48 protein-coding genes (1 of these 48 running past the window's edge) are annotated in these 56,321 nt (G+C 73.6%); 19 read left to right on the forward strand and 29 right to left on the reverse strand.

The genetic code is table 11. The features are described 5' to 3' along the window. Positions 1–1,548 (forward strand): 1-deoxy-D-xylulose-5-phosphate synthase N-terminal domain-containing protein (locus tag BBH68_RS23850; RefSeq protein ID WP_065965532.1); only part of this gene is annotated, 1,548 nt, incomplete at its 5' end. A 456-nt stretch (positions 1,549–2,004) separates the two neighbouring features. Further along, positions 2,005–3,483: an amino acid permease gene (locus tag BBH68_RS23855; RefSeq protein ID WP_245738259.1), complete on the forward strand. Its 1,479-nt coding sequence runs from the start codon at positions 2,005–2,007 to the stop codon at positions 3,481–3,483. Between the two features lie 16 nt (positions 3,484–3,499). Here the strand turns inward: BBH68_RS23855 and BBH68_RS23860 are convergent, their stop codons facing one another. The 5 genes from BBH68_RS23860 to BBH68_RS23880 all read right to left on the reverse strand — a co-directional run bounded on the left by BBH68_RS23860 (position 3,500) and on the right by BBH68_RS23880 (position 7,966). Further along, positions 3,500–4,531 (reverse strand): ABC transporter substrate-binding protein, encoded by a 1,032-nt coding sequence (locus tag BBH68_RS23860; RefSeq protein ID WP_065965533.1) that lies wholly within the window; start codon positions 4,529–4,531, stop codon positions 3,500–3,502. Positions 4,532–4,567: 36 nt separating this feature from the next. Then, positions 4,568–5,407: an ABC transporter ATP-binding protein gene (locus tag BBH68_RS23865; protein ID WP_065965534.1), complete on the reverse strand. Its 840-nt coding sequence runs from the start codon at positions 5,405–5,407 to the stop codon at positions 4,568–4,570. Next, positions 5,404–6,483 (reverse strand): FecCD family ABC transporter permease, encoded by a 1,080-nt coding sequence (locus BBH68_RS23870; protein ID WP_065965535.1) that lies wholly within the window; start codon positions 6,481–6,483, stop codon positions 5,404–5,406. The genes BBH68_RS23865 and BBH68_RS23870 overlap by 4 nt, the downstream gene beginning before the upstream one ends. After that, entirely contained in the window at positions 6,480–7,481 is a 1,002-nt protein-coding gene (locus BBH68_RS23875) for a FecCD family ABC transporter permease (RefSeq protein WP_065965536.1), read from the reverse strand. The genes BBH68_RS23870 and BBH68_RS23875 overlap by 4 nt, the downstream gene beginning before the upstream one ends. Before the next feature lie 83 nt (positions 7,482–7,564). Continuing rightward, complete coding sequence (locus tag BBH68_RS23880) at positions 7,565–7,966, reverse strand: PIN domain-containing protein (protein ID WP_065965537.1); 402 nt, start codon at positions 7,964–7,966, stop codon at positions 7,565–7,567. A gap of 104 nt (positions 7,967–8,070) precedes the next feature. Between BBH68_RS23880 and BBH68_RS23885 the strand changes: the two genes are divergently transcribed. Further along, a complete protein-coding gene (locus BBH68_RS23885; protein ID WP_065965538.1) occupies positions 8,071–9,114 on the forward strand; it encodes a PLL family lectin in 1,044 nt (347 codons plus the stop codon). A 40-nt stretch (positions 9,115–9,154) separates the two neighbouring features. Here BBH68_RS23885 and BBH68_RS23890 read toward each other — a convergent pair whose 3' ends face one another. From BBH68_RS23890 to BBH68_RS23900, 3 genes are read right to left on the reverse strand one after another with little or no spacing between them, the layout of a single operon-like run. Beyond that, positions 9,155–11,254: an esterase/lipase family protein gene (locus BBH68_RS23890; RefSeq protein ID WP_065965539.1), complete on the reverse strand. Its 2,100-nt coding sequence runs from the start codon at positions 11,252–11,254 to the stop codon at positions 9,155–9,157. Beyond that, the gene (locus BBH68_RS23895; protein ID WP_141713050.1) at positions 11,251–11,670 is read right to left on the reverse strand and encodes a hypothetical protein; all 420 of its coding nucleotides are present in this window, start codon (positions 11,668–11,670) and stop codon (positions 11,251–11,253) included. Before BBH68_RS23895 ends, BBH68_RS23890 begins: the two co-directional genes overlap by 4 nt. 9 nt (positions 11,671–11,679) lie before the next feature. After that, a complete protein-coding gene (locus BBH68_RS23900) occupies positions 11,680–12,045 on the reverse strand; it encodes a hypothetical protein (protein ID WP_065965541.1) in 366 nt (121 codons plus the stop codon). 442 nt (positions 12,046–12,487) lie between these two features. Here BBH68_RS23900 and BBH68_RS23905 point away from each other — a divergent pair, with 442 nt between their 5' ends. Beyond that, positions 12,488–13,525 (forward strand): serine/threonine-protein kinase, encoded by a 1,038-nt coding sequence (locus BBH68_RS23905; RefSeq protein WP_141713051.1) that lies wholly within the window; start codon positions 12,488–12,490, stop codon positions 13,523–13,525. A 58-nt stretch (positions 13,526–13,583) separates the two neighbouring features. On the opposite strand, the gene BBH68_RS23910 is transcribed toward BBH68_RS23905, so the two are convergent. The 5 genes from BBH68_RS23910 to BBH68_RS23930 all read right to left on the reverse strand — a co-directional run bounded on the left by BBH68_RS23910 (position 13,584) and on the right by BBH68_RS23930 (position 20,384). Then, positions 13,584–15,713, reverse strand: coding sequence for a 3-hydroxyacyl-CoA dehydrogenase NAD-binding domain-containing protein (locus tag BBH68_RS23910; RefSeq protein ID WP_065965543.1), 2,130 nt, complete (start codon positions 15,711–15,713; stop codon positions 13,584–13,586). Between the two features lie 5 nt (positions 15,714–15,718). Then, the gene (locus BBH68_RS23915) at positions 15,719–16,960 is read right to left on the reverse strand and encodes a thiolase family protein (RefSeq protein ID WP_065965544.1); all 1,242 of its coding nucleotides are present in this window, start codon (positions 16,958–16,960) and stop codon (positions 15,719–15,721) included. A 161-nt stretch (positions 16,961–17,121) separates the two neighbouring features. Next, positions 17,122–18,393 (reverse strand): ribonuclease D, encoded by a 1,272-nt coding sequence (locus BBH68_RS23920; RefSeq protein ID WP_065965545.1) that lies wholly within the window; start codon positions 18,391–18,393, stop codon positions 17,122–17,124. A gap of 135 nt (positions 18,394–18,528) precedes the next feature. Further along, positions 18,529–19,188 (reverse strand): response regulator transcription factor, encoded by a 660-nt coding sequence (locus BBH68_RS23925; RefSeq protein ID WP_065965546.1) that lies wholly within the window; start codon positions 19,186–19,188, stop codon positions 18,529–18,531. Between the two features lie 446 nt (positions 19,189–19,634). After that, a complete protein-coding gene (locus tag BBH68_RS23930; RefSeq protein ID WP_065965547.1) occupies positions 19,635–20,384 on the reverse strand; it encodes a DUF3000 domain-containing protein in 750 nt (249 codons plus the stop codon). A 91-nt stretch (positions 20,385–20,475) separates the two neighbouring features. On the opposite strand from BBH68_RS23930, the gene hemE reads away from it, so the two are divergent. From hemE to hemQ, 4 genes are read left to right on the forward strand one after another with little or no spacing between them, the layout of a single operon-like run. Further along, positions 20,476–21,561 carry a uroporphyrinogen decarboxylase gene (hemE, locus tag BBH68_RS23935; protein ID WP_065965548.1) on the forward strand — a complete coding sequence of 362 codons (1,086 nt, stop codon included), beginning with the start codon at positions 20,476–20,478 and terminating at the stop codon, positions 21,559–21,561. Between the two features lie 59 nt (positions 21,562–21,620). Beyond that, positions 21,621–23,231: a hypothetical protein gene (locus BBH68_RS23940; RefSeq protein WP_065965549.1), complete on the forward strand. Its 1,611-nt coding sequence runs from the start codon at positions 21,621–21,623 to the stop codon at positions 23,229–23,231. Between the two features lie 52 nt (positions 23,232–23,283). Then, the gene (gene hemG, locus BBH68_RS23945) at positions 23,284–24,756 is read left to right on the forward strand and encodes a protoporphyrinogen oxidase (protein WP_065965550.1); all 1,473 of its coding nucleotides are present in this window, start codon (positions 23,284–23,286) and stop codon (positions 24,754–24,756) included. A 5-nt stretch (positions 24,757–24,761) separates the two neighbouring features. Continuing rightward, positions 24,762–25,499 carry a hydrogen peroxide-dependent heme synthase gene (gene hemQ, locus BBH68_RS23950; RefSeq protein WP_065965551.1) on the forward strand — a complete coding sequence of 246 codons (738 nt, stop codon included), beginning with the start codon at positions 24,762–24,764 and terminating at the stop codon, positions 25,497–25,499. On the opposite strand, the gene BBH68_RS23955 is transcribed toward hemQ, so the two are convergent. The 5 genes from BBH68_RS23955 to BBH68_RS23975 all read right to left on the reverse strand — a co-directional run bounded on the left by BBH68_RS23955 (position 25,448) and on the right by BBH68_RS23975 (position 31,271). Beyond that, the gene (locus BBH68_RS23955; RefSeq protein ID WP_065965552.1) at positions 25,448–27,175 is read right to left on the reverse strand and encodes an alpha/beta hydrolase; all 1,728 of its coding nucleotides are present in this window, start codon (positions 27,173–27,175) and stop codon (positions 25,448–25,450) included. The two genes, hemQ and BBH68_RS23955, sit on opposite strands and share 52 nt — an antisense overlap. A gap of 133 nt (positions 27,176–27,308) precedes the next feature. Continuing rightward, positions 27,309–28,184: a TIGR04222 domain-containing membrane protein gene (locus tag BBH68_RS23960; protein ID WP_065965553.1), complete on the reverse strand. Its 876-nt coding sequence runs from the start codon at positions 28,182–28,184 to the stop codon at positions 27,309–27,311. A gap of 127 nt (positions 28,185–28,311) precedes the next feature. Further along, a complete protein-coding gene (locus BBH68_RS23965; protein ID WP_079151157.1) occupies positions 28,312–29,364 on the reverse strand; it encodes a TIGR04222 domain-containing membrane protein in 1,053 nt (350 codons plus the stop codon). 5 nt (positions 29,365–29,369) lie between these two features. Beyond that, complete coding sequence (locus tag BBH68_RS23970; protein ID WP_065965554.1) at positions 29,370–30,764, reverse strand: MbnB/TglH/ChrH family RiPP precursor modification enzyme; 1,395 nt, start codon at positions 30,762–30,764, stop codon at positions 29,370–29,372. 87 nt (positions 30,765–30,851) lie between these two features. Then, complete coding sequence (locus BBH68_RS23975; RefSeq protein ID WP_065965584.1) at positions 30,852–31,271, reverse strand: winged helix-turn-helix transcriptional regulator; 420 nt, start codon at positions 31,269–31,271, stop codon at positions 30,852–30,854. A 133-nt stretch (positions 31,272–31,404) separates the two neighbouring features. Between BBH68_RS23975 and BBH68_RS23980 the strand changes: the two genes are divergently transcribed. Further along, entirely contained in the window at positions 31,405–32,340 is a 936-nt protein-coding gene (locus BBH68_RS23980) for an NADP-dependent oxidoreductase (protein WP_065965555.1), read from the forward strand. A gap of 399 nt (positions 32,341–32,739) precedes the next feature. Further along, entirely contained in the window at positions 32,740–34,695 is a 1,956-nt protein-coding gene (locus BBH68_RS23985; RefSeq protein ID WP_245738262.1) for a transglycosylase domain-containing protein, read from the forward strand. On the opposite strand, the gene BBH68_RS23990 is transcribed toward BBH68_RS23985, so the two are convergent. Beyond that, complete coding sequence (locus BBH68_RS23990; protein WP_079151163.1) at positions 34,679–35,941, reverse strand: polysaccharide deacetylase family protein; 1,263 nt, start codon at positions 35,939–35,941, stop codon at positions 34,679–34,681. The genes BBH68_RS23985 and BBH68_RS23990 overlap by 17 nt on opposite strands. 284 nt (positions 35,942–36,225) lie before the next feature. Here BBH68_RS23990 and BBH68_RS23995 point away from each other — a divergent pair, with 284 nt between their 5' ends. Continuing rightward, on the forward strand, positions 36,226–37,350 hold the full coding sequence (locus BBH68_RS23995) for a baeRF3 domain-containing protein (RefSeq protein ID WP_065965587.1): 1,125 nt from the start codon (positions 36,226–36,228) through the stop codon (positions 37,348–37,350). 79 nt (positions 37,351–37,429) lie between these two features. On the opposite strand, the gene BBH68_RS24000 is transcribed toward BBH68_RS23995, so the two are convergent. After that, positions 37,430–38,239: a peptidyl-tRNA hydrolase gene (locus BBH68_RS24000; RefSeq protein ID WP_425428837.1), complete on the reverse strand. Its 810-nt coding sequence runs from the start codon at positions 38,237–38,239 to the stop codon at positions 37,430–37,432. A gap of 67 nt (positions 38,240–38,306) precedes the next feature. Here BBH68_RS24000 and BBH68_RS44330 point away from each other — a divergent pair, with 67 nt between their 5' ends. After that, a complete protein-coding gene (locus tag BBH68_RS44330; RefSeq protein WP_079151160.1) occupies positions 38,307–40,031 on the forward strand; it encodes an ATP-binding cassette domain-containing protein in 1,725 nt (574 codons plus the stop codon). Positions 40,032–40,109: 78 nt separating this feature from the next. Here BBH68_RS44330 and BBH68_RS24010 read toward each other — a convergent pair whose 3' ends face one another. After that, complete coding sequence (locus BBH68_RS24010; RefSeq protein WP_065965557.1) at positions 40,110–41,504, reverse strand: PhoX family protein; 1,395 nt, start codon at positions 41,502–41,504, stop codon at positions 40,110–40,112. A 126-nt stretch (positions 41,505–41,630) separates the two neighbouring features. Further along, complete coding sequence (zapE, locus tag BBH68_RS24015; protein ID WP_065965558.1) at positions 41,631–42,719, reverse strand: cell division protein ZapE; 1,089 nt, start codon at positions 42,717–42,719, stop codon at positions 41,631–41,633. Between the two features lie 100 nt (positions 42,720–42,819). Here zapE and BBH68_RS24020 point away from each other — a divergent pair, with 100 nt between their 5' ends. The 4 genes from BBH68_RS24020 (at position 42,820) to msrB (ending at position 46,235) form a co-directional block, all read left to right on the forward strand. Further along, positions 42,820–43,731, forward strand: a complete 912-nt coding sequence (locus tag BBH68_RS24020; protein WP_065965559.1) for a pyrimidine reductase family protein — start codon at positions 42,820–42,822, stop codon at positions 43,729–43,731. A gap of 56 nt (positions 43,732–43,787) precedes the next feature. Continuing rightward, positions 43,788–44,264, forward strand: a complete 477-nt coding sequence (locus tag BBH68_RS24025; protein ID WP_065965560.1) for an indole-3-glycerol phosphate synthase — start codon at positions 43,788–43,790, stop codon at positions 44,262–44,264. A gap of 124 nt (positions 44,265–44,388) precedes the next feature. Continuing rightward, complete coding sequence (gene murC, locus BBH68_RS24030) at positions 44,389–45,819, forward strand: UDP-N-acetylmuramate--L-alanine ligase (protein WP_065965561.1); 1,431 nt, start codon at positions 44,389–44,391, stop codon at positions 45,817–45,819. 8 nt (positions 45,820–45,827) lie between these two features. After that, a complete protein-coding gene (gene msrB, locus BBH68_RS24035) occupies positions 45,828–46,235 on the forward strand; it encodes a peptide-methionine (R)-S-oxide reductase MsrB (protein ID WP_065965562.1) in 408 nt (135 codons plus the stop codon). Positions 46,236–46,296: 61 nt separating this feature from the next. On the opposite strand, the gene BBH68_RS24040 is transcribed toward msrB, so the two are convergent. From BBH68_RS24040 to BBH68_RS24055, 4 genes are all read right to left on the reverse strand, one after another. Beyond that, positions 46,297–47,070: a hypothetical protein gene (locus BBH68_RS24040; RefSeq protein WP_065965563.1), complete on the reverse strand. Its 774-nt coding sequence runs from the start codon at positions 47,068–47,070 to the stop codon at positions 46,297–46,299. Between the two features lie 91 nt (positions 47,071–47,161). After that, entirely contained in the window at positions 47,162–48,910 is a 1,749-nt protein-coding gene (gene treZ, locus BBH68_RS24045) for a malto-oligosyltrehalose trehalohydrolase (protein WP_065965564.1), read from the reverse strand. Positions 48,911–49,002: 92 nt separating this feature from the next. Further along, positions 49,003–49,911: a GNAT family N-acetyltransferase gene (locus BBH68_RS24050; protein WP_065965565.1), complete on the reverse strand. Its 909-nt coding sequence runs from the start codon at positions 49,909–49,911 to the stop codon at positions 49,003–49,005. A 207-nt stretch (positions 49,912–50,118) separates the two neighbouring features. Then, a complete protein-coding gene (locus BBH68_RS24055; protein ID WP_065965566.1) occupies positions 50,119–50,463 on the reverse strand; it encodes a MerR family transcriptional regulator in 345 nt (114 codons plus the stop codon). 148 nt (positions 50,464–50,611) lie between these two features. On the opposite strand from BBH68_RS24055, the gene BBH68_RS24060 reads away from it, so the two are divergent. Continuing rightward, positions 50,612–51,415 carry an aminotransferase class IV family protein gene (locus tag BBH68_RS24060; RefSeq protein WP_065965567.1) on the forward strand — a complete coding sequence of 268 codons (804 nt, stop codon included), beginning with the start codon at positions 50,612–50,614 and terminating at the stop codon, positions 51,413–51,415. A gap of 115 nt (positions 51,416–51,530) precedes the next feature. Here BBH68_RS24060 and BBH68_RS24065 read toward each other — a convergent pair whose 3' ends face one another. Together BBH68_RS24065 and BBH68_RS24070 are read right to left on the reverse strand one after the other, a co-directional pair. After that, positions 51,531–52,355: a response regulator transcription factor gene (locus BBH68_RS24065; RefSeq protein ID WP_079151165.1), complete on the reverse strand. Its 825-nt coding sequence runs from the start codon at positions 52,353–52,355 to the stop codon at positions 51,531–51,533. Then, on the reverse strand, positions 52,352–53,662 hold the full coding sequence (locus BBH68_RS24070; RefSeq protein ID WP_065965568.1) for a sensor histidine kinase: 1,311 nt from the start codon (positions 53,660–53,662) through the stop codon (positions 52,352–52,354). Before BBH68_RS24070 ends, BBH68_RS24065 begins: the two co-directional genes overlap by 4 nt. Before the next feature lie 125 nt (positions 53,663–53,787). On the opposite strand from BBH68_RS24070, the gene BBH68_RS24075 reads away from it, so the two are divergent. Beyond that, positions 53,788–54,039 (forward strand): hypothetical protein, encoded by a 252-nt coding sequence (locus BBH68_RS24075; protein WP_065965569.1) that lies wholly within the window; start codon positions 53,788–53,790, stop codon positions 54,037–54,039. Here the strand turns inward: BBH68_RS24075 and lpdA are convergent. Then, positions 54,005–55,447, reverse strand: a complete 1,443-nt coding sequence (gene lpdA / locus BBH68_RS24080) for a dihydrolipoyl dehydrogenase (RefSeq protein ID WP_065965570.1) — start codon at positions 55,445–55,447, stop codon at positions 54,005–54,007. The genes BBH68_RS24075 and lpdA overlap by 35 nt on opposite strands. 155 nt (positions 55,448–55,602) lie before the next feature. On the opposite strand from lpdA, the gene BBH68_RS24085 reads away from it, so the two are divergent. After that, positions 55,603–56,321, forward strand: partial view of a LysR family transcriptional regulator gene (locus BBH68_RS24085; RefSeq protein WP_079151161.1) — the 5' portion only. The gene runs 256 nt beyond the window's last position; the window shows 719 of its 975 coding nt (coding positions 1–719); it begins with the start codon at positions 55,603–55,605; the stop codon falls past the right edge of the window.

Raw genomic sequence — 56,321 nt, forward strand, 5'->3', positions numbered from 1 at the left:
TGGCCTGGGATCAACAACATCGCCGCGGCCAAGAACCGCCCGCTGGTCATCGTCGTGAACGACAACGAGCGGTCGTACTCGCCGACCATCGGCGGCCTGGCGAACCACCTGGCCACCCTCCGCACCACCGACGGCTACGAGCGCTTCCTGGCCCGCGGCAAGGACATCCTGGAGCGCACCCCGGTGGTCGGCCGGCCGCTGTACGAGACGCTGCACGGCGCCAAGAAGGGGCTCAAGGACTTCATCGCCCCGCAGGGCATGTTCGAGGACCTGGGGCTGAAGTACGTCGGCCCGATCGACGGCCACGACATCGAGGCGCTGGAGTCCGCGCTGCAGCGGGCGAAGCGTTTCGGCGGCCCGGTCATCGTGCACTGCCTCACCGAGAAGGGGCGCGGCTACACCCCGGCCGAGCAGGACGAGACCGACCGCTTCCACGGCATCGGCCCGATCCACCCCGACACCGGGCTGCCCATCACCGCGGCGGGCGCCGACTGGACCTCGGTCTTCGGCGAGGAGATGGTCCGGCTCGGCGAGGAGCGCGAGGACATCGTCGCGATCACCGCGGCGATGCTGCACCCGGTGGGCCTCACCAAGTTCGCCGAGCGCTTCCCGGACCGGGTCTTCGACGTCGGCATCGCCGAGCAGCACGCGGCCGTCTCGGCGGCGGGCCTGGCCACCGGCGGGCTGCACCCGGTCTTCGCGGTCTACGCCACCTTCCTCAACCGCGCCTTCGACCAGGTCCTGATGGATGTGGCGCTGCACAGGTGCGGGGTGACCTTCGTGCTCGACCGGGCCGGGATCACCGGCACCGACGGCGCCTCGCACAACGGCATGTGGGACCTGTCGCTGCTCCAGGTCGTCCCGGGCCTGCGGATCGCCGCCCCGCGCGACGCCGACCAGGTCCGCGCCCAGCTGCGCGAGGCCGTGGAGGTGGAGGACGCCCCCACGGTGGTGCGCTACTCCAAGGGCGCGGTCGGCCCGGCGGTGCGCGCGGTGGGCCGGATCGGCGGCATGGACGTGCTGCGCGAGCCCGCCCCGGCGGACGCGGAGCGGCCGGACGTTCTGCTGGTGTCGGTCGGCGCGCTGGCCCCGATGTGCCTGGAAGTAGCGGACCTTCTGGACAAGCAGGGCATTTCGACCACGGTGGTGGACCCGCGCTGGGTCAAGCCGGTGGACGAGGAGCTGCCCGCGCTCGCCGAGCGCCACCGCGTCGTGGTCACCGTCGAGGACAACATCCGGGTGGGCGGCGTGGGCTCCGCCATCGCGCAGGCGCTGCGCGACTCCGGGGTCGACATGCCGCTGCGCGACTTCGGCATCCCGCCGCGCTTCCTCGACCATGCCTCCCGCAAGGAGGTCATGGCGGAGATCGGGCTGACCGCCCCCGACATCGCCCGCCAGGTCACCGGCCTGGTGTCCAGGATCGGCGGACGCTACGAGAGCGACGCGGCCCAGTCCGCCGAGTCGGCCGGGGCGGGCCGGTCCGCCGAGCGCACCGGGCCCGGGGCCGCACCGAAGGCGCCCACCGCCGCCGAGCCCGTGCGCGACTGAGCTCCGCGCCGGGCCGGGTTCCGCGCCGGGCCGGGTTCCGCAGCGGGCCGGGTTCCATGCCGGGCCAGGTTCCGCAGCGGGCTGGGTTCCGTGGCGGGCCGAGTTCTGTAGCGGGCTGGGCTCCGCGCCGGACCGGCTTCCGTAACGGGTCGGGTTCCGTACGGCTGGTTTCTTTGCCGGGCCGGTCGGGGTCGCCGCGCGACACGCGCGGTGCTCCGACCGGCCCAGTGCTTTTCCGAGCCTTTCTGCCCCCATCGGGTGAATCCGCCCTGCCCGAGAGTGTGCATACATCCCCGATGTCCGGTTAGCAGAACCATGTCGCGCACGGGCAGGTGTGGAGGTGGCGCGGTGAACACGAGAGAACCCAGCAGCGGGGGCGCCGGAGACAGGGGCGGGGATACGGGCGGGGGCAGGGGCGGCGCCAGGGGTCGCGGAGGCCTGTTCCGGACCAAGTCCGTGGAGCAGTCCATCCGGGACACCGAGGAGCCCGAGCACGCCCTGACCAGGACGCTGTCCGCCCTCGACCTGACCGTCTTCGGCGTCGGCGTCATCATCGGCACCGGCATCTTCGTACTGACCGGAGCCGTCGCCAAACAACAGGCGGGCCCCGCGACCGCGCTCGCCTTCGTGGCCGCCGGGATCGCCTGCGCGCTGGCCGCGCTGTGCTACGCCGAGTTCGCCTCCACCGTGCCGGTGGCCGGCTCCGCGTACACCTTCTCGTACGCCTCGCTCGGCGAACTGCCCGCCTGGATCATCGGCTGGGACCTGGTCCTGGAATTCGCCCTGGCCACCGCCGTGGTGGCGGTCGGCTGGTCCGGCTATGTGCGCTCGCTGCTGGACAACATCGGATGGCACCTGCCGGCCGCGCTGTCCGGCCCCGACGCGGCCCACGGCTTCGGCTTCGACATCCTCGCCTTCCTGCTGGTGCTGCTGCTGACCGCGATCCTGGTCCTGGGCATGAAGCTGTCCGCGCACATCACCGCCGTCGTGGTGGCGGTGAAGGTGGCGGTGGTGCTGCTGGTCATCATCGCCGGAGCCTTCTTCATCAACACCGACAACTACCACCCCTTCATCCCCGAGGCCCGGGGCACGGTCTCCAGCGAAGGGCTCAAGGCCCCGCTGATCGAGGTGATGTTCGGCTACCAGCAGACCACCTTCGGCGTCCAGGGCATCTTCACCGCCGCCGCCGTGGTCTTCTTCGCCTTCATCGGCTTCGACATCGTGGCCACCACGGCCGAGGAGACCAGGAACCCGCAGCGGGACATGCCGCGCGGCATCCTCGGCTCGCTCTTCATCTGCACCGTGCTCTACGTCGCGGTGTCAGTGGTGGTCACCGGCATGCAGAAGTACACCCGACTGTCGGTGGACGCCCCGCTGGCCGACGCCTTCAAGGCGACCGGGCACCCCTTCTACGCGGGCCTGATCAGCTTCGGCGCGGCCATCGGTCTCATCACCGTCTGCATGATCCTGCTGCTCGGGCAGACCCGCGTCTTCTTCGCGATGAGCCGCGACGGACTGCTGCCCAGGATCTTCTCGAAGGTCCACCCGAAGTACGCCACGCCGTACCGCTCGACGATCGTGCTCGGCGTCGTCATCGCCGTCGTGGCCGGGTTCACCAGCATCTCCGAGCTGGCGGCGCTGGTGAACATCGGCACCCTCTTCGCCTTCGTGGTGGTCGCCCTCGGCGTCCTCGTGCTCCGCCGCACCCGCCCCGACCTGCCCCGCGCCTTCCGCGCCCCCTGGGTGCCCGTACTGCCGGTGGCCTCGATCGCCGCCTCGGTGTGGCTGATGCTGAATCTGCCCACCGAGACCTGGGTGCGATTCGGGGTGTGGATGGCGATCGGCTTCGTCCTGTACTTCCTGTACGGGCGCAGGCACAGCAGGCTGGGCGCGGCGGGGCGCGGCGCCAAGGCGCCGCCTCCGGCCGGGCGTTAGGCCGTGTCCGGTGGGCTTAAGCGGTGAGGTGCCGCTCCAGGTCCGCCACGACCTCGTCGGCCGCCATCACCCCGAGGCCCAGGTACCAGGTCTCGTCCGGGACGTCGTAGGCGTGGCCGGCCTTGACCGCCTTCAGGTTCTTCCAGAGCGGATTGCCCTGGGCCTTGGAGCGGTCCGTGGCCTTCGGGTCGCCGTAGACGCCGGTGAAGATGTAGTCGGCGTCGGCCTGGTCGATGTTCTCGGCGCTGATCTCGGCGGCGAGGTCCTCGATGTCCTGGTTCTTCGGGCGCGGGATGCCCGCGTCCTTGAGGATCGTGCCGATGAACGAGGCGTTGGCGTAGAGGCGGATCACGCCGTCGGGCAGGAACCGGAGCATGGTGACGGTCGGCTTCTCGGCGCCCAGCTTCCTGCCCAGCGCCTTGACCTTCTTGTCGTAGTCGGCGAGTTCCTCCTTCGCCTTGGCCGTCTTGTCGAGCGCGGCGGCGTTGAGGAGGTAGTTCTGCTTCCAGGTGAAGCCGGGGCGGATGGAGAACACGGTCGGCGCGATCTTCGACAGCTCGTCGTACTTGTCGGCGGCGCGCAGCTGGCTGCCGAGGATCAGATCGGGCTTGAGCGCGGCGATGGCCTCGAGGTTGAGGTTGTTGATGGTGCCGACGTTCTTCGGGTCGCCCGCCTCCTTCTTCAGGTAGGAGGGCAGCTCCGGGGAGCCTTCGGTGGGTGCCAGGCCGACCGGCTTGATGCCGAGCGACACCACGTTGTCCAGCTCGCCGACGTCCAGCACGACCACCCGCTTCGGCTGGGCCTTGATCTCGGTGCTGCCCATGGCGTGGTCGATGGTGCGCGGCCACTCGCCGGGCTTGGCGTCCGTGCCCATCGCGGCGGTCTTCTCGGCCGCGCTCGCGAAGTCCTTGCCGTCCTTGGAGACGGACTTCTTGCCGCCCTGCCCGCCGTCGCCTTCCTTCCCGCTGTCGGAGGAGCCGCAGGCCGCGAGGGAGAGCGCGGCGGCGACGAGGGCGACGGCGGCGGTACCGCGACGTCGGTAGGACATGGCAAGGCTCCTGTCACGCAAGTTCTTAGGCGAGGCTTACCTTATGTGGCCTGTGGCTGCCGGGGTAGCACCGCCCCCGTCCCCCGACCGCCGCGGGGCGCCCGGCACCACGAGCGGATCGCCGGTCACCGGATCCGGTACGACGACCGAGGCCAGCCCGAACACCTCCCGCACCAGCTCGGCCGTCACGATGTCACCCGGCGCGCCCTGCGCCACGATCCGGCCGCCCCGCATGGCGATCAGATGGTCGGCGTAGCGCGCCGCCTGGTTCAGGTCGTGCAGGACCGCGACCACGGTGCGGCCGCGGTCGTGGTTGAGCTGCCGCACCAGGTCCAGCACCTCCACCTGGTGGGCGATGTCGAGATAGGTCGTCGGCTCGTCGAGCAGCAGCAGGTCGGTGTCCTGGGCCAGCGCCATGGCGATCCACACCCGCTGCCGCTGGCCGCCGGAGAGCTCGTCGACGGGGCGGTCCGCGAGTTCGGCGGTGCCGGTGCGCTCCATCGCCTCGCCGACGGCCCGTTCGTCCGCCTCCGACCACTGCTGCCACCACTTCTGGTGCGGCTGCCGCCCGCGCGAGACCAGGTCCGCCACCGTGATCCCCTCCGGCGGCACCGGCGTCTGCGGCAGCAGCCCGATCGCCTGGGCGATCCGCTTGGTGGGCAGCCGGGACAGCTCGGTGCCGTCCAGCAGCACGGCCCCGCGCCGCGGCCGCAGCAGCCGGCCGAGCGCCCGCAACAGGGTGGACTTGCCGCACGCGTTGGGGCCGACGATCACCGTGACCTTCCCGTGCGGGATCTCCAGGTCGAGGTCGTCGACGACCGTGCGGTCCTCGTACGCGAGGGTGAGCCCCCGCGCGGTCAGGCGGTTGTCGGTCACGCGGTGCCTCCGGAACGGCTACGGGTGCGGATGAGCAGCCACATCAGATACGGGGCGCCCACCAGGGCGGTGAACACGCCGACCGGCAGCTCGATCGGCGAGAACAGCCTGCGGGCCAGCAGGTCCGCGACGACCACCACCAGCGCCCCGGTCAGCGCCGAGCACACCAGCGGAGGCTGCTCGGTGCGGGCGAGCCGGCGGGCGATCTGCGGCGCCAGCAGCGCCACGAAGTCCACCGGGCCGGCGGCGCCCGTGGCGACGGACGCGAGCACCACCCCGATGGCGCTCAGCCCCAGCCGGACCCGGTCCAGCCGGATGCCGAGCGCGGTGGCCGTGTCGTCGTCGAGCGAGACCCCGCGCCGCGCCTGCGCCGCCCACAGCAGCGGCACCACGAGCAGCAGCAGCGCCGTCGCGAGCGGCGCGGCCTGCTCGTAACCGCGGCCGTTGAGCGACCCGGTGAGCCAGACCTTGGCCTGCTGGGCCACCAGATAGTCGCCCTTGGTCAGGAACAGCCGGGACAGCGAGCCCAGGGCCACCGAGATGCCGATGCCGATGAGCACGAAGCGGGAGGCGCTGAGCCCCTTGCGCCAGGCGAACAGGTACACCAGCGCGGCGGCGGCCAGACCGCCGCCGACCGACACATACGGCAGGGCGGTGTACGAGGTGACGCCGAAGGTCATGGCGGCGACCGTGGCGGCGCCCGCGCCGTGCGTCACCCCGATGACGTCGGGGCTGGCGAGGGGGTTGCGGGCCACGGTCTGGATCAGCGCGCCGGCCACCCCGAAGGCCGCGCCCACCAGCAGGCCGGTCACCAGGCGCGGCAGCCGCAGGGTGCCCACCACCAGCTCGTCGGGGCTGGGCTGCCCCAGCAGCACGCGGACGACCTCCGTCGGCGCGACGAACGACTCGCCGACGCACAGCGACGCCACGACGGCCACGGCCAGCACGGCGGCGAGGGCGACGGCCGCCACGGCGGCCCGCCGGTGCACCAGGAAGCTGCCCCGCCCGGCCCTGACCACGGTGTATCCGGCGGCGCGCACGGCCGGCCGGGAGACGTCATGATCAAGGGCGCTCACGCTGCCACCGCCTTCCTGCGGACCAGGGCGATCAGGAACGGCACGCCCGCCAGCGCGGTCATCACGGACACCGGCACCTCCGAGGGCGGGAAGACGACGCGGCCGATGACGTCCGAGAGGAGGAGCATCACCGGGCCGAGCAGCGCGGCCATGGGCAGCAGCCAGCGGTGGGCGGTGCCGACGAGGGCGCGCGCGATGTGCGGCACCGCCAGGCCGGTGAAGGCGATGGGCCCGGCGGCCGCGACCGCGACGCCGGTCAGCACGGTCGCGCCCGCCGTGCCGGCCAGCCGCAGCAGCGCGACGTTGCGGCCGAGCCCCCGGGCGACGTCGTCGCCGAGGGCGAGCGCGTCCAGACCCCGGGCCATGGCCAGCACCAGCAGCAGCCCGAGGGCCAGGAACGGCCAGGTCTGGCCGGCGATCGTCGCGTCCCGCCCGCTCAGCGAGCCCACGTCCCAGAAGCGGAACTCGTCCAGCGCCCGGGCGTTGGTGGTGACGATCGCCGAGACCACCGAGGCGATGAACGCGTTCATCGCGGCCCCGGCCAGGGCCAGTTTGACCGGGGAGGCGCCCCCGCGCCCGCCGCTGGCCACCGCGTAGACGCACACCGCCGCGGCCGCCGCGCCCGCGAACGCGAACCAGACGTAGCCGGTCAGCGTGTGCACCCCGAAGAAGGCGATCGCGCACACCACGCCCAGCGAGGCCCCCTGGCTGATGCCCAGGATCCCGGGCTCGGCGATCGGGTTGCGGGTGATGCCCTGGAGCACGGTGCCGGCCACGGCGAGGGCGGCCCCCACCATGACGCCGATGACGGTCCGCGGCACCCGCAGCGACCGTACGACCTGGGCGTTGTCGCTCGTACCGCCGTGCAGCAGGGCGTCGTAGACCTCGGTGAGGGAGATCTGGCGGCTGCCGATAGCCAGACTCGCCGCCACGGCGACCAGGAGCAGCAGCGCCGCCGCGGATATCCAGCCGACGCGACGGCGCGCGACTCCCGACATTCGCCCTACTCTCTTCCGTACTCCCGGCCCAGGCCCGCGCTTAGCGAAGGCTTGCCTAAGGGTACGTGGCGCCGGCGGGCCGCTCAGTCGGCGGGGCGGACCGCGCGCGGGCCCGTGACCTCCGCCCCGAGCGCCCGCACCCGCTCCCTCAGCTCGCGGTCGGCGGTCACCACCAGGCAGGGCCGCCCCGGTTCGCGGCCTGCCACCACCTCCACCAGCCGGTCGTCGCCGCTGCCGGCCGCCCGCTCCACCCGCACGCCCGGCACGGGCGCGACCTCCCGCGCGGCGCCCTCCACCACGAGCACGAGGTCCACGGGCGGCCGCCCGGCCCACTCCGGGACCCCGGGGCGCGGCGGCAGCCCGCGCCCGGCGAGGGCGGCGAGCCGGTCCCGCAGCCGCTCCGCCGCGCCGTGCCGGTCCCGCCACCAGCCGTCGGGCACCGAACCGATGACATTCGCCGCGTCCACGACGACCAGGCCTTCCATAGGGCAGGCAAAATACTATGGGTGGCGTCGCGTCAGTAGGGGGCGCGCCAGCCCCGTGGAGGCACACCCCAGGGGATCGACGTCAGGGAAGGTTGCAGCGGGCCATGGCGTTGCGGTTGCTCCGCGGCAAGGACGGAAGGCTCACGGCCTACGCACCGGTGGCGGGCGGCGTCGCCCGCTGGACCGAGGAGCGGCCCGGGGGCCCGCGGTGGACCGGGCCGCGGCTGCTGGAGGTGGCGGGCCTGACCGCGCTGACGGGGACTCAGGGCGCGGACGGTTATGTCCACTTGGTGGGGCTGCGGCACCGCCAGGGCGGCGGCGACGGCCCGGACGTGGACATCGTGCACGCCACCCAGTTCCAGACGGGCAGGCCACTCACGGCCTGGCACTCGCTCGGCACCCCGCACCCCAAGGACCGCCGCAAGGCCCAGCGGACCGGGGTGCCGGCCGCGGCCGTGGACTCCTCCGGGGCCGTGCACGTCTTCGTGCGCAACGCCGGGCGCGGGGTGAGCGCGCGGCGCCAGGACGCCAAGGGCAAGTGGGGCGGATGGACCGACCTCAAGGGCACCGACGTGCTCGACGGGCTGTCCGCCACCGCGGCCGCCGACGGCCGCATAGAACTCCTCGCGCCCGCGGCGCGCGGCGCCCTGCGCTGGCACCAGCCCGAGCCCGGCGCCGCGTACCAGCGCGCCGACGACATCCCGGCACGCCCCGAGGCGGGCTCCGCCGCCGGGGTCGCCACCGGCGTCGGCACCGTCACCCACTACTGGCGCGACGCGGTGGGGCTCGAGGTGCTGGCCTGGCGGCCCGGCGCGGACGAACCGGCCCCCCTGGGCGGGGAGACGGGCACGGGCCCGGTCGCGGTGGTCCGTACGACCGTGGACGGCCACGACTGCACGGTGCTGGCCCACCGCGACGCCAAGAGCGGGCGGCTGGCCGTCGCGGCGCACCCCACGGAGTACGAGACGGCGGGCGTGTGGTGGACCCCGTCGGGCGAGCCGGGCACCAGCCGCCCGGCACTGGCCCTGGACGGCCTGGGCCTGGTCGTCCTCGCCGCCCTCGCCCCCGACGGCGGCCTGCTGGTGGCCCGCCAGAAGACGGACGAGCCGGGGCTGGCCCTGCGGGCGTGGGGGCGGGTGGGGGAGTAGGGCGGCCTGCCGCCCGTACGGGGCCCACCCGCCCGGCTCCTCAGGACGCCGGCTGCCAGGCGAAGGCGTGCACCCCGCGCGCCACTTCGACTTCCGCGTTCGCGGCGTTCTGCGCGACCAGCGTCCCCGTGTGGTACCCGCCCGACACCTCGACCGCCGGGGTGCCGACCACCGTCGCCGTCTTCCCCGAGGCATGGACGTCGCGCGCCAGAATGGGCCGCTTCTCCCGCGTCTGGACCCACCGGACGTTCGAGGCGCGGTAGACGCGCGTCTCGCCCCAGCGGGGAATCCGCTGACCGTCCGGCGCGTACTCGTTGTCGCTCCCACAGCCGGGCTCCGACCGGAAGGCCGCGTACGCCTGGCCGTCGCGGTCGAACCAGGCCGAGACCATCCAGAGGTTGCCGTCCCGGGAGGGCGGATCGAGCCGCTCCACGCGTCCGAGCCGCTGGTCGACGATCGCCACGTTGGAGTACTCCTCGCAGGCGCTGAGGTGCTGGTACCAGGGCACGGCGAGCCTGTCCCGCCGTGGACTCGCGGCAGCCACCTCGGGTCCGAGCCCGCTGCCGTAGAACGACTGGACGGACCGGGCCCTGCCCTCGCGCGAGACCTGGAAGAACGAGCCGATTCCGGGGAAGTTGCCGACCGAGTCGAAGTACGAGACGGTCAGCCCACCCCGGGGTGCGGCGCCGAGGAGTTGGAGGCGGCCGCAGTACGTCGGGCCGAAGCACTCGTCCGGCGAGGGCAGGCCCGTCACCGGCAGCGGCCGCCGAGCACCGCCGAGGGGCGGGTAGCTCCACAGCATCGGCCGGTTCGGGTCCGTGGCGCCGTCGGAGACCAGTTGGTTGTCGCGGAAGGCGAGCGTCGAGCAGTCGGCGCACTCCCAGCTACGGAGGCGGGGGGTGACGAAGGGCTGTCCCCGGCCCCGGCGCACCAGGAACACCTTCCGGCCCGTGCCGTCGTGCCGCTCGGCCAGCCAGGCGAGGGAGGTGCCGTCGGTCGACCAGGTGAGCTGCCGTACGCGGTATCCGCTGGGGACGGGGGCGATGTTCTTGGTGCTGCCGTTGGTCCACACGTTGACGCTGTCGGCGGTGGCGTAGGCGAGGTCTGGTGTTCGGTCCGCCCACTGCTTCCGCTGGACGCGCTTCGCCCGGTCGAGGACCACGGACATGATCTTCGGGTGGGTCTTGATGTCCACGTGGTTGCAGGGGCTGCCCAGCACACGTACCCCGATTTGGGCGTCGCTGCAGGTGAGAACGTGAGGGGCGCCGGACTTGTTGACGTATGCGGTGGCGGAGGAGCGAGGCACCGCGATGTCACCCAGGGAGACCGGCGCCTTGGGTGACTCCAGCCCCAGGATGTTGAAGCCCATGCGGATGTCCCCGGCCATGGCGCGGACGGGCAATTCCTTGGGCCAGGCCGGCAACTTTCTGATCTCCGGCGAGTTGTACTTGAGTGCGAGGCCCTGCGGCGATCGGAGCACCTCGACGGTTTCGCATGCCGTCAGGGACTTGCCCTTGGCAATCCCGAGGCAGGCGGCGACCACCCGCTTCAGGGCCAGTTCCTCGAGTGACCACCCCGGGGGGCCGCTGACCAGGTTGTCCGCGAGGGAGGCCAGGAGAGAGCCCCGGAAGGGAGTCCCGATGGTGATCACCTCGGCCACCTTCTGCCATGCCTTGCCGTCGGATGTGCGGCTGGGCAGCGAGACGGCGTACTGCGTGGCCAGTCCGCCCATCGAGTGGGCCACCACCATGACCTTGTGGCCGGAGGCGTCGGCGAGGCAGTCGATCGCGGTCCGCAGCGCCGGGCCGATGCGCGGGTCCGTGACCCAGGACGGCTGGGCCGGCTTGTAGTCGAAGGTCCACGCGGTGATGTTCCGCAGGTTCGCGACCTGCCGGGGAAACCATTTCTCCTCGTCGTCCCCGGGCCCGTCCCAGGTGTCGGCGCCCGCGTTGATGCCGTGGACGAAGAGGACGGGCATCGTGTTCGCGACGGGCTCCTTCTCGGCGATCTGCTGGAGGCCGCCGCCGACGCAGTTCCGTGGCTCGGCGGCGGCAGCAGTGGGCGCCGCCCCGAGCAGGGTGAGCAGGAGCATCAGGGCGGCGCAGGGGACGAGGGCCCGGCAGCGTGCGGTGAGGGTCATGGCATGACCTCCGCGAGGATGACCCGCCAGGCCCCGTCGCTCCGGGCGAACCCCAGCAGCACCCGCTGAACGGGCTTTCCCGGTTCTTCCAGGGAGGCTTGGGCGTTGGCGATGCCGTCCTCTTCATGCCAGGTGCCGTCCTTGACGTGAAGCCTCGCGCCCTTGGCGGTCAGTCGCCCCTCGGGCAGGGTTCGCTCCAACTCGGGTGCGAGCGCCCCTCGCTGTGCCTTCTCGTCCTCGGCCACCAGGCCCCGCGCGACCCGGGCGGCCTCGGCCGGGACCGGGCCGCCGGGTTCGTATCTCAGCTCTTGCGCCGGTGGTTTCGCCGCTGAGGTACCGCTGCGGTAGGCAAAGACGGCCGCGAGCGACGCGGCGACGATCAGCACGACACCGGCCGTGATCGATAGTCTGCGCATGTCCGCCACTCACCCGATGGGGTTCAGGTCGCCGATCGTCCAGGCGCCCACCTCGGACAGCGGCACCCGCAGGAGTCCGTGTTCGTCGATGGGCACGGTGGGGCCGCCGGTGACGATCCGGGTCCAGGTCAGATGGATGTGGGTGGTCTCGGGCTCGTGCCGCAGCATGTCCTTGGCGAAGTCCTTGGCGAATTCGGTCAGCGCGTCCTTCTCGGACAGCAGGCTCATGTGCTGCCTGAGCCATTCGTCCCGGGGGAGGACGGCCCCGGTGATGATCAGGCCGCCGATCATGAGGGTGATGGGAAGCGGGGCTTCGAAGTCCTCCTCGTCGGCGCGGCGGACGAGCTTTTCCAGCAGTGCGTCGTCGTTCCTCATGAAATGCTCCTGGTCTCCCGTGAATTCATTTCTCCGCATGCGAATGCCATGCGAATGCCATGCCAGTTCGCTCAGCCGCGGCCGTCGCAGGCCTTGCAGTCACCGCTGCCGCGGCAGCTGTCGCACTTCCATACGCCGCGGAATCCGGAACCGCCGCAGGTGGTGCACTTCCCGTCGCCCTTGCAGCGTCGGCACATGGTGGTGGTCCTTCCGGTCCGGGGGTGGTCGGCGGTGCGGGCCGCGCCGCCGGAAACCACCGTGCACCGGTTCGGAGGGGGAGTGCCGCGGTGCAACGGGGTGGCTTGTTGCAGTGCCAAGTGCACCGCTGTGACCTGCGGGGTTCTGGTGTCGCACTGCAACGGGGACCGCCTCGGTCGCCTCCGGCTTGGCCCGCGATGAAGCGCTGTTCTATCGTGAAGGGCATTCACCGCGGGGGGTGTTCATGGAGGAACCGACCGAGCTGTTCAAGGACTTGGCGCACGCCTTGGTCCAGGCCCTCGACGCCTGGGCGGCCACCGTCGGCCAGGTCACCGACACCGCACGGCGCCCGACCCGGGCCGGCCTGGTCGCGGAACTGGAAAGAGAGCGCCTGGAATTCGAGCGGGCCGGCCGGAGTCGCAAGAAAATCGATCTGCCGCTTCTGTCGTACTGGCTCAAGGGCCGCGATCAATTGCTGCCCGGCAGCAAGAAGAACCGGCTGCCCGGCCAGGAGGACTGCGCGGCCATCGCGCGGGCGCTGCGGCACAAGGCGCCGGACAGCGCCCGGGAACTGCCGCAGATCGGCACGGAGATCGCGGATCTGGCGCGCCGCCTGAAAGAGGCGGCCGGCCCCGGGTGGCGGGACGCGGTCCTCGCCTCTCTCGCGCCCGCGACCGTCGCTGCGGCGCACCCCGTTCCGGAGGCGCCGGCCCTGCCCGCGACGCCTGGAGAACCGCCGAAGCCGGGGCGGAGATGGCGGAGGTGGCAGTTCGCCGTGGCGACCGCGCTCGCCGTGGGGCTGATCACCGGCACCATGGCGCTGCGCAGCGGCGCCTCGGAAGGGACCGGGGCACCGGCCGGGGACAGCGCGTCGGCGGCGGATCTGAAGGGCGATCACCGCTGCGGCCGGGTACGGGCGGTGGGCGCCGTGTCATGGAAGCCCTGCACGAGCCTCTCCGAGGACTCCCTGTCCTTCGTGGTACAGCTCGACAACTCCTCGTCGCGGGCGGTCACCGTGAAGGTCAGGATCGGCTACGTCCGGGCCGGGGCCGCCCACGACTGCCCCGCGCCCTGGGGCACCGCCCAGGAGGTCACCATCCCCGCCGGCGCGACCGTGACCAGCCCCCTCGACGGCTGCGCCGCCCCCCGCGTCCCCGCCCAGGCGTTCCAGGCCGAGGCCTTCGTGGTGGAGGAGAACGCCTCCGCGTGGGGCTACCGGGAGTACTCGCCCACGGTGCACCTCCAGGCCGACGGCCGCCCCGTCTGGGCGGGCCGGGTCTGAACGCGCGAGCGCCGGACGGGCGAGGGGCCCGTCCGGCGCTCGGGACACAGCGCGCGTGCTACGCCGGGACGCTCGCCACGCCCGGGGCCAGGAAACGGCGGCCGAGCACCCGCTCCGCGACGCCCTCGCGGTCCAGGTACGGGGTGATGCCGCCCAGGTGGAAGGGCCAGCCCGCGCCAGTGATCAGGCACAGGTCGATGTCCTGCGCCTCGGCGACGACGCCCTCGTCCAGCATGAGGCCGATCTCCTGCGCGACCGCCTCCAGGACGCGCAGCCGCACCTGCTCCTCCGTCAGGACCGTGTCGCCCTGCTCCAGCAGCGCGGCGACCTCCGGGTCCAGCTCCGGCTTGCCGGAGTCATGGACGTAGAAGCCGCGCTTGCCCGCCTCGACCACGCGCTTCAGGTTCTCCGAGACCGTGAAGCGGTCCGGGAACGCCTGGTGCAGGGTCTCCGAGACGTGCAGGCCGATGGCCGGGCCGACCAGCTCCAGCAGCACCAGCGGGGACATCGGCAGGCCGAGCGGCTCGACGGCGCGCTCGGCGACCTCGACCGGGGTGCCCTCGTCGATGACGTTCTGGATCTCGCCCAGGAAGCGGGTCAGGATCCGGTTGACGACGAAAGCGGGGGCGTCCTTGACCAGGACGGCCGTCTTCTTCAGCTTCTTGGCCACGCCGAAGGCGGTGGCCAGCGAGGCGTCGTCGGTCTTGTCACCGCGGACGATCTCCAGCAGCGGCAGGACGGCGACCGGGTTGAAGAAGTGGAAGCCGACGACCCGCTCGGGGTGCCGCAGCTTGGAGGCCATCTCGCTGACGGACAGCGAGGAGGTGTTGGTGGCGAGGATGGCGTGCTCCGGCACGACCGCCTCGACCTCGGCGAACACCTGCTGCTTGACGCCCATCTCCTCGAAGACGGCCTCGATGACGAAGTCGGCGTCCGAGAAGGCGGCGGCCTTGTCGAGCGAGCCGGTCACCGCGGCCTTGAGGCGGTTGGCCTTGTCCTGGTTCACCCGGCCCTTGAGCAGCAGCTTGTCGATCTCGGCGTGGACATAGCCGACGCCCTTGTCGATCCGCTCCTGGTCGATGTCGGTCAGCACGACCGGCACCTCCAGGCGGCGCGCGAACAGCAGCGCGAGCTGCGAGGCCATCAGGCCCGCGCCGACCACGCCCACCTTGGTCACCGGGCGGGCCAGGGACTTGTCCGGGGCGCCGGCCGGGCGCTTGCCGCGCTTCTGGACCAGGTTGAAGGCGTAGATGCCGCTGCGCAGCTCGCCGCCCATGATCAGGTCGGCCAGGGCGGCGTCCTCCGCGTCGAAGCCCTGGCGCAGATCGCCGTTCTTGGCTGCGGCGATGATGTCCAGCGCCCGGTACGCGGCCGGGGCCGCCCCGTGCACCTTGCCGTCGGCGATGGCGCGGCCGCGCTCGACGGCCGCGTCCCAGGCCTCGCCGCGGTCCACCTCCGGGCGTACCACCTGGATCTCGCCGCGCAGCACCGACGCGGTCCAGATCAGCGACTGCTCCAGGAAGTCCGCGCCCTCGAAGATCGCGTCGGCGATCCCGAGTTCGTAGACCTGCTCGCCCTTGAGCTGGCGGTTCTGGTTGAGCGAGTTCTCGATGATCACCGTGACGGCGCGGTCCGCGCCGATCAGGTTGGGCAGCAGGGTGCAGCCGCCCCAGCCGGGGACCAGGCCCAGGAACACCTCGGGCAGCGAGAAGGCGGGCAGCGCGGCCGAGACGGTGCGGTAGGCGCAGTGCAGACCGACCTCGACGCCGCCGCCCATCGCCGCGCCGTTGTAGTACGCGAAGGTGGGCACGGCCAGGGTCGAGAGGCGCTTGAAGACGTCATGGCCGCCCTTGCCGATGGCCAGCGCGTCCTCATGGCGCTTCAGCAGCTCGACGCCCTTGAGGTCGGCGCCGACGGCGAAGATGAACGGCTTGCCGGTCACGCCGACGCCGACGATCTCGCCCTCAGCCGCCTCCTTCTCGACCTGGTCGAGCGCGGCGTTCAGATTCGCCAGCGACGCCGGGCCGAAGGTGGTGGGCTTGGTGTGGTCCAGGCCGTTGTCGAGGGTGATGAGCGCGAAGCGGCCCGCGCCCTGCGGCAGGTCCAGGTGGCGGACGTGGGCCTGCGTCACGACCTCGTCCGGGAACAGCTCGGCCGCTCCCTTGAGAAGCTCTGCGGTAGTGGTCATGCCGCTCACTTGTTCCCCTCGAAGTGCGGGTTCTCCCAGATCACGGTGCCGCCCATGCCGAAGCCGATGCACATGGTGGTGATGCCGTAGCGGACCTCGGGCTGCTCCTCGAACTGCCGGGCCAGCTGCGTCATCAGCCGCACCCCGGAGGAGGCGAGCGGGTGGCCGAACGCGATGGCGCCGCCGTACTGGTTGACGCGCGGATCGTCGTCGTCGATGCCGTAGTGGTCGAGGAAGGCCAGGACCTGCACGGCGAAGGCCTCGTTGATCTCGAAGAGGCCGATGTCCCCGATCGTCAGCCCCGCCTTGGCGAGGGCCTTGTCGGTCGCGGGGATCGGGCCGTAGCCCATGACCTCCGGCTCGACGCCCGCGAAGGCGTAGCTGACCAGCCGCATCCTCACCGGCAGGCCCAGCTCCCTGGCCACGTCCTCGGCGGCGACCAGCGAGGCGGTCGCGCCGTCGTTGAGCCCCGCCGAGTTGCCCGCGGTGACCCGGCCGTGCGGCCGGAACGGGGTCTTCAGGGTGGCCAGGCCCTCCAGGGTGGTGCCGGGGCGCATCGGCTCGTCGGCGGTCGCCAGGCCCCAGCCGAGCTCGCCGCCTGAGCCCGCGGCGGAGCCGCTATCGGATGCCGCGGTGCGCCGCACCGAGATCGGCACCAGGTCCTGCTGGATCTTGCCGTTGGCGTAGGCCTTGGCGGCCTTCTCCTGGCTGCGCACCGCGTACTCGTCGGCGCGCTGCTTGCTGATGTGCGGCAGCCGGTCGTGCAGGTTCTCCGCCGTCATGCCCATGAACAGGGCCGACTCGTCGACCAGCTTCTCCGAGACGAACCGCGGGTTCGGGTCGACGCCCTCGCCCATCGGGTGGCGGCCCATGTGCTCCACGCCGGCCGCGACGACCACGTCGTACGCGCCGAAGGCGATGGAGCCCGCGGTCGTCGTCACGGCGGTCATCGCGCCGGCGCACATCCGGTCGATCGCGTAGCCGGGCACCGACTGCGGCAGCCCGGCCAGGATGCCGGCGGTGCGGCCGATGGTCAGGCCCTGGTCGCCGATCTGCGTGGTCGCGGCCACGGCCACCTCGTCGATGCGCTCCGGGGGCAGGTCCGGGTTGCGGCGCAGCAGCTCCCGGATGCACTTGACGACCAGGTCGTCGGCGCGGGTCTCGTGGTAGATGCCCTTCGGACCCGCCTTGCCGAACGGGGTCCGGACGCCGTCGACGAAGACGACGTCCCTAGCGGTACGAGGCACGTTGGCTCTCCTCCAGGTGCGCGGGATGGCACTGCTGCGGGCACGCCCAGCGGGCGTGCCTCCACGACCTCATGCTACTTATGAGTAACCACGGTGCCCAGTCCCCGCTCCGGGAGGGTTGAACGTCACACGGGGGAATTCCGCACTCGGGGCGGTTCGGCTCAGGCCGCCCCCAGGGCCGTCATGAGGATCGGGGTGGTCAGCTCGATCTGCCAGGGGCGGGCGCCGTAGCCGTGGAGGACGGCCGCGACGGAGTCGGCGGTCACCTCGGACGGGGGCTCCCAGCACAGCCGCCGGACCGTGTCGGGGGCGATCAGATTCTCCTGGGGCAGATTCAGCCGCTCGGCCAGCGCGGTCACCGCCGCGCGGGCCGCCGAGAGGCGGGCCGCGGCGGCCGGGTCCTTGTCGGCCCAGGCGCGCGGGGGCGGCGGGCCGGCCACCGGCTGGCCCGGCTGGGGGAGCTCCGACTCCGGCAGGGCCCGCGCCCGGTCCACCGCGGCCTGCCACTGCTCCAGCTGACGGCGGCCCATGCGGTGGCCGAAGCCGTTCAGCGCGGCCAGCGCGCGCGTGTTCGCCGGCAGGGCCAGGGCGGCCTCGATGATGGCCGCGTCGCCCAGCACCTTGCCCGGCGAGACGTCACGGCGCTGCGCGATCCGGTCCCGGGCCGTCCACAGCTCGCGCACCACGGCCATCTGCCGGCGCCGCCGGACCTTGTGCATCCCCGACGTGCGCCGCCAGGGGTCCTTGCGGGGCGGGGCGGGCGGGGCCTCGGCGATGGCGGCGAACTCCTGGCGCGCCCACTCCAGCTTGCCCTGCCGCTCCAGCTCCTCCTCCAGCGCGTCGCGCAGGTCGACCAGCAGCTCGACGTCGAGCGCGGCGTAGTGCAGCCACGGCTCGGGCAGCGGGCGGGTGGACCAGTCGACGGCGGAGTGGCCCTTCTCCAGGGCGTATCCGAGGATGTTCTCGACCATGGCGCCGAGGCCCACCCGGGCGAAACCGGCCAGCCGGCCGGCCAGTTCGGTGTCGAAGAGGCGGCCGGGGAGCATGCCTATGTCCCGCAGGCAGGGCAGGTCCTGGGTGGCGGCGTGCAGCACCCATTCGGCGTCGGCGATGGCGTCGCCCAGGCCGGACAGGTCGGGGCAGCCGACGGGGTCGATGAGGGCGGTCCCCGCGCCGGCGCGGCGCAGCTGGACGAGGTAGGCCCGCTGCCCGTAGCGGTAGCCGGAGGCGCGCTCGGCGTCCACGGCGACCGGGCCGTGGCCCTCCGCGAAGGCGGCGATGACGTCGGCCAGGGCGTCCGGGTCGGCGGTGACGGGCGGGATGCCCTCGCGCGGCTCCAGCAAGGGGACCGGCGCCGAGGGGAGGTCGTCCGGGGGAGCGCCCCCGGTGGTTCGCAGTGTCGTCTCTGCTGCGGTCTCTTGGGCGTCGGTCACCTGTCAAGGGTAGCTGTGCATGCCGGGTACGCAGGGCGCCCGCCGACGGAACGTTCCGTCGGCGGGCGCCGGGCGGTGGGTGGACGGTGGGTGACGTGGGTGGAAGCGGGTGGGTGTACGAGGGGTGTACTCGGCTCAGTGGATGATCCCGGTGCGCAGCGCGACCGCGACCATGCCGGCCCGGTCGCCGGTGCCCAGCTTGCGGGCGATGCGGGCGAGGTGGCTCTTGACGGTGAGCGCGGACAGGCCCATCGAGACGCCGATGGCCTTGTTGGACTGGCCCTCCGCAACCAGCCGCAGCACCTCGACCTCGCGTCCTGACAGCTCGCGGTAGCCGCCCGGGTGTCCGGGGGCGCCCGGCGGGCGGCGGTGCATCCGGGCGGCGGCGCCGATGGGGGCGGCGCCGGGACGGCCCGGGATGCCCAGGTTGGTGCGGGTGCCGGTGACGACGTAGCCCTTGACGCCGCCGGCCAGGGCGTTGCGGACGGCGCCGATGTCGTCGGCGGCGGAGAGTGCCAGGCCGTTGGGCCAGCCGGCGGCGCGGGTCTCGGACAGCAGCGTGAGGCCGGAGCCGTCGGGGAGGTGGACATCGGCGACGCAGATGTCGCGGGGGTTGGCGATACGGGGACGGGCCTCCGCGACGGACGACGCCTCGATGACGTCGCGCACCCCGAGGGCCCAGAGGTGACGGGTGACGGTGGAACGGACACGGGGGTCGGCGACGACGACCATGGCCGTCGGCTTGTTCGGGCGGTAGGCGACCAGGCTGGAAGGTTGCTCGAGGAGAACAGACACCAGGCCTCCTGGGGGGAAGTGGTGGGACGGGTCACCACGTCCTTCGGCACCGATACGGCCCGGCTTTAGGGAATGATCACGATTTGGTGAGTAACAATTCGGGCAATTAGGACGACTGATCGATCAAGCCTGATCAGAGCGGGCAACCCAAACCCGCCTCCTCGCGCTCCCCGGGCCCGCCGCGAGACGCGGCGGGAGGCGGGGCAGAGCCGGCGGGAGGCGGGGCAGAGGCGGCGAGAGACGGGGAAGGGCCGGGAGAAGCGGGAAGGCCCGGAGGGCGGCGGATAGGGCCTCTCGTTTGGATCATGCCGGGCTCGCGGGCCCTGGCACCGCGCCTCGCGGCGTTGTCGTCGGTTGCCATGGCTCCGCCATGGCGCCCTCCTCCGCCTTGCGACGCACGGCACCAGACCCCGCTCCCTGATCCGGCCTGATCCAAACGAAAGACCCTAGCGCGGCTGCGGACCGCGCCGCTGCGGCAGCGACACGACCCCCGCCTCCGCCGCCCCGGCCGGCGGCAGCCCCGCGATCTGGCACAGCAGATCGCACCAGGCGGCCAGGTGCGCCGCGGTGTCGGGCACCCCGGCCGCCTCGGCGGACGGCCCGGCGCCCCGCTCCGGCCGCAGGCGCTCCACCCGGCCCGGCTCCGTGCCCGGCGGCTCCTCCGGCGTCCAGGACGCCCGGATCTCGATCCGGGTCGACGGCTCGCGCTCCCCGATCCCGCCGAAGTAGTGCGAGCTCGCCCGCGTCACCGTGCCGCTGGGCCGGCCGTAGGACACCCCGCGCGCCTCCAGCGCGCCGGTCAGCCACGACCAGCACACCTCGGGCAGCAGCGGATCGGCCGCCATCTCCGGCTCCAGATCCGCGTGCACCAGGGTCACCAGACGGAACGTACCCCGCCAGGACTCGTGCCCGGCCGGGTCGTGCAGCAGGATCAGCCGCCCCTCGGCCAGCTCCTCGTCCTCGTCCTCGGCCGTGTCCGCCGCGACCACCGCCTCGAGCGCGTACGAGAACGGCGCCAGCCGCCGCGGCGGCGGGGTCGGGGAGAGCTCCACCTCCGGCCGCGGCCGTACGGCGCACAGCCCGGCGACCGCGTGCCGGAAGGCGGGCGGGGTGCCGTCCCCGTCCGCCGTGTCCGCCCCGTCCGGCCCCTCAGCGCCGTCAGCACCGTTCGAGAGGTGTCCTTGAACCGCTGCCATGCCCGGAAGACTAGGCGCATCGGGGGCCGGAGCCGGGGAGGAACACCCGGGTTGGCGGGTCACTCGTTCGGACCGTGCGAAGATTTGGGACATGAGCGCCAACGAGCGGCCCTCGGGCCAGCAGCAGACCGGCCGCACCGCGGCGAGTGCCACAGCCGACTCGGCCTTCCTGCGCGCCTGTCGACGTGAGCCGGTTTCGCACACTCCGGTGTGGTTCATGCGCCAGGCCGGCCGCTCGCTGCCGGAGTACCTCAAGGTTCGCGAGGGCGTCGCGATGCTCGACTCGTGCACGCGGCCCGACCTGGTCACCGAGATCACGCTGCAACCGGTTCGCCGCCACCATGTGGACGCGGCGATCTACTTCAGCGACATCGTGGTGCCCCTCAAGGCCATCGGGCTCGACCTCGACATCAAGCCCGGCGTCGGCCCGGTCATCGAGGCCCCCATCCGGACCCGCGCCGACCTGGACCGGCTGCGCCCGCTCGACCCCGACGATGTGAAGTACGTCACCGAAGCGGTCGGGATGCTCGTCGGGGAGCTCGGCGCCACCCCGCTGATCGGCTTCGCCGGCGCCCCCTTCACCCTCGCCAGCTACCTCGTCGAGGGTGGCCCCTCGCGCAACCACGAGCGCACCAAGGCGCTCATGTACGGCGACCCCGAGCTGTGGGCCGACCTGCTCGACCGCCTCGCCGACATCACCGCCGCCTTCCTCAAGGTGCAGATCGAGGCCGGCGCCTCCGCCGTCCAGCTCTTCGACTCCTGGGTCGGCGCCCTGGCCCCCGCCGACTACCGCGCGCACGTGATGCCCGCCTCCGCCAAGGTCTTCGACGCCGTCGCCGGCTACGGCGTGCCGCGCATCCACTTCGGCGTCGGCACCGGCGAGCTGCTGGGGCTGCTGGGCGAGGCCGGCGCGGACGTCGTGGGCGTGGACTGGCGGGTGCCGCTGGACGAGGCCGCCCGCCGGGTCGGCCCCGGCAAGGCGCTTCAGGGCAACCTCGACCCGGCCGTGCTCTTCGCCCCGCGCCAGGCCGTCGAGGCCAAGGCCCGCGAGGTGCTGGACGCGGCCCGGGGCCTGGGGGGCCACATCTTCAACCTCGGCCACGGCGTGCTGCCCACCACCGACCCCGACGCCCTGACCCGCCTCGTGGAGTACGTCCACACCCACACCGCCCGCTGAACCGGTCCCGCCCCTGAGGGGCCGGAACCCGCACGGGGTCCCTCGCCGTCTGGGAGACCATGAGGGACTTCCGTGCCATCACCGCCGACCGCGTCCGGGAACTCGCCGGCCAGTGGGCCGCCGTCCGCGAAGGCCGTTCCAAGGACGAGGCCGACCGGCTCGTCCGCGACTGCGCCGAGCGGCTGGCCGCCGAGCCCGCGGGCGAGCTGGCCTATCTGTGGACGCTCGGTCTGCTGATGACGGCCGAACACACCGGCTGGCTCACCGGGGAGGGCGTCGAGGGCGCCGCCCTGGTGGCCCTCGACGCCGCCGACAGCGCCCTGCGGGAGCGCCCCTGCGCACACCCGCTCCACCCGTACGAGGACGACCTGGACGAGCGCCACGACCACCTGGCCCGGCTGCTGCCGCTGCTGCGCAACGGCAGGAGCGAGGCCGAGGACGAACAGTGGCGCGACCCGGCCACCAAGGACCAGTGGCTGTGCCCGCGCAACATCGCCGGATACGCCCGCGTGGCCATCGACATCATCGACCCCGGCGCGGTGGGCGACATCCCGCCCCGGCTGCCCCTCATCGACGCGCGCAAGGCCCGGCAGCTGCGGTCCATCCTCTGGGACCACCCCCATGTCGACCCCGCGTACGAGCTCTCCGACCACGCCGCCGCCCTGCTCGCCGAGCCCGACGGCGACAGCCGCGCCGGGCTCGTCGTCATCCTGAACGCCTGCCGCTGGTACGCCGTGAGCGGCCGCATCCGCGGCAAGTGGGTGCTGGACGAGATGATCGAGGCCCTGGAGAACGCCCTGCCCGGGCTCGACGGCGAACCCTGCGCCCACGGCCCCGGCGAGCACCCCGGGACCGGCGAGGACCCGGCGGCGCTGGCCACCGTGGGCGTCCACCTGCTCAGCCCCGGCGGACGGGGCGTGTACGAGCGGCGCGGCGGCGTCGAGGGGTGGCGCACCCCCCTGGAGGCATGGCTGTGCCCGGTCTTCCTCGCCGGCCTCGCCCGCGAGGCCCTGGACCACCTGCGGGCCGGGCGCGACAAGCTCTTCGGCACCCGCGACACCACCCACCTCGACACGGAGTACCTGCTCCCCGACGGCCGGATCGACATCGACACCCTCACCACCACCTACCGGCAGTCCTGGGTCACCGAACACGAGGAGCTGGTGCAGAACGCCGCCCTGTGGGCCGCCCGCCGGTACGCGGGGGGCGCCGGTGACGCGCGCGAGCGGGCCGTCCTGCTGCTGCTCGCCTGCTGGGCGGTGGACGGAATGGTCATCGGCATACCGGGATCCGTGCGCGGCGTCCTCCAGGAGATCCTGGAGAGCGTCGATCCCGCCCCTCTGGACGCGCCGTGCCCGCACCCCGGCGAGCACCCGTGGCAGGGCCTGGAGCGCATCGCGGGCCGCGGCTACGCGGTGGTGGGGAGCCCCGACGACCTGATCGGCGCGCATCTGAACCACTTCTGCGCGCCCGACGACTTCCCCGCGCCCGAGGAGTCGTTCGCCCCCGACGCCTGGAGCTGCCCCCGGCACCTGGCCGGGCGGGCGCGGGCCGCCCTGGACGTGCTGCGCGAGGTCAAGCGGGACGACGGCGACGGCGATGACGGGGGTGACGGCGGTGACGGGGACGACGGCGGTCACGGGGGTGGCGGGGGCGAGGGGCCCTGGTGAGGGGCCACCCGGCCCATGCGGCCGGGGAAGGGGCGTCTGAGAGAGTGGGGGCATGAGCGCAGCGAACGGCCCGACGGGCCATGTCGTGGTCGTCGGCGGCGGAATCTCCGGGCTCGCGGCAGCCCACCGCCTGCTGGCCGGCGGGGCGCGGGTGACCGTGCTCGAGGCCTCCGCCCGGGTCGGCGGCAAGCTGTACGCGGGCGAGCTCGCGGGCGTCCCCGTGGACCTCGGCGCCGAGTCGATGCTCGCCCGCCGACCCGAGGCCGTGGACCTGGCGCGCGCGGTCGGGCTCGGCGACCGGCTGCGACCGCCCGCGACCGCCACCGCCGCGCTGTGGACCCGCGGCGGGCTGCGGCCGATGCCCAAGGGGCATGTCATGGGCGTGCCCGGCGACCTGGCGCCGCTGGCCGCCTCCGGGGTGATCTCGGAGGAAGGGCTCGCGCGGATCGCCGAGGAGCCCCGGCTGCCGCGGGCGGAACTCACCGAGGACGTCGCCCTCGGCGGGTTCGTCGCCGAGCGGCTGGGCCGGGAGGTTGTGGACCGGCTGGTCGAGCCGCTGCTGGGCGGAGTGTACGCGGGCGATGTGTACCGCACGTCGATGCGCGCCGCGGTCCCCACCCTCTTCGACGCCACCCGCGCCCACGGCTCGCTGACCGAGGGCGCGCGGGCGCTCGCCGCGCGGTCCGCGGCGGCGCAGGCCGGCCCGGTGTTCACCGGCATCGACGGGGGGATCGGGCGGCTCCCGCTCGCCGTCGCCGACGCGGTGCGCGCCGCGGGCGGCGAGATCCGCACCGGCGAGCCCGTACGCCTGCTGCGCCCGGCCGCCACCCCCGGCGGCTCCCGTGCGGACGGCGCGGCCCGCTGGACGGTCGTCACCGAGCGCGGCGAGGCGCTGGAGGCCGACGCCGTCGTGCTCGCCGCCCCGGCCCCGGTCGCGGCCCGCCTGCTCGCCGCCGACTCCCCGGCCGCCTCCGCCGAGCTGGCCACCGTCGCCTACGCGTCCATGGCGCTGATCACCATGGCCTTCCGCCGCGCGGACGCGGCCGGGCTCCCCCAGGGCAGCGGATTCCTGGTGCCGCCCGTCGACGGCCACACCATCAAGGCCGCCACCTTCTCCAGCCGCAAATGGGGCTGGCTGGGGGAGGCCGACCCCGAACTCTTCGTGCTGCGTACCTCGATCGGGCGGTTTGAGGACGAGGCCGACCTGAGCCGTGACGACGACGATCTGGTAGGGATCTCGCTCGCCGACCTCGGCCGGGCGACCGGCCTGGCCGCGCGCCCCGTCGCCACCCGCGTCGACCGGTGGCAGGGCGGGCTGCCCCAGTACCCCGTCGGCCACCTCGACCGCGTGACCCGCATCCGCGCGGAGGTCGCCAAGCTGCCCGGACTGCGGGTGTGCGGAGCGGCGTACGACGGCGTCGGCATCCCCGCGTGCGTCGCGAGCGCCCGTACCGCCGCCGACGAGCTGCTGGAATCGATGGCCGCCACCCTGGCGCGGGGCGCCGGGCACCGAGAGCGAGAATAGGGACCATGACTGCTGCATCCGCTTCCGGGACCGGCCCGTCCGGCAAGGTTCCCCACGCCGGCAAGAAGGCCAAGGACCTCAACGAGGTCATCCGCTACACCCTGTGGTCGGTGTTCAAACTGCGCGACGTGCTGCCGGAGGACCGCACCGGCTACGCCGACGAGGTCGAGGAGCTGTTCGAGCAGCTCGCCGCCAAGGACGTGACCGTGCGCGGCACCTACGACGTCTCCGGGCTGCGCGCGGACGCGGACGTCCTGATCTGGTGGCACGCGGAGACCTCCGACGCCCTCCAGGAGGCCTACAACCTCTTCCGCCGTACCCGGCTGGGCCGCGCCCTGGAGCCGGTGTGGTCGAACATGGCGCTGCACCGCCCGGCCGAGTTCAACCGGTCGCACATCCCGGCGTTCCTGGCCGACGAGACCCCCCGCGACTACGTCAGCGTGTACCCCTTCGTGCGGTCCTACGACTGGTACCTGCTGCCCGACGAGGACCGCCGCAGGATGCTCGCCGACCACGGCAGGATGGCGCGCGGCTACCCGGACGTGCGGGCCAACACGGTCGCGTCCTTCTCGCTCGGCGACTACGAGTGGATCCTCGCCTTCGAGGCCGACGAGCTGCACCGGATCGTCGACCTCATGCGGCACCTGCGCGGCTCCGAGGCGCGGATGCACGTGCGCGAGGAGGTGCCGTTCTACACCGGGCGGCGCAAGCCGGTGTCCGAGCTGGTCGCCGGGCTGGCCTGAGCGGGGCCCGGCAGCGACCACGCGGTCGGCTCCGGCGCCGCGCGGGGGGCGCACGAGACCGAGCGGCCCGGCGTCCGCCCGGTCAGCAGATAGGTGTCGACGTAGGCGTTGACGCAGTCGTTCGGGCCGCCCCACAGCCCGTGCGTACCGGCCTTCCGCTCGGTGACCAGCGAGGACCCGGGCAGCCTGCGCCACAGCTCCTTGGCGCCCGCGTAGGGCGTGGCCGCGTCCCGCTCGGCGGCCAGCAGCAGCACCGGCGGCGGCGCCCCGCGTCCCGCCCCGCCGCCGGGGCCCACCCTCAGCGGCCGTCGGTGCGGGGCGGGCCAGTAGGCGCACGGCAGGTTCATCGCCACGTTGTCCCAGGTCTCGAAGGGCGCGCGGCGGGCCAGCGCGGTGTTGTCGCTGTTCCACCGGGCCCAGGAGCGCGGCCAGGGCGCGTCGTTGCACTGGACGGCCGTGTAGACGGCGTTGCCGTTCTCCTCGGCCACCGCCCGGGTCGGGTCGGGGGCGGCCAGCGTCACCAGCGGCCCGGTGTCGCCGCGCAGATAGGCGGCGAGCGCGTGCGCGCTCACGTCCCAGAAGGCGTCGTTGTAGCCGGTCTGCAGATACGCGTCATGGAGCTGGGCGGTGCCCACCTTCCCGCCCGCCGGGTGGCGCGCCAGCCGCCGCCGCGCCTTCTCGTACGACGCGAACACCTCGGCCGCGGTGTCGCCCAGGTGGTAGACCGCGTCGTGCCGGGCCACCCAGCGGCGCCAGTCCCGCCAGCGCCGCTCGAAGGCCAGCGACTGCCTCAGGTTGCTGCGGTACCAGATCTGCCGCGGGTCGGGGTCGACCACGCTGTCGAAGACCATCCGCCGCACGTGCGCGGGGAAGAGCGTGGCGTAGACCGCGCCGTAGTACGTGCCGTAGGAGGCGCCGACGAAGGTGAGCCGCTTCTCGCCGAGGGCGGCGCGCAGCACATCGAGGTCGCGTGCGTTGTTGAGGGTCGTGTAGTGGCGCAGCGCGCGGCCCGCGCGGCGGGCGCAGCCGCGTGCGTACGCCCTGGCCTGCTTGATCATCTTCCGTTTGAAGGCCGCGGAGGGGTGCACGGGGAAGTCGGCCGGCGCCTTCGCGAAGGCGGCCGGGTCCTGGCAGGACAGCGGCCCGGAGCGGTCCACTCCGCGCGGCGCGTACCCGACGAAGTCGTACGCCTCGGCGGCCGCGTGGAACCCGGCCACGCCGGCGTACGTGGGGAACGCCATGCCGGAGGCGCCGGGCCCGCCCGGGTTGTAGACCAGCGCGCCCTGGCGCCGGGAGCGGGGGCCGGTGGCGCGGATCCGGCTGACGGTGAGGGAGAGCTGGGCGGAGCGGGGGTGCGCGTAGTCCAGCGGGACCTTGACGGTGCCGCACCGGGCGGCGCCGGGCAGCTCCTCGACGGCCGGGCAGCGGCCGAAGTCGATGCCGCGGGCGGCGGCGCGCCGGGCGGCGAGCGCCACGCCCCGGTCCTCGGCGGTGGAGCCGGCGGAGGGCGCGGTCGCGGCCTCGTCGCCGAGGGGGTCGGCGGCCGGGTCGGCGGGGTCGGCGGCGGGTGCGGCGGCGTGGGCCGGGGCGGCGGGCGCGGGGGCGGCGAGCAGCGCGGTCATGGCCAGGGCCAGGGACAGCGGCCCGAGGACGCCGTACAGCCTTACTGCTCTCACGGGCCGTCCCCTCGTCTGCCGTGCGGGTTCCGCTTGCCGGTCCGCGACGCCTTGTCGTAGCGCGGTGTTCGCGACGAAAGGGATCCTTGGCGCGGGGGTCGGCCATGTAAAGCACCGCGCCGAGGTGTCGGGCTCAATGACCCCAATGCGCCTTGAAGGCCGCGCGCAGGGCGGGGTCGGGGAGGGCGGACGCGCCGCGCAGCGCGAGCGCGGTGAGGAACTCGGCGTCATCGCGACCGCCCGCGTCGACCTCGCCGCCGCCGACACCGCCGCCCCCGCCGAGCTTGCCGAACCCGCCGCCGGCACCGCCGCCCTCACCGCCGGCGGCCGCTTCGCGGCGCGGGGCCGGCCGTGGCCGGGGCAGCTCGATGCGGCCCAGCAGCCGCTGCCCGGCGGGCGACGCCCACCGCGTGTACGGGTGCGCCTCGACGCGGGCGATCGCCAGGCAGCCGAGGGTCAGCAGCAGCGGCAGCGCGAACCACGCCGCCGCCCGCCCGGGCCCCGCGTCGGGCTCCACCACCAGCACGGCCGCCGCCCCCATGAGCACGACCAGCACGCCCGCCGCCCGCACCTGGCGGACCGCGGCCGCCACGTTCGTGCGCGCCGCCGCCGGCACCGCGAGCCCGGCGGCCACCAGCCGGTCGGCGAGCGCCCGCACCGGCTCCGCGTCGGCGAGCGCGGCCCGCACCGGAGGGACGGGCGACTGGCCCCGCGGGCCTATCGCGGCGATCACCGAGCGCTCCCACTCGTCCCGGCCCTCCGGGTCCACCACCGTGACCCAGCCGGTGTGCGCCAGCAGCAGACGGCGCTGCCGGGCCATCGTCACCAGGGCGAGGTCACCGACCCGCCGCGGGCCGCCGGACAGGAACGCCGCCTCGTACAGGCTCAGCTCGCGGCCGGCCCCCGCGCCCCCGGCCTCCCGGGCGGCGGCGACGGCGGCCGCGCACAGCCGGGCGCAGGAGGCGACGGCGGCGGCACAGGCGACGAGCAGGAACGACAGCCACAACATGGCCGCTTTGTACTGGATCCGGCCCGCCCACCGCCAGGGCGTTTCACCAGATGAACGCCATGAACGCGGTGAACGCCACAAACGCGCGGGGGAGGGGCGGCGGCGCCCGGCCGCCGCCCCGGGCCGGTCAGCCGCCCCCGCAGCCTCCGCCGCCGCAACCGCCACCCCCACCGCAGCCGGAGCCGCCTCCGCAACTCGAGCCACCGCCCCCGCAACTGGAGCCGGAGCCGCCCCCTCCGCCGCAGCTGGAGCTGCCGCAGCCCGATCCGCTCCCGGAGGTGCCGCACCACGAGCCGCTGGTCCCGCAGGACGACGAGGAGCCGGACGACCCCGACGACCCCGACGACCCCGAGGACCCCGAGGGCCCGGCGGACGCCGCCGCGGTGGCCTCGGTGCGGTGCGCCTCCAGCAACTGGTCACGCAGCAGTTCGTCGGCGGCCAGCGCGCCCACTCCGGTCAGCGCGACGATCTCGGCCGCGGACGCCACCCGGGTGCCGGTCCGCAGCGGAGCGCCGTCCCGAGGCTCGGCCGTGGCGTACGCGAGGTCCTGCCGGTAGGCCCTCAGCGCCCGCTTCCCGGCCGCCGTGATCCGCTTCCGGTTCGTGGCGGCGCAGATCACCCCGACCAGGAAGCCGCCGGACAGCGCCGGGAACATCCTGAAGATCAGCGGAAGCTCGCCGTCGTACCCGCCCGACTCCTCCACGAAAGTCCCCCAGATGGCCAGGAACACCCCCGCCACCGCGGCGACCGTCTGGACGGCGGCCAGCCGCCGCCAGAAGTTGATCTTCTCGGGCAGCACCAGCAGCCCGCGCTCCGCGAGCCGGTAGCCGATTGCCTGCACCGCCCGATGGCGCATCAGCCGCGAGCGCAGCAGGGCGAGCCCGCCGTGCGGCGCCTGGGCGTGGACCTCCAGCAGCGCCTGCTCCACCGGGTCGCGGGCGATCGGCTGCCGCACCGAGACCACCCCGGGGCCGCCCACCGCCAGCCGCCCGTCGGCGTGCATCGCGCAGATCACCGTGTCGGCCACCCGGCCCGGGCCGGCCTCCAGGAAGGCGGCCTCCAGCAGATCGTGCGCCCGGGCGTCCGCGACCGGGCCCCCCGCCCGCCGGGCCCGGACCGTGCCCCTGATGAGCACCGCCGACGACGCGGCGAACACCACGTACGCCCATACCGCCTGCATACCGATCACCTTCCCAGCAGCGCGAGTCGGGCGGCCCGCGCCAGGCGCGCCGCGGGGCCGGGCCGTACCGGAGCGGGCCCCGACCGCTCCCGCCACCACTGCGTCAGCTGCCGCCGCGCCACGGGGTCCTCGGGCCGCTGGTCGGCCAGCAGGTGCTCGGCGAACGCCAGGGCGTCGCGGCGATAGCCGCCGGTCATCGGGCGGTCCAGCGCGTAGTCCAGGAACGCGGGCCGGTAGCCGCTGCCCAGGATCCGCGGCAGCTCGGGCGCGACCTTGCCGACCACGTCGGCCCGCTTCGCGGCCAGCGCCCGGCTCTGCACCCCCAGCCGGCGCCGGTCGAACCCCTCCGGCGCGGGGGCGCCCGCGACCAGCGAGGACAGCAGGGACGCCTGCGCGAGCGCGATCCGCCCCCTGGCGCCCTCCACGGCGTCCGACCCACCCGCCACCGGCACTCCCCGGGCCCTGGAAGCCTCGCGGGCCTCGGCGGCTCCGGAAATCCCGATGGCCCCAGGGTTCCCAACGGCCACAGAAATCCCCGCGGTGCTGGAAACCCCCACAGCCCCGGAACCCCTCACAGCCGCCTTCGCCGTCACGGCACGGATCGCGTCGAGCTCGGCCGCCAGCTCCGAGGCCGCCGGGAAGTTGTCGTCCCGCTCCAGCAGCACGCCCGGAGGCGCCGTACGGGCGCACAGCTCGGCGAGCACGTCGAGCACCGGCTGGGTCACCGGGTGGGCGTGGCTGTCGTGCCACACCCCGTCCCGCTCGACCCCGCCCGCCACATGGACGTAGGCGATGGCCGAGGTCGGCAGCGCGTCCAGGGCGGCGGCCGGGTCCTCGCCCCGGTTGACGCGGTTGGTGTGCAGGTTGGCCACGTCGATCAGGAGCCGCACGCCCGTCCGCTCGACCAGCTCGGCGAGGAACTGCCCCTCGGTCAGCTCCTCGTCCGGCCAGGTGATCAGCGCCGCGATGTTCTCCAGGGCGAGCGGCACCGGCAGCGACTCCTGCGCGATGCGGACGTTCTCGCACAGCACGTCAAGCGCGTCGCGGGTGCGCGGCACCGGCAGCAGGTGCCCGGCCTCCGCCGCCGGCGACGCGGTTCGCGGGCCGCCCGCCCGTACGAACGCGATGTGCTCGGTCACCAGAGGCGAGCCCAGCGCCTCCACCCGCTCGGCGAGCGCCGCGAGCCGTCCCGCGTCCGGCCGCTCGGCGCCGCCGAGGCCCAGCGACACCCCGTGCGGGACGACCGTGGTCCCGCGCTCCCGCAGCCGCCGCAGCCCGTCGGGGAGGTGGTCCGGGCAGATGTTCTCCGCCACCACCTCAACCCAGTCGATGCCCGGCAGCCGCTCGATGTCATCGGCGATCTCCGGGCGCCATCCCATGCCGGTTCCGAGGCGCACCATGGCTTCCCCCTCCTCGTCCGTCCCCTCGTGCGGGGGTGATGACCCCGCTGGAGAAGGACGAACCCAGGAGCGGCGCGGTTCAGAGGTTCATTTGAGCTTGCGGGTTTCACCGTTCGCCGCGTCGTACGCCTCCCGGGCGGAGACGACCTCCTCGATGTGGGTTTCGGCCCATGACTTCACGGCCCGGATGACCGGCAGCAGATCCCGGCCGATGGGGGTGAGCGCGTAGTCCACCCGCACCGGCACGGACGCGGTGACGGTGCGGCTGACCAGCCCGTCCCGCTCCAGCGCGCGCAGCGTCTGGGTGAGCATCTTCTGGCTGACGCCCGCGATGACGCGGGCCAGTTCGCCGTAGCGCCGGGGCCCGTCGGCGAGCGCGTTGACGATCAGGGTCGTCCACTTGTCGCTGATCCGGTCGAGCAGCTGCCGCGACGGGCAGGCGGCGATGAAGGCGTCGTACGCGAGCCGGGCCTCGGCGCGGCGCTGGGCGGCGGTGCGGGTCGGCATGGCGATGTCCTCTCCCTCGCGTGCGTTACGCACTTCCAGGTGCCTACTCCCCATAAGAGAGTAACTCTCCTTAGGTTTGACGTGCAGGTTCCGCCGGCGCACAGCCGGTTTCCCACGACCCGAGGAGTGAGACATGCGTGCCGTAGTCGTCCGTGAGTTCGGCGGCCCCGAGGCCCTGGAGGTGGTGGAGGTGCCCGTCCCGGAGCCGGGCGCCGGGCAGATCCGGATCCGGGTGGAGGCGGCGGCCGTCAACCCGGTCGACGCGCTGGTGCGCTCCGGCGGCACCGTCCGCAACGGGATGGCGCTGCCGCGCGAGCGGTACGGCATCGGCTGGGACGCCGCCGGGACCGTCGACGCGCTCGGCGCGGGGGTGACCGGCTTCGCCGTCGGCGACCGGGTCATCGGCATGATCGACCGGCTCGACCTGCCGCTCGGCGCCTACGCCGAATACGCGCTCCTGGAGGCGGCCGAGACCGCTCCCGCGCCCTCCGGCGCCTCCGCCGCCGAGGCCGCCACCCTCCCCCTCGGCGCCCTGACCGCCGACCAGGCGCTGGCAGACCTCGCCCTGGAGCGCGGGCGGACGGTGCTGGTCAGCGGCGCGGCGGGCAGCGTGGGCGGGTTCGGGGTGGCGCTCGCCGCCGAGCGCGGGCTGCGGGTCGTGGCGGTCGCGGGGGAGCGGGACGAGAAGCTCGTACGGGCCCTCGGCGCCGAGCACTTCGTGCCCCGGAGCGCCGAGGTGGCCCACGCCGTACGCCGGTTGGTCCCCGGAGGCGTGGACGGCGTCCTGGACACGGCCCCGCTCGGCGTCACCGCCCTCGAGGCGCTGCGCTTCGGCGGCGCCTTCGTCTCGACCGTCCCGGGCGCCGCGCCCGTCCCGCGCCGCCGCACCAGGGTCTCCACCGTGTGGGTGGGCGCCGACGGTGAGCGCCTGGCCGGGCTGTCCGCCCTGGCGGGCGCGGGCCGACTGCCCCTCAGGGTGGCCGAAACCCTCCCCCTGGACCGCGCCGCCGACGCCCATCGTCGGCTCGCGGAAGGCGGCCTGCGCGGTCGGCTGGTGCTGCTGCCCTAGGGGAGACACCCCCTAGGAGCCGGCTCCGCCCCTTCCGGACAAAGAAGCCCCCTTCCCGCGTGTCGCACGTGACTCACGTCGCGGAATATCATTACTGTGACAAACTTTTGGGGCTTCGAGGCGACAGATGTTCGGAAAGCATCATAGGGTCGTGTCGTCTTCGGGGGGACGGACCATCAGACCTTTGGCCGCGCCCCGCGCGCGGATCGTGGGGGACACGTGCAGGGCAGCAACAACGCCGGGGGCAGGCACCGCCGCAAGGCACCACGCCGCAGGACACCTTCGTCCCGGCCGTGGTGGGCGCTGCGCCGCTGGGCGATCCGCCGGGTCGAGCTCGACTATCCCCGCGCGGGCCGTCGCGGCCCGTGGCGATGGCTGCCTTCCTGGCGGCAGATGGCCATGCTGTTCCTCTTCTGCCTCGGCGGCCTGACCGGCGTCCTGAGCTATCTCTACCTGCAGACCGACATACCGGACGACCTCAACGACTTCGCCACCCAGCAGGACAACGTCTACTACTGGGCGGACGGCTCCGAAATGGCCCGCACGGGCCCGGTCAACCGGCAGGAGGTCCCGCTCAAGAAGGTGCCGGAGAAGGTGCAATGGGCGGTGCTCGCCGCCGAGAACTCCAGCTTCTATTCCGACAGCGGAGTGTCCCCCAGCGGTGTGATGCGCGCCCTGACCCGGATGGTGACGGGCGGTGAGACCCAGGGCGGCTCCACCATCACGCAGCAGTACGTGAAGAACGCCTATTTGAATCAGCAGCAGACGTTTTCCCGCAAGCTGACCGAGATGTTCATCGCCATCAAGCTCGACGACAAGATGAGCAAGGAGGAGATCCTCGAGAGGTATCTGAACACCAGCTGGTTCGGCCGCGGCACCTACGGCATCCAGCGGGCCTCCTACGCCTATTACGGCAAGGACGTCTCCGAGCTGAACCCGAGCGAGGGCGCCATGCTGGCGTCGCTGCTCAAGGGCGCCGGAACCTTCGACCCCGCCATCAGCGCCAAGAACCACCGCCGGGCCGAGGAGCGGTGGAAGTGGGTGCTGGACCGGATGGTCGACATCGGCAGGCTCAGCAAGGCCGAGCGGGCCAAGTACACCAAGTTCCCCGAGCCCAAGGCGCCGCCGAAACCCGAGGGACTGACCGGCCAGGTCGGTTATCTCGTGGAGACGGCGAGGGCCTATGTGAGTTCCCACACCGAGATCTCCGACGCCGACTTCGACCTGGGCGGCTACCAGATCCACACCACCTTCGAGAAGTCGAAGGTCAACGAGCTCGCCAAGTCGGTGAAGACGATGCGCGACAGCCTCGACCCGAAGGCGCGCAAGGAGGACCGGTACGTACGGATCGGGGCCGCGTCCGTCACCCCGGACGGCCGGATCGCCGCGCTCTACGGCGGCCCCGGCTACCTCGAACAGGGCTTCAACGACGCCAACGCCTCCAACGTCCCGGCCGGCACCTCCTTCACGCCCTTCGTCTACGCCGCCGCCCTGCGCGACGGCGTACAGCTCAAGCGGGGCGGTCCGCGCACCCCCGTGTCCCCCACCAGCGTCTACGACGGCAACGACAAGGTGGCCGTGCGCACGCCCGAGGGCCCGTACTGGGACCGCAGCGGGCAGATCGTACGCGGCACCAACGACGGGCACCGCTCGTTCGGGCAGGTGACCCTGCGGGACGCGATCGTGCGGTCGATCAACACCCCGATGATCCAGCTCGGCATGGACGTCGGGCTGGACCGGGTGCGCAAGGCGTCCATCGACGCGGGCCTGCTGCCCAGCAGCTTCGGCGCCCGGGTGCCCGCCTTCTCGCTCGGCACCGCCACCCCCAGCTCCATCCGCATGGCCAGCGCCTACGGCACCTTCGCGGCCGGGGGCCGGCACACCCCGCCGTACTCGGTCACCGGGCTCACCCACCGCGGCGAGCGGGTGGCGCTCGAAAAGCAGCCCGCGACCCGGCCGTTCAGCCCGGAGGTGGCCGCGCAGGTGGACGACGCCCTGCACGGCGCGGTGCGGAGCGGGTCCGCGCAGGCGGCCGCGGTGGTCGGCTCCGATGTGGCGGGCAAGGCGGGGACCGAGCAGGACAACACCTCCTCGTGGTTCGTGGGCTATACGAAGGACATGTCGACGGCGGTCTCGGTCTCGCGGCTGGATCCGAAGACCCAGGAGCTGCTGCCCCTGGACGGGCTGGGCGGATCCGGCGCCACCGGGAGCACCGGAACCCCCGGGGCCACCGGGACCCCGGGGAACTCCGGGACGTCGGGGGCCACCGGGGACGACGCCGGCTGGGGCGCCGGGACCCCCTACGCCCTCGAGATCTGGACGCGCTACATGAAGGCCGTCACTTCGTCTTCGTGAAGGTGGCCCAGTCGGGCGCCTCGGCCGGGTCCAGCGTGCGCAGCTTCTCCAGGACCTTCGGATCCTGGGCGTCCAGCCAGTCCGCGAGCTGCTTGAACGACACGCACTCGACGCCCTGGCGGCGGCAGACGCTCTTCATCACGTCCTCGATGGCCTGCATGTAGATGCCGCCGTTCCAGGTCTCGAAGTGATTGCCGATGAACAGCGGCGCCCGGCTGCCGTTGTAGACGCGCTCGAAGCCGTTGAGATAGCCGTCCCGGGTCAGTTGCTCCCACTCCGGGTACTTCGCCGGGTCGCCCTCGGTGCTGTCGCCCGACTGGTGGTAGAGGAAGTTGAAGTCCATCGAGAGGACCTGCTTCTCGCTGTGCGGGTACGGCACCAGCTGGAGCGGGAAGTTCCAGATCCCGTCGATCTTGGAGGGCCAGATCTGGAAGTCACCGGGCGAGCTGGCGTCGTACCGCCACCCCATCGACTTGATGACCGGGATGAGGTTCTTCTGCCCCTCCAGGCACGGCGCCCGGCCGCCCACCAGCTCCACGTCGTAGTCGAAGGGCAGCGGGTCGAGGTCGGTGAAGCCGGTGTTGGTCTTCCAGTTCTTCACGAACGAGTACGCCTGCTCGGTCTCGCTCTTCCACTCCTCGGTGCTCCAGTCCTCACCGCCCTTCGGGCCGCAGAAGTGGCCGTTGAAGTGCGAGCCGATCTCGTTGCCCTCCAGCCACGCCCCGCGCAGCTGCTCCAGCGTCTCCCTGATGTGCTCGTCGGTCGGGAAGGAGATCGCCGCCGAGCCGCGCTTGTGCTGGGGCGGCTGGTAGAGGTCGCTCTTCGACTTGGGCAGCAGATACATGCCGCTCAGGAAGAACGTCATCGTGGCGTCGTTCTCCTTGGCGACCTGGCGGAAGTGGGAGAAGAGATGGTCGTCGTTCTCCAGCGCGCCGTCCCAGGAGAAGACCACGAACTGCGGCGGCTTCTCCCCGGGCTTCAGCTTCCTGATCTTGAGCTGGTGGGGCTGCGGCCCGGTGTACGAGGTGGAGCCGTCCCCGAGCACCTTGACCTTGCCGTCCCAGTCGGCGTACTTCTCCTTCCGCTTCTTCGTGGCGGGGGTGTCCCGGCCCGACGCGGGGGCCGCGCCGCCCGCCGGGGTCTTCCCCAGGGGAGAGCCGTCCGCCTCCCCGCCCGAGGGCAGGACGGCCAGCAGCACGGCGACGACGACCGCCACGGCCACCAGCGCCCCCACCGGCCCCGTCACGCCGTAGGCGTTCCTCGGCGTCCGCGCCTTCCAAGCCTTCAAGGTCTTCAGCACCTGCACGGGTCCCGCTCCCTGGAGGAAGTACAAACGTACGGCCCACCAGTATCACTGAAGAATTACCTTCTCTTCACACGGATCCCGCATCAACTGGCCAACGACAGACGGCCCGTCGCAGGCCCGACGGGCACGCCCCCGCGCGCGGGGTGACGCGCCGCGCCGCCCGTCCCGCGATGCGGCGGCGCCGGTCCTGGGTGATGCTGGATGAACACGTCGAGAGGCACCGGATGCGTACCACCGGACTGACATCCCGCACGCTGACCGCCCTCCGCGCCAGGCGTCCCTACCCGGCGGTCACCATCACCCTGCCCACCCACCGCCGCGAGCCCTACCGCGCCGAGGACACCGTCCGCCTGCGCAACCTCGTCGCCGAGGCCAAGCACCGCCTGGAGGCGGATCCGGACGTCCCCCGCGAGGCCCGCTACGACATCGGCGAGCAGCTCGACCGGGCCCTGGCGGACGTGGACCTGCGCTACGCCCTGGACTCGCTGGTGATTCTGGCGGCGAAGGGCGAGTACGAGGTGTGGACCCTGTCGAGGACGGCGCCCGAGCGCCTCGTCTTCAGCGACACCTTCCTGACCCGCAACCTCGTCGCGGCGCGCGAGCGGACCCGCCCGTACTGGGTGCTGGCGGTCGCCGTGGACCGTACGACGCTGTGGGGCGGCAGCGACGGCACGCTCCAGGAGGAGCGCGCCGCGGGATTCCCCCTGATGCCCGAGCCGGCGTTCAACCAGGACGTCGAGCGCAAGGAGCGGATCGGCGACGTCCCCGGCCCGTACGACGACGAGGGCACCCACACCTATCTGCGGCAGGTCGACACCGCCCTGGACTCCCTGCTGGCCACCGACCCCCGCCCGCTCCACCTCGTCGGCCTCGCGCCCGCGCTGAGCCTCCTGGAGGAGGTGGGCTCGGCGAACAAGGCGGCCGTCAGCAAGGTCACCAAGGGCGGGCTGACCAACGGCCCCGCCCGCGCGCTCGCCGACGCGCTGCGCCCGGCCCTGGCGGAGCAGACGGCGCGGCACACCGAGCGCGTCCTCGAGCGCATCGGCCAGGCGCAGGGCCGCCGCGCCTTCGCCGCCGGGCTGGAGGAGATCTGGCAGGTCGGCAAGGAAGGCCGGATCGAGCTGCTCGCCGTCGAGGAGCACTACCAGCGGACCGTGCGGGTCACCGGCGAGCACCTGACCCCGGTCGACCCCGAGGAGACCTCCCCCGCCGAACTGGGCACGGCGGTGCTCGAGGACATCGTGGACGAGATCATCGAGACCACGCTGGACCGGGGCGGGGAGGTCGCCTTCGTCCCGGACGACTCCCTGGACGCCCACGAGCGCATCGCGGCGGTCCTGAGGTTCTGACGGGCCCCTGACGAGCGCCCCGCGCGGCCCGGCGGCCCCGCGGAGGGCGCGGCCGGCCCCGCCCGCGTAGCTCCGGGGGTCAGCCCCGCCCGCGCAGCGCCGGATGGTCCGCGACGACCGTGCAGGAACCGGGCGCGATCTCGGTGTACCCCGCGTCGCGCACTACCGGCAGGCCGCTCGCGACCAGCCGGGCCCAGCGCTCGGCCGACGGGGTGCGCACCGACAGCGGGAAGCCCGCCGCGCGCCAGGCCGCGCGGGCCGCGCCGTCCAGCTCCCACCACGCGAGCTGCGCGCCGTGCCCGGCCTGCGCCATCGCCTTGCCCGCCGACATGGTGACCTCCGGGTTCAGCCACAGCACCGGCGCGGTGAGGTCCGGCGCGGGCGGCGGCCCGGGGTCGTCCAGGTCGGTGCCCGAGACCTGGAGCTTGGCCAGCTCCTTCGGCCAGCCGTCGAGCGGCACCGGCGGGAACACCCGCACCTCGGCCGCCGACCCGGCGCCATCCGCGGCCCGGCCGGTGAGCGTGATGCCCGGCAGCGCCTCGGCGCGCCGCCACTCCGCGCCCCGCGCCCGCCGCACGACCTTGCGGATCCGGGCGTCCTGCCAGCTCCGTACGGCCTCCGTCCACGTGCCGTCCGGCGCCGTCGCCCGCTCGTCCGACAGCAGGACCAGCACGGCCCGCGCCGCGGTCTCCATCGCGTCCGTACGGGCCGGCGGCGCGGCCTTCTCGATGCGCACCACCAGCGGCAGCACGAACTGCGGCGCGGCGTCCCGGTCGATCTCCGAGTGCCGGAACGGGCTGCTGGGGGCTCGGCCGTCGTGGCCGTTGCCGTTGTCGTCGCCGGGACGCGTGGGGGAGCGGGTGTCGGGGCTGGTGTCGGAGCTGGTCACGCGCCCCAGTGTGCCACCGCGCACACCCGCGCCCCGGGACGGCGTTGACCGCATAGGCTCAACGGTCATGAGACTGCATGGCGTTGGTCGCCGCTACGGCTTGCGCGGGGCCTGGGTGCTGCGCGGCGTCGACCTCGATGTGCGGCCGGGCTCCCTGACCCGCGTGACGGGGGGCAACGGCAGCGGCAAGTCCACCCTGCTGCGGATGCTCGCCGGCATCGACGCCCCCACCACCGGCCGGATCACCGGCCGGCCGCGGACCGCGTACGTGCCCGAGCGCTTCCCGGCGGAACTGCCCTTCACCGCCCTCGGCTACCTCACCCACCTCGGCCGCCTGCACGGCCTCCGCCGCGCCGCGGCCGCGCGCGAGGCCCTGGAGTGGCTGGAGCGGTTCGGCGCGGACGGCCACGCGCACACCCCGCTCGCCGAGCTGTCCAAGGGCACCAGCCAGAAGGTCGCCGTCGCCCAGGCCCTGCTGGCCGCCCCCGGCCTCCTGGTCCTCGACGAGGCGTGGACCGGCCTCGACCAGACCTCCCGCGGCACCCTGGACCAGGCGGTCCTCGCCCGCGTCGCCGACGGCGGCGCCGTCGTCTTCGTCGACCACGACCCACGCCGCCTGGCCGACGCCGCCGACGAGGTCCTGCGCGTCGCGGACACGCGGCTCGTGCGGGAGCGGGGCGGCGCCTCCGCGGGGCCGCCGTTCCCCGCCGCCTCCACGGCCTCCGGCCCGTACGGACCCGGGAAGCCCGCGCCCGCCGCCGCGCCCGGGCCCCGCGTCCGCGTGGATTCCGAGGGGCCGCCCGGGGCCTCGCTGCCGACCGACCTGCCGGGCGCCCCCGTGGCAGTGCCGGGCGCTCCGGCCGACGTGCCGGGCGCCCCGGTCGGTGCCGGCCCCGTCGTACGGCTGACCGTCGGCGCCGCCCACTCCGACGCGCTGCTGCGCGCGCTCCTCACCGCCCGGCCGCCGTGGCACATCCGGGCGGTGACGCCCGTACCGGCCGAGGCGGAGCAGCGGGCCCCGGGGCCCGCCCCGGACCGGGCGGACGCGGAACAGGAGGATCGGGCGGGCCGGGGTGGGCCGGGCGGCGAGTCGGGTTCCCGGCCGCTGCCGGCCGGGCGCGCGCTGCCCGCCCTGCTGCGCTACCAGGCCGCGCTGCTGGCCCGCTCGCAGCGCTGGGTGCCGCCGGTCGTCCTGTACGGGGCGTTCATGGCCGTCGGCGTGATGGCGGGGCAGCCGATCCTCGACTCCTTCGGCTACGCCGCGGCCGCCCTGCTCCCCGTCGCGGCCTGGCTGGTGCGGGTGTGCGTCGGCAACGAGCCGCCCGCGGCGCGCAACTGCGCCGCCGCGGCGGCCGGCCCCGCGCGGGTCCATCTGAGCTCCGTGCTCACCGGGCTGTGCGCGGCGGCCGGGCTGGGCGTGGTGGGGGCGGTGTTCATCGCCTTGATCAGCGACCCGAAGACCTCGGACCAGCGGATCGCCGTCCCCCTCCCCGAGGCCACGGCCGCCGGGCTGCTCGCGGCCCTCGCCTGCGCCCTGCTGGGCGCGGCGGTGGGCGCGCTGTTCAGCCGGCCGCTGCTGCTCAGCACGGGCTGGGGCATCCAGGCCACCGCGCTGGCCTCGCTGCTGGTGCTGGTCACCGACGCGTCGCCGGCGAACGCCGCCGTGTCCGACCTGGTCAGCGGCTCGCACACGGGCACGGTGACGCTGCCCCTGCTGCCGCTCGCCCTGACCGGCGCGGTCGCCGCGGGGGCGACCGCGCTGGCCTGTGCGCTCAGCTCACGGCGGTCCTGATCACGGAGTTCCCGATCAAGGAGTTCCCGATCACCGAGGTCTGATCACGGCGGTCCTGACCGCCTCAGTGGACGGAACTCAGTGGCGCCAGGGCCCGGTCACCGCGAAGGTCGTGCCCGGGGTGTAGCAGTTCACGTACATCGTGCGCCGGTCGGGCGAGAAGGTCACCCCCGCGAACTCGCCCCACTCCGGCTTCTCCGGAGTGCCGATGTTCTGGCGCCCCCGAGCCATCGGATACACCTCCCCGCGCCTGGTCAGCCCGAAGACGTGCTGCGCCCCGTTGCCGTCCTCGCACACCATCAGGCCGCCGCTGGGCGCCAGCGTGATGTTGTCCGGGGACTCGCCGGGCAGCTGGACGTCCGTGTTCGGCCCGAAGACGATCACCAGGGTGAGGCGCCGCCGCTGCGGGTCGTACCGCCAGATCTGCCCGTAGTGGTCGGCGGCCGAGCCGTCCGCGCTCTTGGCGAAGCTGGAGACGAAGTAGACGGACGTGCCGCCCCAGTAGCAGCCCTCGAGCTTCTGCGCATGGGTGATGCCCTTGGGGCCGAAGTCCTGGAACCGGATCGGGGTCTGCTTGGCGAGCGGGTCGGGGACCGGCACCCACTCGATGTCGTGGAAGGTCGTGCCCGTCTCCTGGACGGTGGACAGGTCCCGTACGCCGGGGACGCGCATCGCGTACAGGTCCCCGCCCGCGCGCAGCGAACCCCTGCCGCCGAGCGGCTTGTGCGGCAGGAAGCGGTAGAAGAGGCCGAAGGGCTTGTCGAAGGCGTCCTCGGTCTCGTAGACGACACCGCTGCGCGGGTCGATCGCGATGGCCTCGTGCTGGAAGCGCCCCATCGCGGTCAGCGGCACGGCGCCGGTGCGGCGCGGGTCGTAAGGATCGACCTCGAAGATGAAGCCGTGGTCCTTGGTGTAGCCGTTGGTGCCGGCCTTGTCCTCGGTCTCCTCGCAGGTCAGCCAGGTGTGCCAGGGGGTGGGGCCGCCCGCGCAGTTGACGGCGGTGCCCGCGATGGCGACGTGTTCGGCCAGGACGCGGTTGCCGGCGTCGAGCTCCAGCGCCGTACAGCCGCCCATGCCCATGGGGTCGTAGGTGAGGTCCTTGACGGCGGGGACGCGGATCGCGGCGGTGGGGCGGTTCTCGTGGTTGCGGACCAGGTGGGTGCGGGCTCTGGTGCCGGCCCGGCCGGGGAAGGCGGCCATGCCGTCGTGGTGGCTGGGGACCTTGCCCTCGCCGGAGCGCAGCTCGTCGCCCTCCCGGGACAGCACCCGGTAGCGGAAGCCCTCGGGGAGGTCGAGCAGACCGTCGGGGTCGGGGACCAGCGGGCCGTAGCCGCCGGTGCCGGCCGCGGCCTCGGGGCCCGGCTCGGCGGCGGCGGCCGTACCGGCGAAGAGCTCGGAGATGGTGCCGGCGAAGGCGATGGAGGCGGCGGCCGCGCCACTGCGGGCCAGGGCCTGACGTCGTGTTACTGACATGCGGTAACTCCCTGCTGGCGGACAGGAAATGTGACCGCACGTGTGTATCACGCAAATTCCCGCGCGGGAACCACCCGATCAACGCTTCGGCCGACGCGTCGTGGCCCCCGCCAGGCTCGCCCCGCGCTACTCCGCCAGCCGCTTCCCGTCCCGCGCGAGCGCCGTGAGGCGGGAGATCGCCCGGAAGTACTTCTTCCGGTAGCCGCCCTGGAGCATCTCCTCGCTGAACAGCCGGTCGAACGGCACTCCGGACGCCAGCACCGGGACCTCGCGGTCGTACAGCCGGTCCGCCAGCACCACCAGCCGCAGCGCGGTCGACTGGTCGGGCACCGGCTCCACCCCGGTCAGGCACACCGCGTGGATCCCGTCGCACATCGCGCCGTAGCGGCTCGGGTGCACCCGGGACAGGTGCTCCAGGAGGGCGGGGAAGGCGTCGAGCGAGGCGCCGGGCGTGCGGTGCGCGACGCGGGTGACGGTCTCGTCCGGGTACGGGGCGGGGGCCTCGGGCAGGCCGCGGTGGCGGTAGTCCTCGCCGTCGATGCGCAGCGTCCGGAAGTGGGCGGACAGGCCCTGGATCTCGCGCAGGAAGTCGGCGGCGGCGAACCGGCCCTCGCCGAGCTTGCCGGGGAGGGTGTTGGAGGTGGCGGCCAGGGCCACGCCCGCGTCCACCAGCTTGCCCAGCAGCGTGGAGACCAGCACCGTGTCGCCCGGGTCGTCCAGCTCGAACTCGTCGATGCACAGCAGCCGGTGGCCGCTGAGGGTCTGGACGGTCTGCTGGAAGCCGAGCGCGCCGACCAGGTTGGTCAGCTCCACGAAGGTGCCGAACGCCTTCCGCTCGGCCGGGGCCGCGGTGGCGTGCCAGAGGGAGGCCAGCAGGTGGGTCTTGCCGACGCCGTAACCACCGTCCAGGTACATCCCGCGCGGGCCGCGGGGCGCGGCCGGCCTGCTCTCCCGGCGGAACCAGCTCCTGCGGCGGCCCTCCGCCGCCCCCTGGCCGCCGCTGACGGAGCCGGCGAAGGCCGCCAGCTCCTTGACGGCCGTGGCCTGGCTGGGCTGTTTCGGGTCCGGGATGTAGTTGTCGAAGCTGACCGTCGCGAAGCGCGGTGGGGGCACCATCTCCGCCACCAGGCGCTCGGCGGGAACATGCGGCGTCCGCGACGTGAGGGCGACCGGGCCGGCGGGCTCGGCGGGCGGCTGCTCGGCTATCGGGCCCACGGACAGGTCGGACGTGGAAGTTCGCGATGACACAAACTCCCAGCGTAGTCCCTTCGGGGGAGGTGACCGCCGGATAGGGAGGCATGTCACACTGCGGCGTATGCGACGCCTGTTCCCGCTGTCCGCCGAATCCCCCGTCGAATCCCCCGTCGAATCCCCCGCCGGGGCGCCCACCGGATCCGCCGCACGGCCGCTGGGCGGCCCCTCGCCCGTCGAGGACCGTGAGTGGACGCTGGAGGAGCTGGCCGAGGCGTACGCCTACCCGGACCTCCTCCCGGGCCCTGACGCCGGGCCGGGCCCTGAGGCCGCACCGGGCCGGCCCGCGGGCGTCTGGCTGCGGGCCAACATGGTCTCCTCGCTGGACGGGGCCGCCCACCACGACGGGCGGTCGCAGCCGCTGTCCTCCGCCGCCGACATGCGGATCTTCGGCGTGCTGCGCGGGCTCGCCGACGCGGTCGTGGTCGGCGCCGAGACCGTACGCCAGGAGGGCTACCGCCCGGCCCGCGCGCGGGAGCCGTTCGCCGCGCGCCGGGCGGCGGAGGGGCGCCCGCCGGTGCCCGCGATCGCCGTCATCAGCGCGAGCCTGGACCTGGACTTCTCGCTGCCGCTGTTCACCGAGCCGCTGGTGCCCACGGTCGTGCTCACCGGCGCCCATGCCCCCGCGGAGCGCCTGGCGGCGGCGCGGGCGGCGGGCGCCGAGGTGGTGCTCGCGGGGGAGGGGACGCGGGTGGACCCGGCGCGGGTGGTGGCCGCGCTCGCCGAGCGCGGCCTGACCCGGCTGCTGACGGAGGGCGGACCGAAGCTGCTCGGGCAGTTCGCGGCGGCGGGGGTGCTGGACGAGCTGTGTCTGTCGCTGGCCCCGCTGGTGACGGCGGGCGACGCGGCGCGGATCATCAACGGTCCCGGGCTGATGGAACCGGAGCGGTTCACTCTCGCTTCCGTCCTGGAGGACGCCGGGTTCCTTTTCACCCGCTACCGTCGTCTTCGACAAGAGGGCAATAATCGGCTTTAGCGAAAAAGGGAATAAATCGCCGAGAAAGGGCGTCGACCGTGTTCACGAGCGTATTGATGATCGAGCAGCCACTGAGCCCTGTCGACGTGGAATTCGTCACCACCCTGCACGGCGACGACCAGGTCTCGTTCTTCGTGCTCATGCAGCCGCGAGGCAGCAAGGACCGGCTGCTGCGCGCGATCGACGACATCGCGCTCGGCGAGCTGGAGCAGGCCGTCCAGGAACGCGAGGAGCCGGAAGGGCGGCAGGCGCTCGAACCCGCCGAGCGGGCCCTCAACCACTCCGTCGCCGCCCTGCGCGCGGCGGGCGGCGAGGCCCGCGGGGAGGTCGTCCAGCGCCACCCGCTGGACACCCTGCGCGGCGTCGTCGAGCAGGTCGGCGCCGACGAGGTGATCGTGCTGACCGCGCCGCACTTCGTGGAGGAGTTCTTCCACCGGGACTGGGCCTCCCGCGCCCGGCACAAGGTGGGCGTGCCCGTGCTCAAGCTCTTCTCGCACGCGGTCGACGAGCAGCAGCCGGCCCAGGGCGGCTGAGCCGCGCCGGTCCCGCCCACCCCACCGCGCCGCTCTCCCCGGACGGGCCTTCGCCGGACCCGGACCCCCAGGGTGCGAGAATCAGGGCCGACAGCGACGAACACGACCCAGGGGAGACCCGCACATGGCACCGGCCGGCTTTGCCTCCGACGCGATGGACCGACCGCACTTCATCGGCATCGGCGGCGCCGGGATGTCGGGCATCGCGAAGATCCTCGCCATGCGCGGCGCGCGGGTCGCGGGCAGCGACTCCAAGGACTCCCCGACGGTCGAGGCGCTGCGCGCGCTCGGGGTGACGGTGCACATCGGCCACGCCGCGGAGCACCTGGCGGCCGACGCCACCAGCGTGGTCGTCTCCAGCGCCATCCGCGCCGACAACGCCGAGCTGGTCGCCGCCGCCGAGCGCGGCATCCCCGTCATACACCGCTCCGACGCCCTGGCCGGCCTGATGGACGGCGCCCGCCCGATCGCCGTCGCGGGCACCCACGGCAAGACGACCACCACTTCCATGCTGGCCGTCTCCCTCACCACGCTCGGCCTCGACCCCTCGTACGCGATCGGCGGCGACCTCGACGCCCCCGGCTCCAACGCCCGCCACGGCGGCGGCGAGATCTTCGTCGCCGAGGCGGATGAAAGCGACCGCAGCTTCCACAAGTACGAGCCCGAGGTCGCGATCATCCTCAACGTGGAGCTGGACCACCACGCCAACTACGCCTCGATGGAGGAGATCCACGACTCCTTCCGGACCTTCGTGGAGCGGATCCGCCCCGGCGGCGCGCTGGTCGTCTCCGCCGACCACCCCGGCGCCCGCGAGCTGACCGGCCGGGTCGCCGGCCGCGAGGGCCTGCGCGTCCTCACCTACGGCGAGGACCCGGGCGCCGACGTCCGCGTCCTGGGCATCGCCCAGCACGGGCTGACCAGCGAGGTCACCGTCCTGCTCCCGGACACCCTGGGCGGCGGCGAGCTGACCTTCACCGTCTCCGTCCCCGGCCGCCACTACGCCCTCAACGCCGTCGCCGCCCTCACCGCCGGCGCCGCCCTCGGCGTCCCCGCCCGCGAGCTGGCCCCCGCCCTCGGCTCGTACACCGGCGTCAAGCGCCGCCTCCAGCTCAAGGGCGTCGCCGCCGGGGTGCAGGTCATCGACTCCTACGCCCACCACCCCACCGAGATCTCCGCCGACCTCGAAGCCATCCGCGGCGGCGCCGGCGACGGCCGGGTGCTGGTCGTCTTCCAGCCCCACCTCTTCAGCCGCACCCGCGAGCTGGGCGCCGAGATGGGCGAGGCGCTCGCCCTCGCCGACGCCTCGGTCGTCCTGGACATCTACCCGGCCCGCGAGGACCCCGTCCCCGGCATCACCAGCGCCCTGGTCATCGAGGCCGCCGCCCGCCACGGCGCGGACGTCACCGCCGAGCACGACAAGGCCGCGGTGCCCGGACTCCTCGCCGGAATGACCAAGCCCGGTGACCTTGTTCTCACCATGGGCGCGGGCGACGTCACCGATCTCGGTCCGGAGATCCTCGCCCGCCTGCGGAGCGCCGAGAGCGCGAACAGCTAGGAGGGTCCATGCCGTACGAAATCGACAAGCCGGAAGACCAGTGGCGCGCGGAGCTGACCCCGCAGGAGTACCACGTCCTCCGCGAGGCCGGCACCGAGCGCGCCTTCACCGGTGAATACACCGACACCAAGATCGCCGGTGTCTACTCCTGCCGCGCCTGCGGGGCGGAGCTGTTCCGCTCCGAGACCAAGTTCGAGAGCCACTGCGGCTGGCCGTCCTTCTACGACCCGGCCGACTCCTCCGCCGTCGAACTCATCGAGGACCGCTCCCACGGCATGGTCCGCACCGAGGTCCGCTGCGCCCGCTGCGGCTCCCACCTCGGCCATGTCTTCGCGGGCGAGGGCTACCCGACCCCGACCGACCAGCGCTACTGCATCAACTCCATCTCCCTACGCCTGGAGCCGCAGGAGGACTGACCCGGCCGATCGTCAGCCGGCCGACCGCCCACGTGAGGCGCCCAGCCGCGCCGCTTGCGGGTTACTTGATCTCCACCCGGATCTCTTCCCGCAAGCCGGCGGCGATCTCGGCGCCTTTCTCCAGGGACAGCTTGTCCTGCGTGGCGTCGACCACAACCACCGAGGCGACCGTGCTGTGGTCGGCCCAAATGCACAGCGGGGTGGTGTCCGGCTGGCCGGGCTCGGCGTCGGACTTCTGATACTGACACTTCATGATCCCGTTCTTGAACCCCTTCGGTGACTGCTTCTCCTTGTCGCCGACGGGTTGGGAGAGCACGGCTGACCGCCGCATGACGTCGAAGAACGCGTCCACGGATTTATCCGGGTCGTCCACGCTGCCGTAGAAGCCGGTGAAGACGATGCTCTTCGCGTTGTCGAAGTCCGAATCGGGGTCGCTCATGTCGACGGTCGACCACTCGTTGCTGATTCTCTTTCCGTCACCGATCCCGAGCAGGGCCGTCTCTCCCTCGGCCATGGTGTGCTCCTGGGGCGCGTCACCCCAGCTCTCGTACTCCGAGAGCACGGTGTCAGGAGCGGTGAGCTTGTAGCGCTTCCCGTCATCGACGACGGTGTCGCTCGCCTCTCCGTCCTCGCCGAACAGCGCGAAGCCGCCGACCACCGCGCCGACGACGATCAGCGCGCCGATCGCGATGCCGGCCTTCTTCCGCTTGGAGCTACCGACCTGCGGAGGGATCGGCGGGGCGGGCGGGACCGGCGGGGGGAAAGGCGGCAGGGGCGGGGCGGAACCCGGCGGGTTCTGGCCGTACGGGCCGGCCGGAGGCTGACTGTGGCTCATGACGGTATGTCCCAACGGGGCGCGGAATCGGATGCGTTGCGAGGCGAGGATGCGGCTCGGGTCGCCGACCTGACGGTACCTCGGCCGATCGTCAGCCGGCCGACCGCAGCACCACCGCCGTCTCCGGCGGCAGCCGCAGGGTGCCGTCCGCGGCGGGCGGATCGGTGGCTTGCCAGGCGGCGACGATCTCGGCGGGGGCGGGCGGGACGAGGCGGGTCTCGCCCGGGCGGGGGTGCGGGTTGACCACGATGTGCAGCGGGCCGCGGCCGAAGGCGAGGCAGCCGTCCGGGGCGGCGGACAGGTGGGTGTAGGACCACCGGGGGTCGGTGAGGGCCGGTTCGGCGTGGCGCAGGGCGATCAGGCGGCGGTACCAGTCGAGCAGGGCCGCGTGCGGCTCGCGGGCGGGCTCGGTCCAGTCCAGGCAGGAGCGCAGGCGCGTCGCCGGGTCCTGGGGGTCGGGGATGTCCTCGGCCGCCCAGCCGTGGGCGGCGAACTCGCGGCGCCGGCCACGCCGTACGGCCTCGGCCAGCTCCGGGTCCTGGTGGTCGGTGAAGTACTGCCAGGGCGTGGCCGCGCCCCACTCCTCGCCCATGAAGAGCATCGGCGTGAACGGGGAGCACAGCACGACGGCGGCCGCGCAGGCCAGCAGCCCGGGGGAGAGCCGGGGAGAGAGCCGGTCGCCCAGCGCGCGGTTGCCGATCTGGTCGTGGGTCTGGGCGTAGCCCAGGAGGCGGTGGGCGGGGGTGGTGAGGGTGTTCAGCGGGGCGCCGTGGCCCCGGCCGCGGAAGGACGAGTACGTGCCGTCGTGGAAGAAGCCGCCGCCGAGCGTCTTGACGAGGGCCCGCGCTCCGTCGGCGGCGAAGTCGGCGTAGTAGCCCTGCCGTTCGCCGGTCAGGAGGGTGTGCAGGGCGTGGTGGAAGTCGTCGTTCCACTGCGCGTGCAGCCCATGGCCGCCCGCCTCGCGCGGCGTGGTGGTGCGCGGGTCGTTCAGATCCGACTCGCCGATGAGGAACAGCGGGCGGCCCACCTGGGCGGCGAGCGCGTCGACGGCGGAGGACAGCTCGGCGAGGAAGTGCCGGGCGCGGCCGTCGCGCAGCGCGTGCACCGCGTCGAGCCGCAGCCCGTCCAGGCGGTAGTCGCGCAGCCAGGCGAGGGCGCTGCCGATGAAGTACGCGCGGACCTCGTCGGAGCCGGGGGCGTCCAGGTTGACGGCGGCCCCCCACGGCGTGTGGTGGGTGTCGGTGAAGTACGGGCCGAAGGCCGGGAGGTGGTTGCCGGAGGGGCCCAGGTGGTTGTGGACCACGTCCAGGACCACGCCGAGGCCGTGGCCGTGCGCGGCGTCCACGAACCGCGCCAGCCCCTCCGGCCCCCCGTACGGCTCGTGGACGGCCCACGGCGCCACGCCGTCGTAGCCCCAGCCGTGCGTGCCCGGGAACGGGCACAGCGGCATCAGCTCCACATGGGTGACGCCCAGCTCGGCCAGGTGCGGCAGGCGCCCGGCCGCCGCGTCGAAGGTGCCCTCGCGGGTGAAGGTGCCGATGTGCAGCTCGTACAGGACCGCGCCCGGCAGCTGCCGCCCCCGCCACTGGTGCCGCCACGGGAAGCCGGCCGGGTCGACGACCGCGCTCAGGCCGTCGGGCCCGTCGGGCAGGCGGCGCGAGCGGGGGTCGGGGAGCGGCGGGCGGCCGTCGAGCGCGAAGCCGTACCGCGCGCCGGGCCCGGCCTCGGCCGCCGTTCGCCACCACCCCTCCCGGGCCGCATCGCGCGCCATGGGGTGCGTACGTCCCTCCAGACGGAGCTCGACCCGCTCGGCGCGCGGCGCCCACACCTCGAACAGCACTGACGTCTCCTCACCTCAAGGGCGTCCGGTCATCGGTGTCCGGGAGACCATGCTGCGCGACGCGGGGCGCGCCGCGCAGCAGGGCAGGGGCGTCAGACGAGTTCGATCCGCTCCTGGGTGATGGGATAGCCCGCCTTGGCGAAGTGCGCGGCCATCGGGAGGTTGTGCTGGTCGGTGGCGGCCGCGATCCTCGTCGCGCCCCGCTCCACCAGGTCGTGGGTGCACTCCACCAGCAGGTCGTACGCGTAGCCGTGGCCGCGCTGCTCCTCGACCACCCCGATGTAGCCGACGCACGGGCCCGACGGGTTGTGCGCGGGCACCTGGATGCCGACCAGCTCGCCGCCCGGCGTCCACGCCAGCCGCCACCACTCGCGCGGCGACGGGCACCAGCTCAGGAAGTCCATCAGCTCGCGCACCCCCGCTTCGACACCCCCTTGGTCGATGGCCCGCCGGTCGTGGGCGTCGAGCGTGCCCGGCATGATGCGGCGCAGCACATCGGCGATCACCGCGTCGTCGGGCTCCGGCCGGAACTCCAGCCGCCCCGGCCGCTCGGGAAGCCCGCACTCGGGCGTCCACTCGTAGCGGTAGCGCTCCACCAGCGGCTCCATCCCGCCGGCGATGGCGGCGTCGATCCGGGCCCGCGCCGCCGCCCGCTCCGCGGGCCGCTCGCGCCAGCCGGGCGCCACCAGCAGGCTGTACTCGGCGCGCAGCGGGGCGGTGCGCAGCAGCTCGGCCGCCGCGTCGGCCTCGCCGTCGGCGAAGTCGAACCAGTCCAGCGCGATGGGCTTGGCGTCATCGGGCGCGCCCCACCACGCGGCGCGGGCGACCACCCGGCCGTCGCGCAGCGCGACCCAGGTCCAGTCCGGGCGGAAGTCGCCGCCCTCGGCGTAGGTGCGGTAGGTGTGGCCGAAGCGGCCACGGCCGACGAGGGCGGGGTCGTGCAGGGTGTGGAACAGGTGTGCGTCGCTCTCGGTGAGCGCGCGGATGACCAGCTCGGTCATGGGGATCCTTCCGGAATGCGATGCGCTCCCGGTCGGATCGGTGATCAGGCGATGATCGCGATCAGACGGCGGTACGCCCGGTGGACAAGGGGCGGGAGCGCGGAAACGTGATGGTGTTCATGGCTCTCGCCTCCTTCCTTGATCACGGGCGTGCCCACACACTAGGCGAGCCGGCGGACCCGCGTCCAGCCGTTTTCGGAAGACGGCTCAGGGTTGCGTCAGATAGCCGGCGAGGGTGCTCCGGTTGCGCATGAGGCCGTCGATCCGGTCGTCCAGCGCCGCCAACTCGCCTTGCAGGACCTCCCGCAGCTCCGCGCACCAGTCGAAGCCCGGCTGCTCGCCCCGGGTGCACGGCAGCACCGTACGGATCACCTCGGTCGACAGGCCCGCCTTCAGCAGGGCGCGCACCTTCCGCACGGTGACCACGGAGTCCTCGTCGTACTCGCGGTAGCCGTTGGACCCCCGCCGGGCCTCGAGCAATCCCTGCTCCTCGTAGTACCGCAGCAGCCGTGTGCTGACCCCGGTACGCCGGGACAACTCGCCGATCAGCATCCGCCCCGTGCCCTCCGCGCTTGACCTTTCCATCGATGTGAAGCCATAACGTCGTTGCCGCGGCGGGCATTCCGCGCCCGCTCCGCCGTTTCCTTGCTGTTTCTACTGTCTCTGTCTGTCTCTGTCTGTCTCTGTCGTTGGAGCGATCATGACGTCTTTTGCCGTACACCGTAATGGCCGGGCGGCGACCGCCGAGGAGCTGGCGCCGCTCGCCTTCGCGGGCTACGCGCACTTCACCGCCATGCAGGTGCGCGGGGGCCGGATCCGGGGCCTCGACCTCCATCTGGAGCGGCTGCGGAACGCCTCGGTGGAGCTGTTCGGCGGGGCGCTGCCCGACGACCAGGTGCGGTCGTATCTGCGGGCGGCCGTGGCGGCCGGTCCCGCGGACGTCTCGCTGACGGCCACGGTCTACTCGCCGAAGGGGGAGTTCACCGTGGCCGGGGATGCGGCGGAACTCGATGTGCTGGTCCGCACCGGCCCGGCCGCGGCCGGGCCGGACGGCCCGCTGGCGCTGTCGGTGGTCGAGCACGAACGGTTCCTGCCCGAGCTGAAGCACGTCGGCGAGGTGGCCAAGACCTACCTTCTGCGTCAGGCCGTCGCGCAGGGCTTCGACGACGCCGCCTTCGTGGACCGCCGGGGCCGGCTCAGCGAGGCGACGATCTGGAACCTCGCCTTCTGGGACGGCACCTCGGTGGTGTGGCCCACCGCCGAGGTGCTGGGCGGGATCACCATGGGCATCCTCCGTCGGCAGCTCGACCGCCTCGGCGTCCCCCAGCGCGTCCAGGAGGTCACGCTCACCGGCCTGCCGGCGCTGGCCGGCGCCGTGGTCATGAACTCCTGGACGCCGGGCGTGGCGGTGAGCCGGATCGGCTCCGTGTCCCTGCCCGACGCACCGTCCTTCCTGGAGCTGCTGCACCGCGCCTACCAGGCCGAACCGCTCACCGCTCCCTGAGGGGCCGTCGGTCGAGTGGTCGGTCGAGTCGGCAGCGGAGTCGTCGGTCGGATCGTCGGTCGAGTCGGCAGCAGAGCCGTCGGTCGAGTCGTCAGTCGAGCCGTCGGTCGCGTCGTCAGTCGAGGAGGCCCGCGTCGTGCGCGAGCAGCGCGATCTGCACCCTGTTGTTGAGATCCAGCTTGGTCAGGATCCGGGACACGTGGGCCTTGACGGTCGCGACGCTCATGAACAGCGCGGCGGAGATCTCCGCGTTGGACCGGCCCTGGCCCACGGCTATCGCGACCTCGCGCTCCCGGTCGTTCAGCCGGTCGAGCAGGGCCCCGGCCCGCACCCGCCGCCCGTCCCGGCCGGAGCCCGCCACATGCTCGATCAGCTGCGCGGTCACCACCGGGGACAGCACCGGCTCGCCGGCCGCCACCCGCCGCACCGCCGCGACGAGTTCGGCCGGCGGGGTGTCCTTGAGCACGAAGCCCGCCGCCCCGGCGCGCAGCGCCCGCAGCACATGCTCATCCGCGTTGAACGTCGTCAGGATCACCACTTCGGGGGCGTCTTCGCGGCGCCGCAACTGCTCGGTGGCGGCCAGCCCGTCCACCGTCGGCATGCGGATGTCCATGAGGACCACGTCGGGGCGGTGGCGGTCCACGAGCGCGGCGACCTCCGCGCCGTCGGACGCCTCGGCGACGATCTCGATGCCGGAGGAGCCGCCGCCGAGCATCAGCCGCAGCCCGGCGCGGACCAGCGGGTCGTCGTCGACGATCAGCAGGCGGATCGGGGCGGGGGCGGGCTCGGATCCGGGCCTGGGGCCGGAGGCGGACGCGGGGGCGGGGCCGGGCTCGGGCCTGGGACCGGTGGCGGGCGCGGGTCCGGAGGCGGGCGTGGGCCCGGGCGCGGGCGCGGGCGCGGGCCCTGAGGCGGGGGATTCCGGTGGGGAGGGGCTCATGCGGGCCACGGTAGCCAGGCGTAGAGCCGGAAGTCCCCGGCCGGGGAGGGGCCGCACTCCAGCCGTCCGCCCGCCAGCGCCGCGCGCTCGGCCAGCCCGGTCAGGCCCTGGCCCGCCCCGGGGATGGCCGCGGGCCCTTCCTTCCGGCCCGGTGGCGAACCGGAGGTGCGGGCGCGCGCCGGGGCGCGCACGGCGTTGCACACCTCCACGGTCAGCCCCTCGCCGGGAGCCCCTGCCGCCGTCACCGTCACCTCCGTGTCCGGCGCGTGCTTGCGCGCGTTGGTCAGTCCCTCCTGCACGATCCGGTACGCCGTACGGCCCGTGGCGCCCGGAACGGCCGCGGCCTCGGCGCCGATTCCGGTGCCTGGTCCCGTATCTGGCGCGGTGCCGGGGCCGGGGCGCGTGACGCCCGCCTCGTCGGACAGCGTCACGCGCATGCCCGCCCGGCGCGACTCCTCCACCAGCCTCGGCAGATCGGCCAGCGTCGGTTGCGGCCGGTCGGGCGGGCCGCCGTCTGGGTCGGACTCCGGGGCCCGCAACACGCCGATCACCTCGCGCAGATCCTGCAGCGCCTGGTGCGCGCTGCTGCGTATCACCCCTGCCGCCTCGGCCACTTCCTGCGGGGAGGCGTCGGCCCGGTACTCCAGCGCGCCCGCGTGGACGCTCAGCAGGGACAGCCGGTGGGCCAGCACATCGTGCATCTCCCGGGCTATCCGCTCGCGCGTCAGGCGCTGGGTCCGCTCGGCGCGCAGCGCCGCCTCCGCCTCGGCCCGCGCCGCCCGCTCGCGCAGCGATACGAGCAACTGGCGCCGGGAGCGCACGAACATGCCCCAGCCGATGGCACCGCTGACGAGCAGGGCGCCGAGCAGCACGTCTCCGACGTAGTCGAGGTCGGGGTCGGGGTGCACCAGCGGGGTGGTGAGGATCTGGGCCGCCGCCGCCGCGCCGACCAGCGCGACGGTACGCAGCGGACGGTGCACCGCGACCGTGAACAGCGCCACGAGCAGCGGCCCCGCGACGTAGTACGACACCAGGCCGGCGCCGAGCAGCACCACCGCGAGCTCGACCGGTCGGCGGCGGCGCAGCCACAGCGCCAGACAGCCCAGCGCGCCCGCCACCACGTCGGCGAACAGCGCCTCGTCCGACATCGGCGGGTCGTTGGCCACCGACTCGCAGGTCACCATGGAGAACACGGCCGCCAGCGAGATGCAGCACACGTCCACGAGCCAGTCGCGCAGGGCGCGGCGCGCCGTCGCGCGGCGCGCCGTCGTGCGGCGCGCCGCACGCGCCTCGTCCGAGCTGCCCATACCCATGAATGTAGTGAGGAGCGGGGGCCCGCGTCGCCGCCCCGGGCGCGGGCAGCGACCAAAGTCGCGGGGTCGTAGACCTTTGGCCGACCCGCGCCCGCCTGGCCGCCGCCTAGCCTCGAAGCATGAGAAAAGCGTGCGAGGCGGTGGGGGGATTTCTGCTGTTCCAGGGGATCGTCGGGATCGCCCACGAGCTCATCGGCTGGTTCCGGCTGATGGCGGTGATCCGCCTTCTCCCGTTCCTGGACGGCTACGAGCTGTGGGCGAGCATCGGCCTGGCCGTGGTCGGCTTGGTCGTGGTCGCCGTCGCCGAGGAGTCCGGCAAGCGGCCGCCCGGCCCGCTCATATCTGGTGCAGACCGCGCCCGGCCAGAGTGAGGAAGACCTCGCCGACCGCCTCGGAGAGCGTGGGGTGCGGATGGATGTGCTGGGCCACATCGGCGGGATCGGCGTCCCAGCCGACGATCAGCTGGCTTTCGGCGACCATCTCCGAGACATGGGGGCCGACGAGATGGACGCCGAGGACCTGGCCGGCGCCGCCCCCGCCCGCCCGTTCGGCGACGACCTTCACCATCCCGCCCTGCCCGTGCACCATGCCCTTGGCCACGGCGGTCAGCGGCAGGGTGTTGGTGACGACGTCATGGCCGCGCTCACGCGCCTGGGCCTCCGACAGACCGACGGAGGCGGTCTGCGGGCTGGAGTAGGTCACCCGGGGGACGGTGGCGTAGTCCAGCGGGCGGGGGGAGAGGCCCGCCAGGGTCTCGGCCACCAGCAGCCCTTCCGCGAAGGAGGCGTGGGCGAGCCCGAGCGACGGCGGCGGCAGCAGATCGCCGACGACATGGATGCCCGGCACGGCGGTCTCCAGCCGCGCCCAGTCGGCGGGGGCGACGAACCCGCGGTCGTCGGTGGCCAGTCCGGCCGCCCCCAGGTTCAGACCGTCGGTGACCGGGGCGCGGCCGACGGCGACCAGCAGCCGCTCGACGTCGAGGGTGCGCGGCTCGCCGCGGGCCGGGCGCACGGTGACGCGCACCCCGTCGGGAAGGGTCTCCGCCTGCTCCAGCCGGGCACCGGTCAGCACCTCGATGCCGCGCTTCTTCAGTCCGCGCGTCAGATGGCGGCTGACATCGGCGTCCTCCAGCGGCAGCAGCCGGTCCGCCGCCTCGACGAGGGTGACGTCGGCGCCCATGGAGCGGTGCAGTGAGGCGTATTCGACGCCGATCGCGCCGCCGCCCAGCACCAGCACGGAGGCCGGGAGCCCCGGGGCGTAGAGGGTGTCGTCGCTGGTGACGACCCGTCGGCCGTCCGGCGCCGGCCCGGGGAGGGTGCGCGGGCGGGAGCCGGTCGCCAGCACGATGCCGCGCCGGGCGGTCCACTCGCCGCCCGCCTCGGCGTCCGCTCCTGTGCCGGTCGGCTCGACGCGTACCGTGCGGGCGCCGGTCAGGGCGGCGGAGCCGCGCACCACGCGGACGCCCGCGTGGGACAGATGCCCCTCGACGCCACGGTGGTTGCGGGCCACGATGTCGTCGCGGGTCGCGGTCAGCGCGGACCAGTCCACGGCCTCCAGCGTGGCCTTCACCCCCCACCGCTCGCGAGCCTCGGCGATGCCGTCGACCAGCTCGGCGGCGTGCAGCATCGCCTTGCTGGGGATGCAGCCGCGGTGCAGGCAGGTGCCGCCCACCAGATCGCGCTCGGCCAGCACGACGTCGAGACCGAGGGCGGCGGCGCGCAGCGCGGTGCTGTAGCCGCCGGTGCCGCCGCCGATGACGATGATGTCTGTCTCATGCATGAACCCACCCTCTGCCCAGAGCGGCACATGAGTCCAAGGCAAAGTTTCTCTGGTTACGATGAATTTCCTGCATGAGGGCTGCCGCATGGGGACTGCTCCATGAGGGCTGCCGCTGGAGGGCGCGCGTCAGGGGAGCGACAGCGAAGGGGGCGCGGATGAGCCTGCGTCAGATGGAGTACCTGATGGCGGTGGTCGAGGAGGCCTCATTCACCCATGCCGCCGAGCTGCTGGGCGTCACCCAGTCGGCGCTCTCCCACCAGATCAAGGCCCTGGAGCGGGAGGTCGGCGGGCCGCTGCTGGAGCGGCTGCCGCGCGGAGTGCGCCTGACGCCGATGGGCCGCGCGTTTCTGCCGCACGCCGAGTTCGCGGTGCGCAGCGCCCGGCAGGCGCGGCGCGCGGCGCGGGCGGCCGCCGGGGCGGCCGGGGGCGAGCTGCACATCGCCACCCTGCACGCCTTCGCCATCGGGGTGCTTCCCGAGGTCTTCGCCCGCTGGCGGCGCGACCATGAGCAGGTGCGCCTGGTGGTGCACGAGTACGCCACCGGCGGGGAGTTGCGCGAGGGCATGGAGCGCGGTGTCGCGGACGTCGCTCTCGGGCACCGGCCCGAGGGCTGGCGGGGGCCGGTGGTGACGGTGGGCGAGGAGGAGATCGTGGTCGTGGTGGCGCCGGACGATCCGCTGAGCGGGCGGGAGGCGGTCCGGCTAGCCGACCTGGCGGACCGGGACTGGGTGCGCTGCGCGTTGGAGCCGGTGGTCGAGGGCCGTCGTTTCCTGGACGTGGCCTGTGAGCGAGTGGGCTTCACGCCTCGTACCGGTGTCGACACCGAGCACACCTCCACCGCCGTGCGCATGGCCGCCGCGGGAGCGGGAGTCCT

The sequence above is a fragment of the Streptomyces sparsogenes genome, assembly GCF_001704635.1.
In the GTDB taxonomy this organism is placed as follows: Bacteria; Actinomycetota; Actinomycetes; order Streptomycetales; family Streptomycetaceae; genus Streptomyces; species Streptomyces sparsogenes.

Bases quoted from the DNA above. Each gene is read 5' to 3' on its own strand.
- BBH68_RS23860 (WP_065965533.1), bottom strand. From the start codon at position 4,531: ATGTCCTACCGACGTCGCGGTACCGCCGCCGTCGCCCTCGTCGCCGCC.
- BBH68_RS23875 (WP_065965536.1), bottom strand. From the start codon at position 7,481: ATGTCGGGAGTCGCGCGCCGTCGCGTCGGCTGGATATCCGCGGCGGCG.
- BBH68_RS23880 (WP_065965537.1), bottom strand. From the start codon at position 7,966: ATGGAAGGCCTGGTCGTCGTGGACGCGGCGAATGTCATCGGTTCGGTG.
- BBH68_RS23885 (WP_065965538.1), top strand. From the start codon at position 8,071: ATGGCGTTGCGGTTGCTCCGCGGCAAGGACGGAAGGCTCACGGCCTAC.
- BBH68_RS23890 (WP_065965539.1), bottom strand. From the start codon at position 11,254: ATGACCCTCACCGCACGCTGCCGGGCCCTCGTCCCCTGCGCCGCCCTG.
- BBH68_RS23895 (WP_141713050.1), bottom strand. From the start codon at position 11,670: ATGCGCAGACTATCGATCACGGCCGGTGTCGTGCTGATCGTCGCCGCG.
- BBH68_RS23900 (WP_065965541.1), bottom strand. From the start codon at position 12,045: ATGAGGAACGACGACGCACTGCTGGAAAAGCTCGTCCGCCGCGCCGAC.
- BBH68_RS23905 (WP_141713051.1), top strand. From the start codon at position 12,488: ATGGAGGAACCGACCGAGCTGTTCAAGGACTTGGCGCACGCCTTGGTC.
- BBH68_RS23910 (WP_065965543.1), bottom strand. From the start codon at position 15,713: ATGACCACTACCGCAGAGCTTCTCAAGGGAGCGGCCGAGCTGTTCCCG.
- BBH68_RS23930 (WP_065965547.1), bottom strand. From the start codon at position 20,384: ATGGCAGCGGTTCAAGGACACCTCTCGAACGGTGCTGACGGCGCTGAG.
- hemE (WP_065965548.1), top strand. From the start codon at position 20,476: ATGAGCGCCAACGAGCGGCCCTCGGGCCAGCAGCAGACCGGCCGCACC.
- BBH68_RS23940 (WP_065965549.1), top strand. From the start codon at position 21,621: ATGAGGGACTTCCGTGCCATCACCGCCGACCGCGTCCGGGAACTCGCC.
- hemG (WP_065965550.1), top strand. From the start codon at position 23,284: ATGAGCGCAGCGAACGGCCCGACGGGCCATGTCGTGGTCGTCGGCGGC.
- hemQ (WP_065965551.1), top strand. From the start codon at position 24,762: ATGACTGCTGCATCCGCTTCCGGGACCGGCCCGTCCGGCAAGGTTCCC.
- BBH68_RS23960 (WP_065965553.1), bottom strand. From the start codon at position 28,184: ATGTTGTGGCTGTCGTTCCTGCTCGTCGCCTGTGCCGCCGCCGTCGCC.
- BBH68_RS23965 (WP_079151157.1), bottom strand. From the start codon at position 29,364: ATGCAGGCGGTATGGGCGTACGTGGTGTTCGCCGCGTCGTCGGCGGTG.
- BBH68_RS23970 (WP_065965554.1), bottom strand. From the start codon at position 30,764: ATGGTGCGCCTCGGAACCGGCATGGGATGGCGCCCGGAGATCGCCGAT.
- BBH68_RS23975 (WP_065965584.1), bottom strand. From the start codon at position 31,271: ATGCCGACCCGCACCGCCGCCCAGCGCCGCGCCGAGGCCCGGCTCGCG.
- BBH68_RS23980 (WP_065965555.1), top strand. From the start codon at position 31,405: ATGCGTGCCGTAGTCGTCCGTGAGTTCGGCGGCCCCGAGGCCCTGGAG.
- BBH68_RS23985 (WP_245738262.1), top strand. From the start codon at position 32,740: ATGCTGTTCCTCTTCTGCCTCGGCGGCCTGACCGGCGTCCTGAGCTAT.
- BBH68_RS23995 (WP_065965587.1), top strand. From the start codon at position 36,226: ATGCGTACCACCGGACTGACATCCCGCACGCTGACCGCCCTCCGCGCC.
- BBH68_RS44330 (WP_079151160.1), top strand. From the start codon at position 38,307: ATGAGACTGCATGGCGTTGGTCGCCGCTACGGCTTGCGCGGGGCCTGG.
- BBH68_RS24010 (WP_065965557.1), bottom strand. From the start codon at position 41,504: ATGTCAGTAACACGACGTCAGGCCCTGGCCCGCAGTGGCGCGGCCGCC.
- BBH68_RS24020 (WP_065965559.1), top strand. From the start codon at position 42,820: ATGCGACGCCTGTTCCCGCTGTCCGCCGAATCCCCCGTCGAATCCCCC.
- BBH68_RS24025 (WP_065965560.1), top strand. From the start codon at position 43,788: ATGATCGAGCAGCCACTGAGCCCTGTCGACGTGGAATTCGTCACCACC.
- murC (WP_065965561.1), top strand. From the start codon at position 44,389: ATGGCACCGGCCGGCTTTGCCTCCGACGCGATGGACCGACCGCACTTC.
- msrB (WP_065965562.1), top strand. From the start codon at position 45,828: ATGCCGTACGAAATCGACAAGCCGGAAGACCAGTGGCGCGCGGAGCTG.
- BBH68_RS24040 (WP_065965563.1), bottom strand. From the start codon at position 47,070: ATGAGCCACAGTCAGCCTCCGGCCGGCCCGTACGGCCAGAACCCGCCG.
- BBH68_RS24050 (WP_065965565.1), bottom strand. From the start codon at position 49,911: ATGACCGAGCTGGTCATCCGCGCGCTCACCGAGAGCGACGCACACCTG.
- BBH68_RS24055 (WP_065965566.1), bottom strand. From the start codon at position 50,463: ATGCTGATCGGCGAGTTGTCCCGGCGTACCGGGGTCAGCACACGGCTG.
- BBH68_RS24060 (WP_065965567.1), top strand. From the start codon at position 50,612: ATGACGTCTTTTGCCGTACACCGTAATGGCCGGGCGGCGACCGCCGAG.
- BBH68_RS24065 (WP_079151165.1), bottom strand. From the start codon at position 52,355: ATGAGCCCCTCCCCACCGGAATCCCCCGCCTCAGGGCCCGCGCCCGCG.
- BBH68_RS24070 (WP_065965568.1), bottom strand. From the start codon at position 53,662: ATGGGCAGCTCGGACGAGGCGCGTGCGGCGCGCCGCACGACGGCGCGC.
- BBH68_RS24075 (WP_065965569.1), top strand. From the start codon at position 53,788: ATGAGAAAAGCGTGCGAGGCGGTGGGGGGATTTCTGCTGTTCCAGGGG.
- lpdA (WP_065965570.1), bottom strand. From the start codon at position 55,447: ATGCATGAGACAGACATCATCGTCATCGGCGGCGGCACCGGCGGCTAC.